Here is a 55,987-nt window from a genome sequence, read left to right on the forward strand (position 1 = left end):
CTCGGGCTACCGCGACTACCCGGAAACGATGCGCCGCGAAGCCATCTTCATTGCGATGTCCAGACGGATCGGCTTTTCATTGCAGGCGATCGGCGAACTGCTCCCTGCCTACCGTACGGGCCGCCTGAGCATCGACACCATGGTCGACGCGCTGCTGGAGCGGGCCGGGGCGATAGACCGCCAGATTGCCGATCTGCAGTCATTGCGCACGCAGGTGCTCGATCACGCCAAGTGGCTGCGCGAGCAGGAGCTCAAGCCTCGCCGCAACCAGGGCAGCGATGACGCCGCGCGCCCCTGGCCCCAATCCGCGAAACAGCGCGGCGCGCGAAAGGAAGCCCGATGACCGCGAACCCGCTCCAGTACATCGAAGACGCCGTCCTGGCGATGCCCATGGCCCGCACGTTGGGGCTGCGATTCACCCGGCTTGCCCCCGGCGATGTCGAGATCGAACTGCCCATGGCCGAGGCTTTCACCTTCAGGCCCGGTCAACTGCAGGCGACGCCGGTGTTCGCGGTGGCGGACTTCGCCGCCGTCTCCGCGGCGGGGAGCATGCTGCCCAAGGATTGGCACAACGCCACCATCGACGCGACGCTGAAGCTCGTGGCCCCTGCCGTCGGTGCGCTGTTGCGTGCGCGCGGCCGCGTGGTGAGCGCCGGCAAGCTGCTCACCATCTGCGCGGCGGAAGTCTTTGCGGTGGATGAAGAAGGCGCCGAAACGCTGTGCGCGACGCTGCTCGGGTCGGCACGCAACGTCAAGCCGGCCTGATCCGCGATCAGCTTTCCTGCACGAGGCGCAGCAAGGTGATTTCCGAAGGTGCGCCGATGCGCTTGGGCGGGCCCCAGTAGCCCGTGCCGCGGCTCGTGTAGACCCACATCTCCTTCAGCTTGTGCAGTCCTGCAGTGAAGGGCTGCTGCAGCGGCACGAAGAGATTCCACGGAAAGAACTGGCCGCCGTGCGTGTGCCCGGAAAGCTGGAGTTGATAGCCCGCCTCTGCGGCCGCTGGCGCGCTGCGCGGCTGGTGCGCGAGCAGCACGCGTGTGTGCACCATCGGCGGGGCGCCGTCGAGCGCCTGCTGCGGATCGCTTGCATGCGCGGCATCGAAATGCGCCGCCGTGTAGTCGGTGACGCCTGCAACGACGAGTGCGCTTTCGAGCACCTCCTCGTCGGTCTGCGCGCCCTTCACGCTGCGCGTCTGAAGCACGACGTGTTCGTTGAGGAGCACGCGCAGGCCGAGCCGGCGCAACTCGTCGATCCACGCATGCGCGCCCGCGTAGTACTCATGGTTGCCGGTGACCACGAACGTGCCGTGCTTCGCGCGCAGGCCTTGCAGCGGCGCGATGTGATCGCGAAGCTCCGGCACCGTGCCATCGACAAGGTCGCCGGTGATCGCGACCATGTCGGCGCCGAGGCCGTTGACGGCATCGACGATGCGCTGGATGTAGCCGCGGCGGATCGTCGGGCCCACGTGGATGTCGCTCAATTGCGCGATGGTGAATCCGGCGAGCGCGGCAGGCAGGTCGCGGATCGGCACGTCCACGTGCACCACGCTGGCAGTACGGCGCGCGTTGAGAAAGCCGATCGTGGTGATCGCCGTCGCAAGCACCGGCACCGCGCCGGCACTCTTCGACAGCCAGCGCGGCCAGTCGATGCCCCAGCCGGACACCAGCGTCACCGCCCAGGTGATCAGCAGACCCGCATCACGCACGAGCGTGAGCACGAACATGGACGAGAACCAGCCCATGCTCAGCAGCCCGATCCACTTCCATCCGTCGCCGATTCGACGCGCGTCCGTTCGCCTGCCCGCGAACGGCAGGGGCATGGTCGCGGCTGAAATGACCAGGGCGATCACCAACAGCACGGTCCAGCCGGCCCAGCTCCCGGCGAGCGCCGGCAGCAGCCGCAGGCCTATGTACGCATGCAGGAGCGTGGTGAGGGCGATAAGAGGTCGAAGCGGCATCGGGACTGGTAGGGCGGAAAAATCCGGACACACCAAATGCGAGCGATCCGCTCAACATTCAAGGTGTGTGCCACCTTGTCCGACGCTATTTCAATGCAGGTCGCTTTCGCGAACCTGATGATGGTTCTGGCGGGATCCTCGCGGTGTTGACCGGCGGATGTCGCCGGGTTGGGCTCAGTCGCCTGTGTTGACGGCAGCCTGGTGTTCAGGCCGCTGCGTACCCATCGCCGACGCGAAATCGACGTTCGAAGGCCACATGAAGACCGCCTTGGCGGCAACGCCGTTGAAGACGACGAGCGGCTGAGTGAGCGTGACGCCGCCCATCGTCGCCTCGACTTCGTATGCACCGGGATCGAGCCGCGCGAGCATGTAGGGCGATGCCGTATCGGCCTGCATCACCTCGCGGCCGTTGTAGCGCTCACGCACGATGATGTGCACGTCGGACGGAAAACGAACGCTCCGGCCGGCACGGTTGATACCGAACTCCAGCGTGGCTGCCCAGCGCGGCGCAACGGTCTGCATGAAGGCCGCTTCCTCGCTGGTCCTGCCCCCGCACATGTACTCGATGCCCTGCGCCATCCGGATCGGGGGATTGGTCAGTGCGTGCGCGGTGGTGAATGCACCCAGCATCATCACTGCGGCCGACAGGGGCCGCCAAGACCGGTTGGGGTTCATTTTGCTGTCCTCTTGCTCGAATGGCGTCAAATCCGCCGGAGATTGTGCTTAGCAAGAGTCGGGCTAGGAATAGCGTTTACGCGCAGTTCCTCCCTGAGACAGCGGCGAGCGATCGATGATCGATCGCTCGCGTTCGATCAGACGTCGATGTTCGCCGCGCGCAGCGCGTTCTGCTCGATGAAGTCGCGCCGCGGCTCGACCTCGTCGCCCATCAGCATGGTGAAAACGCGGTCGGCCTCGATCGCGTCGTCGATCTGCACGCGCAGCAGGCGCCGCACGTTCGGGTCCATCGTCGTTTCCCAGAGCTGCTCGGGATTCATCTCGCCCAGACCCTTGTAGCGCTGACGCGAGGTCGCGTTCTCGGCCTGGCCGATCAGCCAGCGCATGGCTTCGCGGAAGTCGCTGACCTTTTCTTCCTTGGCCTTCTCGCCCTCGCCGCGGCGAACGACGGCGCCTTCGCCGAGCAGGTCGCGGAAGGTCTTTGCGGCCTCGGCTAGCGCGGCGTAGTCGGCGCCATGCACGAAGTCCTGCGTCAGCACGCTGCTCTTGATGTTGCCGTGATGGCGGCGGCTGATGCGCAGCAGCGGCTTGTCGGTGCGCGCATCGAACTCGCTCGACACATCGGCTGGCGCGCCGGTGGTGTTGAGTTCGCGCAATTTGTTCTGCAGTGCGACCGCAGAGGCTTCCGCAGAGGCCGTGGTGTCCAGGTCGAGCGCCACGCCGTCGGCAATGGCACGCAGTGCAGCGGTATCGAGGAAGACGCCAAGCCGCGCGATCACCGCCTCGGCGAGCTGGTGCTTGCGGGCCAGGTCGGCCAGCGCGTCACCGGTGAGCGTCGTCGGATTGCTGCCGCCGGTCAGGACGCTCGCATCCTTCAGCGCGACCTTGAGGAGGAAGGTGTCGAGCGCAGGGCCGTCCTTGAGGTACTGCTCTTCCTTGCCGACCTTCACCTTGTAGAGCGGCGGCTGGGCGATGTAGATGTGGCCGCGTTCGACCAGCTCCGGCATCTGCCGATAGAAGAAGGTCAGCAGCAGCGTACGGATGTGCGCGCCGTCCACGTCCGCGTCGGTCATGATGATGATGCGGTGGTAGCGCAGCTTGGCGACGTTGAAGTCGTCCGCACCGCCTGCCGCCGTGGTCGCACCCGCGCGGCCGATGCCGGTGCCCAGCGCGGTGATCATCGTCAGGATTTCGTTGCTGGTCAGCAGCTTCTCGTAGCGTGCCTTCTCGACGTTCAGGATCTTGCCGCGCAGCGGCAGGATGGCCTGGAACTTCCGGTCGCGGCCCTGCTTGGCCGAGCCGCCTGCGGAGTCACCCTCCACCAGGTAGATCTCGCACAGCGCGGGGTCCTTTTCCTGACAATCGGCCAGCTTGCCGGGCAGCCCCATGCCGTCGAGCACGCCCTTGCGGCGCGTCATTTCGCGGGCCTTGCGTGCGGCCTCGCGAGCGCGTGCCGCTTCGACGATCTTGCCGCAGATGATCTTCGCGTCGTTGGGGCGCTCCTGCAGGTAGTCGGTGAGCAGGCGGCCGACGATGTCCTCGACCGGCGCGCGCACTTCGCTCGACACCAGCTTGTCCTTGGTCTGGCTCGAGAACTTGGGCTCGGGCACCTTCACGCTGAGGACGCAGCACAGGCCTTCGCGCATGTCGTCGCCGGTCACTTCGACCTTGGCCTTCTTGGCCAACTCGTTCTCTTCGATGTACTTGTTGATGACGCGCGTCATCGCGGCGCGCAGGCCGGTCAGGTGGGTGCCGCCATCACGCTGGGGGATGTTGTTGGTGAAGCAGAGAACCTGCTCGTTGTAGCCGTTGTTCCACTGCATCGCGACTTCGACGCCGATATGCGTGCCGGGGATGCCGCCGTAGGTGTCGGCCGGCTTCTCTCCTTCGGCGTAGAACACGTTCGGGTGCAGGATCGTCTTGCCCTTGTTGATGAACTCGACGAAGCCACGCACGCCGCCGGCGCCCGAGAAGTCGTCTTGCTTGCCGGTGCGCTCATCGACCAGGCGGATGCGCACGCCGTTGTTCAGGAAGCTCAGCTCGCGCAGCCGCTTGCTCAGGATCTCGTAGTGGAAGTCCGAGTTCTCCTTGAAGATCTCGGTGTCCGGCAGGAAGTGCACCTCCGTGCCGCGCTTCTCGGTTTCGCCGGTGATCTTCATCGGCGAAACCTCGACGCCGTTCACCGTCTCGATGATGCGGTTCTGCACGAAGCCCTTGCTGAACTCGAGCGTGTGGACCTTGCCTTCGCGGCGCACCGTGAGGCGCAGCATCTTGGAGAGCGCGTTCACGCAGCTCACGCCCACGCCGTGCAGACCGCCGGAAACCTTGTAGCTGTTCTGATTGAACTTGCCGCCTGCGTGCAACTCGGTCAACGCGATCTCGGACGCCGAGCGCTTCGGCTCGTGCTTGTCGTCCATCTTGATGCCGGTCGGGATGCCGCGGCCGTTGTCGGTCACCGAAACCGAGTTGTCGGTGTGAATCGTGACCACGATGTCATCGCAATACCCTGCGAGCGCCTCGTCGATCGAGTTGTCGACCACTTCAAACACGAGGTGATGCAAGCCGGTGCCGTCGGAGGTGTCGCCGATGTACATCCCCGGGCGCTTGCGCACCGCCTCGAGGCCTTCGAGGATCGTGATGGAGCCTTCCCCGTAGGAGCTATCGGGCGGCGTGACCTCGATCGGAATCGCGTTGTCGATCTCAGGCGTGTAGACCGGCTCCGTGTGCGGCGCGTCCTGCTTGTTTTCTTCGCTCATCAGAATCTTTCTCTCTCGGCAACCCGCGGACTGCCGCTATTTCTTCAGGAACACCGCGGAACCGGCTTTGCCGGGCCGCTGGTGTTGCCCCCTGCAAGGGGGTTGGCGTAGCGACACGAAGTGCGCGTAGCCTGGGGGTGGGTCAAATGCGCATCGGCATCACAACGTACTTGAACGACGCGTTCTCCGGAATCGTCATCAGCACCGAGCTGTTCGAATCCTGCAGATCCAGCTTCACCATGTCCTGGCTCATGTTCGACAGCGCGTCGATGAGATAGGTCACGTTGAAGCCGATCTCGATCGTGTCGCCGCCGTAGTCGATGTCGAGCTCGTCCTGCGCCTCTTCCTGCTCGGCATTGTTCGAGGCGATGCGCAGCGTGCCCGGCTCGATGTTGAGTCGCACGCCCTTGAACTTCTCGCTCGTCAGGATCGCGGTGCGCTGCAAGCTGGCCAGCAGAGGCGCGCGGCCCAGCGTCACGCTGTTCTTGTGATTCTTGGGGATGACGCGGTTGTAGTCGGGGAACTTGCCCTCGACCAGCTTGGTGACGAACTCCATGCCACCGAAGGCGAACTTCGCCTGGTTGTTCGCGAACTGCATCTCGATCGCGCCCTCGGCATCAGACAGAAGACGCTGCATCTCGAGCACCGTCTTGCGGGGAAGGATCACCTCCTGGCGCGGTACTTCGACGTCGAGCGTGGCGGAGGCGAACGCAAGGCGGTGGCCATCGGTCGCCACGAGGCTGAGCTGCTTGCCTTCGGCAACGAACAGGATGCCGTTGAGGTAGTAGCGAATGTCATGCACCGCCATCGCGAACGACACTTGGCTGAGAAGGTCCTTCAGCGTCTTCTGTGGCACGCTGAACACCGGGCCGAAGTTGGCGGATTCCTGCACCAGCGGGAAGTCCTCAGCCGGCAGCGACTGCAGCGTAAAGCGGCTCTTGCCGCCCTTGAGCACGAGCTTGTTGGCGCTCGATTCGAGGCTCACCGTCTGGTCGGACGGCATGGTGCGCAGGATGTCGATCAGCTTGCGCGCGCCCACGGTCGTCGTGAAGTTGCCGTCGTCGCCGCCGAGTTCAGCTTGCGTACGGATCTGGATTTCCAGGTCGCTGGTCGTGAGTTGCAGTTGGGCGCCCGTCTTGCGGATCAGCACGTTGGCGAGGATCGGCAGCGTGTGCCGCCGCTCCACGATGCCGGACACCGATTGCAGCGCCGCCAGGACTTTGTCTTGAGTTGCCTTCAAAACGATCATGTCTTACCTCTTCCTTTATTTCTTTAATTCAAATTGGTAGTAGTAGATAAGGGACGCACCGCGCTGTGGACAGCGCGATTTTCCGCTTCCGCGACAACGACTTGGCGCTGCTCAACGGGTGTGCGTAGCCGCGCTTCGGTGCTGTCGCGGCGCGGCGAACAACATTCGCTTGCGCGGTGGCTCTGTGGACAACCCGTCATTTGTTCCGAGACTTTCCCCAGAGTTGTGCTTTGACAGCGTTGACGGATTGTGCGCGGGCGCCCATCGATCATCCCTTGAGCGTCTGCTCCAGCACGTGCAACTGCTGGTTCAGCTCGGTCAGCTGCTGGCGTTCGCCGGAAATCTTGCGCACGGCATGCAGCACAGTGGTGTGGTCGCGGCCGCCGAAGAGCTCCCCGATTTCAGGCAGGCTCTTCTGGGTCAGCTCCTTGGCGAGGTACATCGCGATCTGGCGCGGCCGGGCGATCGAGGCCGGCCGCTTCTTCGAATACATGTCGGCGACCTTGATCTTGTAGTAGTCGGCCACCGTCTTCTGGATGTTTTCCACCGAGATCTGGCGGTTCTGGATCGACAGCAGGTCGCGAAGCGCTTCGCGAGCGAGCGCGATCGAGATTTCCTTCTGATTGAAGCGCGAGTACGCAAGGATCTTGCGCAGTGCGCCTTCCAGTTCGCGGACGTTGGAACGCACGTTCTTGGCGACGAAGAACGCAACCTCTTCCGGCATCTCGGCGCTTTCGGCGCGCGCCTTGTTGATCAGAATGGCCACACGCATTTCCAGCTCGGGCGGCTCGATCGCGACCGTCAAGCCTGAATCGAAGCGCGACACGAGCCGCTCGTGGATGTCCGCCAGGCCCTTCGGATAGGTGTCGCTCGTCATGACGATGTGCGACTTCTTCGCGAGCAGGGCTTCGAAGGCGTTGAAGAACTCTTCTTGCGTGCGGTCCTTGTTCGCGAAGAACTGGACGTCATCGATCAGCAGGAGGTCGAGCGAGTGATAGCGCTCCTTGAACTCGTCGAAAGTCTTGCGTTGATAGGCCTTGACCACATCCGACACGAACTGCTCGGCGTGGATGTAGAGAACTTTTGCGTCCGGCCGGTCCGCCAGCAGGCGATTACCCACAGCGTGCATCAAGTGCGTCTTGCCGAGGCCGACGCCACCATAGATGAACAGCGGGTTGTAGAGGTGGCCCGGCGTACTTGCCACATGCATGGCTGCGGCGCGTGCCATCCGGTTCGCCGTACCTTCGACGAGGTTCTCGAAAGTGAGCCCGGAGTTGAGGCGGTTCTTGAACGCCGAGCTCGCTGGATCTTCGCCTGGGCTCGGCAGGTCGCGCGGCACATCGACGTCGGAAACGACCGCCAACGATGTCGGTCGTGCAACGATTTCGCGAGGAGCAAGCGCTAACTCAATGATGATGGGCTGGCCGTAGATCTTCTCGGCCATCGAAGCGATCTTGCCCGCGTACTGCGCACGGATCCAATCGAGCTTGAAGCGATTCGCGACAAAAACGGTAACCCGCGAAAAGTCGTCCGCGACCTTGGCGGTCAGTGGCTTGATCCAGGTATTGAATTGCTGTTCGGACAGCTCCTGCGCGAGCTGGTCGACGCAGGCCTGCCAGAGGCTGTCACCGACGCCGTCACTCGACATGGGTGCTCTGAAAAGTGGTTTGTCCCTCAGCCATCTTTCGTGTTCGTGTTGTGGATAGTCGCACCCGCGATGCGCCCAGGATTCTAACTTGTCAAAAACTTATCCACACCATCCCGCCGATGATGGAAAGGCCTGAGATCGCCGATCGGGATTGTCGGGGTCTTGAATGTTTGCGATAATCGCGGGTTTCCCTGAAAACCTCTTTGTGTGTTTCGGGGGTATCTCGGGGGCCGAATCTTTCGAATCTTTTCGTAGAGGCGCACCGGACTTGCCGGAAACGATCCGGTCACACCAGGAAAAATCATCATGAAACGCACTTATCAAGCATCCAAGACCCGCCGCGCCCGTACCCACGGTTTTCTGGTTCGTATGAAGACCCGTGGTGGTCGCGCCGTCATCAACGCGCGCCGCGCCAAGGGCCGCAAGCGCCTTTCCGTCTAACGGCACCCCAGGCGTCGTTGCCAGTCGTACCGCCCGCGCTCGTACGAACCGACGGCGCCTCGCGGTTCGCTCCCATGCAGCGGCTCAAGACCCGCGCGCAATTCCAGGCTGTACTCGCAGGTGCCACCGTGGCGCGCACCGCCCACTTTGCACTGCACCGTTGCTCGCTTGACGCTTCGTCCGGCGTGGCGTCCGCTTTCTCCGTGCAGGATGTGTGGGTTGGAGCCATGGTGCCCAAACGATGGGCGCGTCGTGCGGTTACCCGCAACGCGATCAAACGTCAGATCTACAACGTGACTGCCGCGTCCGAAGCCTCGCTGCCGCTTGCGGCATACGTGGTGCGTCTTCGCGCCGGCTTCGATCGCAAGCAATTCGTGAGCGCGGTTTCCGACAAGCTCAAGGCCGCAGTGCGGGCCGAACTTCAGCTCTTGCTGGAGCGGTCTGCTGCTGCGCGCGCATGATGCAGCGCTTCCTCATTGGTCTCGTGAAGGCCTACCGTCTGCTGCTGAGCCCCTGGCTCGGCCAGGCCTGCCGTTTCGAGCCGACCTGTTCTGTCTATGCCATCGGCGCGCTCGAGCAGCACGGCGCCCTCGGTGGCAGCTATCTCACACTGCGCCGGATCTGCCGCTGCCAGCCCTGGTGCCAGGGCGGCCACGATCCGGTTCCCTCCAAGGCACAGAACTCCGCATCGCGACCGGGGCTGTTCGCCTTCCTCTCTTCCGACAAGAAGTCTTCTTCATGAACGATATCCGCCGCACCATTCTGTGGGTGATCTTTGGCTTCTCGCTGGTGCTGCTGTGGGACCAATGGCAGGTCTACAACGGTCACCGGCCGACTTTCCTGCCGTCGGCAAAGACCGCGGCAACCGAGCAGGCGAACGCGCCGGTTGCGCCAACCGCGTCGACCAGCGGAGCGGCGCCTGCCGCATCCTCGACCAATGCTTCGGTGCCGCAGCAGACCGCGGCCCCCGCCATTGGCGAGCGCGTGACGGTGACCACCGACGTCTTCAAGGCGACCATCGATGGTGAAGGCGGCACCCTCTCCGAGCTGCAGCTGCTCAATTTCGTCGACCAGACGAACAACCACGGCCTCGTCGAATGGTTCCGCCATCTCGTGGGCCTGCCGGTGGCGCAGAACGAATCGCATCCGGTCACGCTCATGGAGAACGGTTCGCCGGCCACGCGCTACGTGGCACAGACGGGCCTGCTCAACCAGGTGCAGGCGGGCGAGCGTTTTCCCAACCATCTGACGTTGATGACGCCGCGCAGCGGCCCGCGCGAGCTGGCTGAAGGCCAGAAGACGCTCGAAGTCGCGTTCGAGTCGCAGCCGGTGGGCGGTCTGAAGTATGTCAAGACGTACGTGTTCCAGCGCGGGGACTACTCGATCCACGTCAAGCACGAGATCGTGAACGTGAGCAACCAGCCGGTCGATGCGCAGCTGTATCTGCAGTTCGTACGCCACGGCACGGTTGCGTCGAGCACGATGTTCGGCACCAACACTTTCACGGGTCCGGCCATCTTCACCGAGCAAAAGAAGTTCCAGAAGATCAACTTCACGGACATCACGAAGAACAAGGTCGAGTTGCCCGCGCCCGCCACAAACGGTTGGGTCGCGATGGTGCAGCACTACTTCGTTTCGGCGTGGCTGCTGAATGTCCCGGGCAGCGACGCGCTCAAGCGTGAGTTCCGTGTCGCGGATCTGGGCAACAACCTTTTCTCGGTCGCGATGGTTCTCGATGTGCCCAAACTGGCGCCGGGGGCAACGCAACTGATCGAATCCAACCTGTTCGCCGGCCCCGAAGAGGAGAAGAAGCTCGAAGCACTGGCGCCGGGCCTCGAACTGGTCAAGGACTACGGCATCTTCGCCATCATCTCCAAGCCGCTCTACTGGCTGCTCAACCAGCTGCACGGCATTCTCGGCAACTGGGGCTGGTCCATCGTCGCGCTGGTTTTCCTGCTGAAGGCTGCGTTCTTCTGGCTCAATGCGAAGGCTTACGCCAGCATGGCCAAGATGAAGGCGATCAACCCGCGGATCATGGAAATGCGGGAGCGCTTGAAGGACAAGCCCCAGGAGATGCAGCAGGAGATGATGCGCATCTACCGCGAGGAAAAGGTCAACCCGATGGGCGGCTGCTTCCCGATCCTGATCCAGATCCCGGTGTTCATCGCGCTGTACTGGGTGCTGCTGTCGTCGGTCGAAATGCGCCACGCGCCCTGGATTCTGTGGATCAAGGACCTCTCCGCTCCCGATCCATGGTTCATCCTGCCGGCAGTGATGACTGCGACTTCGCTGTTCCAGACCTGGCTCAACCCGACGCCGCCGGACCCGATGCAGGCCAAGCTGATGTGGATCATGCCGCTGGCATTCAGCGTGATGTTCATCTTCTTCCCGGCCGGTCTGGTGCTGTACTGGATCACCAACAACGTGCTGTCGATCGCGCAGCAGTGGTTCATCAACAAGCGCCTTGGCGTGCTTGGCAACAAACCGTCGAAGTAACCGTCACCGCACTTCGTTCAGAAAAGGGCCGCGCAAGCGGCCCTTCTCGCTGGACTTGCTGGAAGAATCGCCGTCATGCTCGCGCGCACCTCCGATCCGATCATTGCCATCGCCACTGCCTCCGGGCGGGGCGCCGTCGGCATCGTGCGGATCTCCGGCGCGCAGATGGCACCCGTCATTGCGGCCATTTGTCGACGGCCCTTGAAGGCGCGCGAGGCAACCTATTTGCCCTTCCGTGACGCGCAAGGGATGCCGATTGATCACGGACTTGCGATTCACTTTCCCGCACCTCATTCGTTCACCGGCGAAGACGTGCTCGAACTGCAAGCGCACGGCGGACCGGTCGTGTTGCAACTGCTGCTGGCCCGCTGTCTCGAAGCGGCGGCCGAGTTCGATGTCGCCAGTGGCCAGGCGCGGCTTCCCGGCCTGCGGGTGGCCGAACCCGGGGAATTCAGCCAGCGCGCTTTTCTGAACGGCAAGATCGACCTGGCCCAGGCGGAGGCGATCGCCGATCTGATCGATGCCAGCACCGAGGCGGCCGCGCGCAGTGCGGGCCGGTCCCTTTCCGGTGCGTTCTCCGAAGAAATTCATGGCTTGCTCGACGCATTGGTTCGCCTGCGGATGCTGGTCGAGGCCACACTCGACTTTCCGGACGAGGAGATCGACTTTCTCCAGGAAGCCGACGCGATCGGCCAACTCGCCGCCTTGAAAGCACAACTTGCCGTGGTGCAGAACCGCGCGCGCCAAGGCGCGTTGCTGCGCGAAGGCATCAAGGTGGTGATCGCCGGGCAGCCCAACGCCGGCAAGAGCTCGTTGCTCAACGCCTTGGCGGGTGCCGAGCTGGCGATCGTGAGTTCGGTCGCCGGCACCACGCGCGACGTGGTCTCCGAGACCATTCAGATCCACGGCGTACCTCTGCATGTGGTCGACACAGCCGGGCTCCGCGAAAGCGTCGACGAGGTTGAGCAAATCGGCATCGCTCGCGCATGGGGGCAGATCGAAGGCGCCGACGCCGTGCTCTTCCTCCACGACCTCACACGCGTTGCGCTACCCGACTATGCGGCGGCCGACGCCGAGATCACGCGCGACCTGGTGAATCGCCTGTCTGTCGGGGTGCCGGTGATCGATGTCTGGAGCAAGCTGGACGCTACGCCGGTTGCGGCGCCAGCCAGCGGCGTCAGCCTTTCCGCAAAAACCGGCTTCGGCATTGAGGCGCTGCGCACTCGCCTTCTCGAAGTAGCGGGCTGGCAGGCGGTGCCTGAGGGGGTCTATCTGGCACGCGCTCGCCACGTCCAGGCACTGATGCGGGTCGAACAGCACATCGACGTTGCCGCCGAGCACCTGGCGGCACGCGCTCAATCGCTGGATTTGCTCGCAGAGGAACTGCGGCTCGCGCAGAACGCCTTGAACGAAATCACCGGTGAATTTGGTGCTGATGACCTACTCGGCGTGATCTTTTCCCGTTTTTGCATCGGCAAATAGCCACGAGTGTGTGTGTTTGTGACATTTGTCACCGCGCATTCCTGGATTCGCGGATACTTCTGCCCGATCAGCAGGGCCTCATCACGATGTCTTCAAGCATTCAAGATCTTTGCCGCGCCATCGCCCAGAACACGAGCTACGACGCTTTCGCGCCTGCGTTCAACGCGCAGCAGTGGGAGACCGTCGGCAGTTACCTACAGCCTTTCGACCTCGCCGTCGGCCAGGTGCTGATCGACCAGGGCGCCCATGACCGCACCCTCTTCTTCATAGAGAGCGGCGCGCTGAGCGTCCATGTGATCGGCGACAAGGGTCAGATGCAATTGGCCATCCTCAACCCCGGCTCCGTGGTGGGCGAAGGCGCGTTCTTTTCCAGGCTGCCGCGATCGGCCAACGTGATCGCCACCGGGGCGGCCCGCGTCTGGCGGTTGACCGCGCTGCGCTTCAGCGAGATGTCCAACAGGCAACCTTCGCTCGCGCTGGAAATGACCATGAGCTTGGGCGCCGTCATCGCCAAGCGGATGGTCAACAAGCCCAAGCGGGTGGCCGTCACCTGAATCCGGCATGCCGGTGACATGCACCGAGTGCCGCACGTCCAACCGGGACGGGGCGAGGTTCTGCAAAGGCTGCGGTCGCAGGATCAAGGTCGCGCCCATGGGGGAGGAATGGCCGGCCACGCAGCGCATGGCCTACCCGGGCGAGGAATTGCGGGCGCGCAGGGCCGAAACAGTCTTGCCGGCGTCTCCTCGCGTCCTCAAGGGGTCTTCAGCGCCTGTCAGACCTCAAGCGCCTCCGCCGGCGCAACGTGCCGCGCAGCCAGCGCCCCGACGAGCAAGCGCCGCTTCTGCCCAGGTCGCCAACAATGGCAAGACGGCTCGCAGGATCAGGCCTGCTGCTTGGATCGTGCTTGCGTTCGCGTTGATCGCCGGAGCCTGCTGGTATGCGCTCGGCTCCGATCAAGACGTCCCCCCGCCGGTGACACCGGCCGTCCCGACGGCTGGATCGGCCCCCGCACCCATCCCGGAGCTGACACCGCCCACGGCCACGGTCGAGCCGCCAATCGCTGTCCCCGCACCGGCACCGGAGCCGCCGCCGGTCATCGCTGAAGCTCCCACACCACCCAAGCAATCCGTAGCGCCCAAGGTGCGCAAGCCGGTGTCCGCGCCACCGCCGCCTCCTGCAGCGCCCGTGGAGGTCCAGGCTCCGGCACCCGCACCGGCGCCCGAACCCGCGCCGCCGGCCAATCCACAGGCAGCTTGCGGCAATCTGAATTTCTTCTCGCGCGCGCGGTGCATGGCCGCGCAATGCGCGAAGCCCGAATTCGCCACGCATTCCCAGTGCGACGCCGTGCGGCGCCAGCAACAGATCGAGGAAGAGAAGCGCAATCCGTCGCTGCTCAACTGAGCCGCGCGGCAGGTCGGCTTCAGCCCTTCTGAAGCTTGTCGATGGCCATGGCCAACGCGCCGGGCTTGCCCGACAGCACTAGAGTGTCGCCGTCCGCGAGCACCGCGTCGTCCGTCGCGTCAGCGGTCTTGCCGTCGCGACGGCGCAGGCTTGCCACGCGCACACCCAGCGCTTCGAGCGCCAGGCGCGCGAGCGGTTGGCCGATAGCGCGCGCGCCGGCCGACAGCGTGAAGGTGTTGAGCCGCACGTGATCCAGTTCGTCGGCCTTGTCGTCGTCGGCGCCGTGGAAGTAGCCGCGCAGCAGGTTGTAGCGGGCGTCGCGCTGGTCCTGCACCACGCGGATCACGCGCCGCATCGGCACGCCGACCAGCGCCAACGCATGGCTCGCCAGCATGAGCGAGCCTTCGATGGCCTCCGGCACCACCTCGGTAGCGCCTGCCGTCTGCAGCTTTTCGAGATCGCGGTCGTCCTGCGTCCGGACAATGACGGGCACCTGCGGTGCGTGTGCGCGCGCATTCGCGAGCACTTTGAGCGCACCCGGCACGTCGTGATAGGTCACGACCAGTGCACTCGCCCGCGCGAGGCCCGCAGCCATCAGCGCCTGCAGCCGCGACGCGTCGCCGAAGACTACAGAGTCGCCCGCCGCTGCGGCCTGCCGGACGCGGTCGGGATCGAGGTCGAGCGCCAGGTAGGGGATCCCCTCGCGCTCCAGCACCCGCGCGAGGTTCTGTCCGCAGCGACCGTAGCCGCAGATGATCACGTGCTGGGCCGTGTTGATCGTCTTGCGCGCAATCGTCGTCATCTGCAGCGACTGTTGCAGCCAGTCGCTGGCGACCAGCTTCCGGACGATGCGGTTGCTGTACATGATGATGAACGGCGTCGACAGCATCGACAGCACCATCGACGCAAGCACCGGATTCACCAGCCATTCCGGCAAAAGGCTCTTGCCTTGCGCGAGCGCAAGCAGAACAAAGCCGAATTCACCCGCCTGCGCGAGGTAGAGACCCGTGCGCAGCGACACGCCCGTCGTCGCGCCCAGGAGGCGGGCCAGCGCGGTGACCAGCGTGAGCTTGAATGCCAAAGGCAGCAGGAGCAGAAGCAACACCACCGCCCAATGCTGCACGACGACATGCCAGTCGAGCGACATCCCGATCGTGATGAAGAACAGCCCCAGCAGCACGTCATGGAACGGGCGGATGTCCGTTTCCACCTGGTGCTTGAACTCGGTCTCGGAGACGAGCATGCCTGCGACGAACGCCCCCAGCGCCAGGCTCAGCCCGGCCAATTCCGTCAGCCAGGCCAACCCCAGCGTCACCAGCAGCAGGTTGAGCATGAAGAGTTCCTCGCTACGCCGGCGCGCGACGAGCGTCAACCACCAGCGCATGATGCGCGGGCCGCCGTAGAGCAGCACCGCGATCAGCAGTGCCGCCTTGATGACGGCGATGGCGAGTGCCTTCAGCAGTGCTTCGGGCGGCGCACCCAGCGCGGGGATGATGACCAGCAGTGGAACCACTGCAAGATCCTGGAACAGCAGAACGCCCATGACCCGCTTGCCGTGCTCGCTGTCGATCTCCAGGCGCTCCGCCATCAGCTTCACGACGATCGCGGTGCTGCTCATCGCGAGTGCACCCGATAGCACCAGCGCGGTCTGCCAGTTCAGTTGCCGGGCGGCCGGCATCATCGTGGACACCAGCAGCGCGCCGGCGGTCGCGATCGCGATGGTCAGTACCACCTGCAGCAGCCCGAGGCCGAACACGTGCTTTCGCATGGCCCGCAGCTTGGGCAGGCTGAATTCGAGGCCGATCACGAACATCAGGAAGACCACGCCGAACTCGCCGAGGTGCTGGATGCCTTCGGAGTTCTGCGCCAGCGCGAAGGCGTGCGGCCCGATCAGGACGCCGGCTGTCAGATAGCCCAGCATCGGCGGCAGCTTGAGGAACCGGCACACGACCACGCCGATCACTGCCGCGAGCAGATACATCAGGGTGAGATCGAACGAGGTCATGAGCCGATGCTACTGAATGTGGCCGGATTCCCGCGTCCCGCGTTTCACCCTGTTCCCCATATTTCTACCGTTCCGGTCGCGCCCGATAAAATTCCGCGATGAGCTCTCGCCCTGATCTGCCCTCCGCGGCCACGCCCGAAGCCATGCTCGCACGGGCGCGCGTCACCTTCGACATCGAAGCTGCTGCCGTGCTCGGCCTGAAGGATCGGGTCGGACCCAGCTTCGTCGACGCCGTCCGCAAGATTCTTGACGTTCGCGGACGTGTCGTCGTCATGGGCATGGGCAAGAGCGGCCATGTGGGTCGCAAGATCGCGGCCACCCTCGCATCGACCGGCACGCCGGCAATGTTCGTGCATCCCGCCGAAGCGAGCCATGGCGACCTCGGGATGATCAAGGCCGTAGATCTCGTGCTCGCCATCTCCAACAGCGGCGAAGTCGAGGAACTCACCGTCATTCTTCCTGTCGTCAAACGCCAGGGCGTGCCGCTGATCGGGATGACCGGCCGAGCCGATTCCACGCTCGCGCGCCACGCCGACATCGTTCTGGACAGCGGCGTCGAGAAAGAGGCCTGCCCGCTCAACCTGGCGCCGACCGCCAGCACCACGGCGCAAATGGCCCTGGGCGATGCACTCGCAGTTGCCCTGCTCGATGCGCGAGGCTTCGGCACCGACGATTTCGCGCGATCGCATCCCGGCGGCGCGCTGGGCCGGAAGCTGCTTACCCATGTCAGCGACGTCATGCGCTCAGGCGACGACGTGCCGCGCGTTCCGCCTGAAGCCAGCTTCACCGACCTGATGCGCGAGATGAGCGCGAAGGGGCTCGGCGCCGCCGCAGTCGTCGGTGCGGATGGTCGAGCGATCGGGATCTTCACCGACGGCGACCTCCGCCGGCAGGTCGAAACGGGCGCGGATCTGCGTGCGCTGACCGCCCGCGATGTCATGCATGTCGGTCCACGCACCTTGCGCGCCGAGGCGCTGGCCGCCGAAGCGGCGGAGGTCATGGAGCAACATCGCATCACCAGCGTGCTGGTCGTTGACGCCTCCGGAGTGCTCATCGGTGTGCTCAGCATCAACGACCTGATGCGCGCGAAAGTCATCTGATGCCCGTGGAATTCAAGGCGGAGACCCTGCTCGTCGCGCAGGACGTTCGCATCGCGTTCTTCGACGTCGATGGCGTGCTGACCGACGGCGGCGTGTATTTCAGCGAGCATGGCGAGACGCTCAAGCGCTTCAGCATCCTCGACGGCTACGGCCTCAAGCTGCTGCGCTCGGCCGGCATCAAACCGGCGGTGATCACCGGCCGCGACTCCAAACCGCTGCGGGTACGGCTTGAGGCGCTGGGCATCGAACACGTGCGTTACGGCACCGAGAACAAGCTCCCCGCCGCGGAGGCCATGCTGGCATCGCTGGGCCTGGACTGGACGCAAGCCGCCGCGATCGGCGACGACTGGCCCGATCTCCCTGTGCTCACGCGCGTCGCGTTCGCCGCGGCACCCGCAAACGCTCACGCTGAAGTGCGTGCCATCGCGCACCATGTGACAAGCGCGCGCGGCGGCGAAGGCGCTGCGCGCGAGTTTTGCGACCTGCTTCTGACTGCAGGCGGGCACTACCGTCGATTCCTGGATGCTGCAAGAGGCCTGCCCGCATGAAGTCGGCCTGGAGCCTGCTGCGTGACGGATTCGATCGCGTCACGATCTATCTGCCCCTGATCCTGACCGCGGCGCTCGCACTGGGCACCTATTGGCTCGTTCGCAATGCGCCCAAGCTGCTGGAGCCTGCGCCGAAGGAGGCACCGGTCCACGAACCCGATTTCTTCATGCGCGGCTTCGTCGTGAAGAGCTTCCTGCCCAGCGGCGAGTTGCGCAGCGAGCTGTTCGGCAAGGAAGGCCGGCACTACCCGGACAACGACACGCTCGAGGTCGACGAAGTGCGATTCCGCTCCATCTCGGATGACGGGCTGGTCATGCACGGTACGGCGCAACGCGGCCTCTCGAACGGCGACGGCACCGAAATCCAGTTGTTCGGCAACGCGATCGTGATCCGCGATGCGGCGGTCGGTGCCAACGGCGCGGTCATTCCTCGCCTGGAGTTTCGAGGCGACTTCCTGCACGTCTTCACTGACACGGAGCGCGTGAAGTCGAACAAGCCGGTGGAACTCACGCGTGGCACCGACAAGTTCACCTCGGACTCGATGGACTATGACAACACGACCGGCATCGCCAATCTCCAGGGCCGCGTCCGTGGCGTCCTGATTCCGTCGCAGGTCCCGGCGGCCGGCAAGCGCTAACACCCCATGAAGCGTCTCGCATTCATTACCGGTGCGTCCAGCGGCATCGGGCAGGCTTTGGCTGCGCGCTTCCATGACGCGGGCTACGATCTTGCGCTCGTCGCGCGGCGTACGGCCGAGATCGAAGCCTGGGTCGCGGAGAAGAAGATTGACGCTTCTCGGGTCGGCATCTACAGCGCCGATGTGGCGCAGATCGACAGCATCGTCGCGGCCGGCACTGCTTGCCTCGAACAGCAAGGCTTGCCCGATGTGGTGATCGCCAATGCCGGCATCAGCGTCGGGATCGACACAGCCGAGCGCAGCGACCTCGATGTGTTCGCGCGGCTGCTGGCGATCAACAACGTCGGCGTGGCCGCGACTTTCCATCCCTTCGTGCGCGCGATGCAGTCGCGCGGCAGTGGCCGGCTCGTGGGCATCGGAAGCGTTGCAGCCATTCGCGGCCTGCCGGGGCATGGTGCCTACTGCGCGAGCAAGGCGGGTGTGGTGGCGTATTGCGAGAGCCTGCGAACGGAGCTTCGCGGCAGCGGCGTCAAGGTCGTGACCATTTCGCCTGGCTATGTCGACACCCCGCTGACGCAGGGGAACCGATACGGCATGCCGTTCCTGATGCAGCCGTCCGATTTCGCCGACAAGGCGTTCGACGCGGTCGAGTCAGGTACGAGCTATCGCGTGATTCCGTGGCAGATGGGCGTGGTCGCGAAGCTTCTGCGCGCTCTTCCCAATGCCCTGTTCGACCGCGTCGTCCAGGGTCGCGGGCGAAAACGGCGCGCGAGCGAGTAGGCGGATTCTTCAAGGCGCCCGCCATGAAAAAAGGCTCCCGAGGGGAGCCTTTTTAATTCCGAGGTGGAGAGAGGTCGAGCGATCAGTAGCCGCTGTTGCCACCGCTGCCGCCACCGTAACCGCCGCGGCCACCGCCGCCGCCGCCACGCGGGCCAGCGCCGTACGGGCTGCGGAAACCGCCGTCGCCACCGCGACCGCCGCCGCCACCACCGTAGCCGCCACCACCACCACCGCCGTAACCACCGCCGCCGCTGCGACCGCCACCACCGTAGCCGCCGCCACCGCCGCCGTAACCACCACCGCCGCCGCCGCCGTAGCCGCCGCCGCTACGCGGAGGACGCGCTTCCATGGGGCGCGCTTCGTTCACCACCACGCTGCGGCCACCCAGGGGCTGACCGTTCATGCCGTTGATGGCCGCCTGCGCTTCCGCCTCGCTACCCATCTCGACAAAACCAAAGCCCTTGGAACGACCGGTATCGCGCTCCATCATGACTTTGGCGCTGGTGACGGCACCGAATTGGCCGAAAGCTTGCTCGAGATCGCCGTCGCGCACCGAGTAAGGCAGATTACCGACGTACAGTTTGTTGCCCATTAAGGGACTCCTAGTAAACACAGAAAAAAAGCGATGGAGTCCCGAAAGCACCACAGGTCGAAAACACTCGACAAGTTGCGCGAAACTGACCGATCACCGATTGCACCCGACCCAAATGCGGAGGGATGCTCGCGCATTATGTGGGAAATACGTGTTGTGCAACTAGGAATTTGCCCCCAGTACCACCCCCGGGAAAAATAAACTACAAGTTGGCACACACTTACAACCAAGGCGCGGCAGTAGGCTACAATCCCACCGTCATTGGGGAGTAGCCGCCTTCCATTGCGAGAAGGGTTTGCGTCAACAGACTTGTCCTACACCATGTGGGATATGGCGTAAGCAGCGTGCAGCCTGGCGAGACCTTTGACCGCGCAACTTCGGGTTTGGCCGAGGAGTGGCGCGGTCAATTGCGTCTTCGGCCGAGGAAACCTACGTATTCATGGAAGCTTTTTTCGTTGCCACCGGCGTGGTCGCGCTCGCCGAAATGGGCGACAAGACCCAGCTGCTCTCCCTCGTGCTCGCTGCGCGATTCCGCAAGCCCTGGCCCATTGTCCTGGGCATCTTCACTGCCACCGTGCTGAACCACGCATTGGCCGGCGCCGTCGGCAACTGGATCACGCACTTCCTCGGCCCGACGGTACTTCGATGGATCCTTGGCGGCTCCTTCATCGCGATGGCACTCTGGATGCTCATCCCCGACAAGCTCGACGATGACGAACTCCCCAGCTCCTCGCACTTCGGCGTGTTCGGCACCACGGCGATCGCCTTCTTCCTCGCCGAGATGGGCGACAAGACACAGATCGCGACGGTCATGCTCGCGGCCCGCTACGTGGACGCCTACGTGTGGGTCGTCATGGGCACGACGATCGGGATGATGCTGGCCAACGCGCCGGTCGTCTGGCTTGGAGAGCGCATCGTGCGCCGCGTGCCGATCAAGCTCGTGCACAGCATTTCTGCCGTCATCTTCCTGGTGCTCGGTGTGGCTGCGTTGATCGACTGGGGTTGAGCCGCGGATCGGCGCTGGGCATATACTTCCGCACGCGCCGATTTGCTCCAGCTTGCGGGCGCTTGATAAATGCAGCTAAAGACGGACGCCGTGACCCGGCTCGTTTTTGGCGAGGCCGGGTTTTTTCATTCATGCCGTTCGTCGTCACACCGCAATCGATGCAGTTTGCCGGGCCGCTGGCCCTGCGCAGCGGCGCGTCGATCTCCAACTACTCGCTCGCCTATGAAACATATGGCGAACTCAACGCGGACCGCAGCAATGCGGTGCTCGTCTGTCATGCGCTCAATGCGTCGCACCACGTAGCCGGCGTGTACGCGGGGCAGGAGCGGTCCGAAGGCTGGTGGGACAACATGATCGGTCCCGGCAAGCCCGTCGACACCGACCGCTTCTTCGTCATCGGGATCAACAATCTCGGTTCCTGCTTCGGCTCGACCGGGCCGATGCACACGAATCCGGAAACCGGCCGTGCCTACGGCGCCGACTTCCCGGTGGTGACGGTGGAGGACTGGGTCAACGCGCAAGCCGCTCTCCTCGACGAACTCGGTATCCGCACCTTGGCCGCTGTGATGGGCGGCAGCCTCGGCGGCATGCAGGCGCTGTCGTGGACGCTCCAATATCCCGAGCGCGTGCGCCATGCCGTGGTCATCGCGAGCGCACCGAGCCTCACGGCGCAGAACATCGCGTTCAACGAAGTCGCCCGCAGAGCCATCGTGACCGATCCCGACTTTCACGGCGGCCATTTCTACGAGCACAGCGTCATACCCCAGCGCGGATTGCGGATCGCGCGAATGATCGGCCACATCACCTACCAGAGCGACGACGTGATGAACGAGAAGTTCGGCCGTGCGTTGCGCAACGCGGTCGAAGGCAGTGCGGGTCGCCAGGACTTCCTTTACTCGACGCAGGAAGTCGAATTCCAGATCGAAAGCTACCTGCGCTACAACGGCGACAAGTTCAGCGAGTACTTCGACGCCAATACGTACCTGCTCATTACGCGCGCGCTCGACTATTTCGATCCGGCGCGGGCGCATGGTGGCGATCTTCGTGCCGCTCTGGCCAAGGCGATGGCCAAGTTCCTGATCGTGAGCTTCACCACCGACTGGCGCTTCTCGCCCGCCCGTAGCCGCGAGATCGTGAAGGGGCTGCTCGACAACCGGCGCAACGTGAGCTATGCCGAGATCGATGCGCCGCACGGTCACGATGCCTTTCTTCTCGACGACGTGCGCTACATGAGCGTTGTTCGCTCCTACTTCGATCGCATCGCTGCATCGGTCACCCACAACGAGGGCGCATCGTCATGAGCGACCTGGACACCCAACAGCTCATCGCGCGGCTCGTGCCGGAAGGCTCCCGCGTGCTCGATCTCGGCTGCGGCGACGGCGCGCTGCTCGATCTTCTCCAACGCGAGCGCGGCTGCACTGGCTACGGCGTCGAGATTGCCGACGGCAACGTGTTGCATTGTGTCCGTCGTGGTGTCGACGTGATCCAGCTCAACCTCGACGAAGGTCTCGCCATGTTCGACGACGCGTCGTTCGACGTGGTGCTTCAGATCGACACGCTCCAGCATCTGCGCAATGCGGAAGTCATGCTGCGCGAAACCGCGCGCGTCGGTCGCATCGGCGTCGTGGCCTTCCCGAACTTTGCGCACTGGCCCAACCGCATCAGCATCGCCCGCGGCCGCATGCCGGTCACGAAGCGGCTGCCCTACCAGTGGTACGACACACCGAACATCCGCGTCGGCACGTTCAAGGACTTTGAAGTCCTCGCGGGCAAGAACCGGCTGCGCGTGCTCGACGCCTTCGGTCTCGAAAACGGACGCGAGGTCCGTTGGTTGCCCAATGCTCGCGCGAGCACGGCCGTCTTCAAGTTCGAGCGCGGCTGAACGCACACGCGAGGCCCTTGGGGCAGCTCATGTCGTTCACGCTGGCCGTTCCCGTTCATAGCGAACTGATCATTCGCAAGAGCCGCTTCATCGGCTGCGTCCAGCCGGTTGCGGATCGGGCCGCGGCGCAAACTGTTGTCGCTGCCTTGCGAAGCGAACATCCCGGTGCCGCACACGTGTGCTGGGCGCTGATGGCCGGGGGCCAGTCGGCAGCGAACGACGACGGAGAGCCCGGCGGCACGGCGGGCCGTCCGATGCTCGAAGTGCTTCGGCATCACGAGCTCGAAAGCGTGCTCGCAACGGTGGTGCGCTACTTTGGTGGCGTCAAGCTTGGGGCTGGTGGACTTGTGCGTGCCTACACCGACAGCGTTGCCCAGGCACTGGCAGGTGCGGCGCTTGTTCCGTTGGTACGACAGCGCCAATTGCACTGCGCAGTGCCTTATGCGCTAGAGGGCATCGTGCGAAGAGAAATCGCAAGCGTCGGCGCCACGCTGAACGATGTGCGGCACGAGAGCCTGGTGCGCTTCGCTTTTGCTCTGCCGGAGCCTTCCGCAGACGACTTCATCGCGCGGCTCGACGATGCGACGCAAGGTCGCGCTGCATGGTCGAAAGTTTGATCGAGCACTCGAGAGAAAACGAAAGTGTTGATTCGCGCGTGCGCATGACTTATTCGGTTACGCCTCTTGCGCAATGAAGTGCCGCCAAGCGTAAAGGCGTTCTTAGGATAGGCGTTTTCGAGGAGCTCCCCATTGGCTACACAGTCCCCCTTCTTCGGCAAGCGTGATCGCGAAGCCGACAATCTCACGTCCCGTCCCGCGCCGCTGATGGGTTCCGGCACCAATCTCTCGGGCACGCCCGTCAATCCGTCGACCCTCACCACGCAAGCTGCCAATGCTGCTGCGAGCGTCGCCAAGGAAGGCGGCAGCAAGCTCACCGTCGGCCCGAACATCAAGCTCAAGGGCGTCGAGATCACGGACTGCGACACGCTCGTGGTCGAAGGTCTGGTCGAAGCGACGATGGATTCGCGTGTGATGCAGATCGCGGAGCAAGGCGCGTTCAAGGGGTCGGCCGAGATCGACATCGCCGAGATCCGCGGCCTGTTCGACGGCAACCTCACCGTTCGCGAGAAGCTCGTCATTCATTCGACCGGCAAGGTCACCGGCAAGATCCGCTACGGCAAGATCGTCATCGAGGAAGGCGGCCAGCTTTCCGGCGAGATCAGCTTCGGCGCAGCCACGTCGGGCAGCAAGCCCGCCGCGTCCTCGCTGCAAGCCGCAGCCTGAGGCGCGCTCAGCGCAACCGCTCGATCAAGGCACCGGCAGCCGCCGGTGCCTTTTCTTTTGCGCCGTTGATGAAGAACACGAACACATCGCGCGCATCCGAGCCCTTCTTCTTCCCTTCGTCGACCAGTGCCAGCGACGAAGGCGCACCGCCCTTCGCCCAGGTCTTCGCGTTGTCGGCCCATTCGTCGAGCGCCTTCGGCGCGTAGCCCGCGCTGTACTTCGCATCGCTGTTCATCAAGCGCGCGTAGACGAAGTCGCCCGTGAGGTCGGCGATCGCTGGAAATTTCGGCGAATCAGTGAACACCGTTGCCACCTTGTATTTGCGCGCCAGCGCGAGGTACTCGGCGGTGCGGAAGCTCTCGTGGCGCACGTCGAGCACATGCCGCAGCGCAAGGCTGCCCTCCTTCTTCGGCAGCAGTTCGAGAAAGCCCGCGAGGTCCTCGGGGTCGAAGACTTTCGTCGGCATGAACTGCCACACGATCGGTCCGAGCTTGCTGCCGAGTTCGCCGATTCCGCTTTCCACAAAACGCCGGATCGAGTCGCCGGCCGTCGCGAGCTCCTTGCGGTTGGTCGAAAAGCGCGAGGCCTTGAGCGAGAAAACGAAGTCTTCGGGTGTCTCGTCGTGCCACTTCTTGAAACTTGCCGGCCTGAAAGTGCTGTAGTACGTGCCGTTGACCTCGATGGCGGTCAGGTGGCGACTTGCGTAGTTGAGTTCCTGCGCATGCGGAAGACCGGCCGGATAGAAGTTGTCGCGCCATGGTTCGTACGTCCACCCGCCGATGCCGACACGGATGCGTTGCGATGCGGAGACCTCGGTGTGCGGGGGCATGGCAGTCCTCGGGAGCAATGGCGAAGCCCGCCTTTTAGCGCATAGGGTGGCGGGTTGTCACCCGCACGCGCGGCGCCGATACGCACTAACATCCTTTTTCTCACCCCGCGGAGTACCTTTCAATGAACGCCCCCCTCCATCGCGAAATGCCGGCCGGCCTGCTTGACGCCGAGCGCGCGCTCTCCGATGTCTCGTCCAAGTGGGACAACGACATCGTCCGGCAACTCACCGACTACATCGCGATCCCGGCCAAGTCGCCAGGCTTTGACAAGGAATGGGCGCAGAACGGCTATCTCGAAACGGTGCTGCGCAATGCGGCAGCCTGGGTCGAGGCGCAGAAGGTCGAAGGGCTCAAGCTCGAGATCGTGCGTCTCGAAGGCCGCACGCCGGTGCTCTTCTTCGAGGTGCCGGCCACGGGCACGAGCATGAGCGAAACCGTGCTGATGTACGGCCATCTGGACAAGCAGCCCGAGTTCACCGGTTGGCGCAACGACCTGGGCCCGTGGACTCCGAAGTACGAAAACGGCCTCCTCTACGGCCGTGGCGGCGCGGATGACGGCTATGCGGTGTACGCGAGCGTTGCCGCGATCCAGGCGCTGAAGGCGCAAGGCGCGGCGCATCCGCGCATCGTCGGTCTGATCGAGACCTGCGAGGAATCCGGCTCTTACGACCTGCTGCCCTACGTGGATGCGCTGCGTCCGCGCCTGGGCGACGTATCGCTCGTCATCTGCCTCGATTCCGGTGCGGGCAACTACGACCAGCTCTGGCTCACCACTTCGCTGCGCGGCATGGCCAGCGGCACGTTGAAGGTCGAGATCCTCACGGAAGGCGTTCATTCGGGCGATGCCTCTGGCCTCGTGCCTTCGAGCTTCCGCATCATGCGGCAGGTGCTCGACCGCCTCGAGGACAGCAAGACCGGCCGTCTCCTGCCTCAAAGCTTCCATTGCGAAGTGCCTGCCGAAAGGCTCGCCCAGGCCAAGGCGACGGCCGGGATCCTCGGCGAAGAGGTCTACAAGCGCTTCCCGTGGGCGCACTATGACTGCGGTGGCGCGACGGCTTTCGCATTGCCGACCACGACCGATCCGGTCGAGGCGCTGCTCAACCGCACCTGGAAGCCTACGCTTTCCGTCACTGGCGCCGAAGGCTTCCCGGCGTTGAAGGATGCGGGCAACGTGCTGCGTCCGTACACCGCATTCAAGCTGTCGCTGCGCCTTCCGCCGCTGGTCGATGCGGGCCAGGCGGTGCAGCAACTCAAGACGCTGCTCGAAGACAACGCGCCCTATCAGGCCAGGGTCACTTTCGACGGCCATGGCGGCGCGACCGGATGGAATGCGCCTGAGACGGCACCGTGGTTCGAGCGTGCGCTCAATGCGGCATCGCGCGCGCATTTCGGTGCGGACTGCGGCTACATCGGCCAGGGCGGCACCATCCCGCTGATGAACATGCTGAGCGTCGGATTCCCGAAGGCGCAGATGATGGTCTGCGGCGTGCTGGGCCCGAAGAGCAACGCGCACGGACCGAATGAATTCCTGCACGTGCCCTACGCGAAGAAGCTGACGGCCGCCGTGGCGGAGGTCATCGCCGCCTTGCCGGTAGCTGCCGCCGCCGCTGTCGCTTGAGGTCGCTGCCCGCACCTCGAATGCTGCGCACGCCCGACGGCGAAACGCTGGCGGTGCGCGACTGGCCTGTGGAGTCTGGTGCTGCGCGGGCGGTGGTCGTCGTGGTCCACGGACTCGGCGAGCACGCGGGCCGCTATGCCCATGTCGCCGAGCGGCTCAGCGATTGGGGCTTCGAGGTTCGCGCCGTCGATCACTACGGACATGGCGAATCGAGCGGTGCACGCGGCGGATTGCCGACCGTGCATCGACTGCTCGACGATCTTGCGCTCGTCATCGACGACACACGGCAGGCGCACCCAGCGCTGCCATTGGTGTTGCTGGGGCACAGCCTCGGTGGGCTGGTGGCGGCAAGTTTCGTTGCGCGTGGCGTTCGCCCGATCGATGCGTTGGTGCTGTCGTCGCCTGCACTCGATCCCGGCCTGAGCGCGTTTCAGAAATTCCTCGTCGCCACGCTTTCACGCATCGCGCCGACGCTGCGGGTGGGCAATGGGCTCGATCTCCAATACCTGTCGCACGATCCCGCTGTCATGCAGGCCTACCGTGCGGATACCTTGTGCCATGACCGAATCGGCGCGCGGCTGGCGCGATTCCTTGCTGACGAAGGCGCCAACGTGCAGGCTGCTGCGGCCCGATGGGCTGTGCCCACCCTGTTGATCTACGCGGGCGCCGATCGGCTCGTGAGCCCGGCCGGCAGTCGTGCTTTCGCGCAGGCCGCGCCGCCATCGATGGTCAGTACGACCTGCTACACGGACCACTACCACGAGATCTTCAACGAGCGCGATGCCGAGCCCGTCTTCGAGCGGCTCCGGACCTGGCTCGATGAGCGCTTCGTCAAGCCCTAGGCGATTGCGGGCGCAATGCGCCGGCGCGCAAGCCAGAGCAAACTGAGGCCAGTCAGCGCCAACGGAACCAGCGATCCGAAGTTCAGCAGACGCCATCCCTGCGTTGTGACCAGAACGCCCGACGCGAAGGACGTGACCGCGAGCGTGGCGAACATGCAGAAATTGAGCGCGCCTTGTGCGCGGTCCTTCTCTTCGGCTGTGAAGGTGGTCAGGGACAACGTGGTGGCACCGGTGAAGAGGAAGTTCCATCCGAGGCCAAGCAGGAACAGCGCGATCACGAACTGCTGCAGGTCTACGCCGGACAGTGCCACTGCAACGCACGCCAGATTGAGCAGAAGCCCGGTGCCCATCACCGGCAGCACGCCGAGACGCCGAATCAAGTGGCCCGTGAAGAAGCCCGGCGCGAACATGCCGATCACGTGCCACTCGAGAACGAACGCGACGTCCTCGAACGGCAGGCTGCAGACTTGCATCGCGATCGGCGTGGCCGCCATCAGCAGGTTCATCACGCCGAAGCCCAGTGAGCCGGCAACCGCGGCCACGATGAATGCCGGCTGGCGCGCGATCTCCGCCAGTGAGCGTCCCCCTGCCGCTGCGCTCTTGGCCATCGGGGCGGGGAAGTCGATGAACTGCATCATCGCCATCGAAATCAGCGCGACGATGGCCAGCGCGATGTACGCGCCGGCAAAGGGCACTTCGAACCAGTTGCGCGTGACCGCCGCGAGATTCGGACCGGCGACGGCGCCGATCAGGCCGCCGGCCATCACCAGCGAGACCGCCTTCTCGCGCCAGTCGGGAGCGGCAAGTTCCGCCGCAGCAAAACGATAGAGGTTGGCGTTCGCGTTGTAGTAGCCGGCCACGACGGTCGCGAAGCAGAGGAGCCAGAACTCTTTCCACATTGCCGCCTGCGCGGACAGCAGGGCCGCAACCAGAGCCACCAACAGCCCGATCTGGAATGAGCGCCGGCGACCGAAGCGGCGCTGCGTCCGTGCCACGAGGCCCGTCGACAGCGCACCGCCCACCACATAGGCCATGACCGGAAGCGTCGCCATCCATCCGCGCGGCGCGAGCGAGAGCCCGACGAGGCCGTTGATCGCAATGAAGGCGACATTGTTCGTGAGGAACAGTCCTTGGCAGAAGGTCAGCAGCCAGAGATTGCGGTTCATGGAGTTGTTATGCAGTGGACTCACGAAAATGGCGCCTCGCGGCGCCATCAATGCTGGGGACAGACAAGCGGGCCGTGCGCCCGTCAGCCCTTTTGGAGAAGTCCGCTCAGCGAAGAGAGCAGGTCGTCATGGTTGCCGAGGCCTTCCGCCGGAACTTGTCCCTTGGGCGTGAGGTGGTCGATCAGCGTCGGCAGCAGCGTGGCGAGCAATGGCAGCAGGGTCGCGCTGTTCATGCCGAGTTTCTGTGCGATGCCCGAGACGACGTCGCTGCCGAGGACGTCGTGAAGTTGCCCGCCAGAGATCGGCGCGTTCTCGCCATGGCCGATCCACGAGCCGATGACATCGCCCATGCCTGCCTGCTCGAACTTCGACACGAGTCCGCCCAACCCGCCTTGGTCGCCGTTGTTGGCCAGCAGGCCGCCGAGTGCGCCCGCGATGTTGCCCAGATCACCGAGCCCGCCAGGGCCGCCGAGACTACCGATACCGCCTGCCTGTGGTTGCGGCTGTGCGCCGCCGAGCACTTGTCCGAGAACCGAATCGAGCAATCCCATGATGGGCTCCTGAGAGATGCAATAGAAGGAATGCGCCTTACTTGGAGCGCGGCGGGCGCTTCGGCAGCAGTGGTTCGCTGACACCCTGTACGCCGACCAGTCCGAGCACGGTCACCAAGGCATTCTGCGCGCCCTTCCACCCCTCTGTCACGTCGATCCATTCGGAGAGTGCGTGAAAGCCGCCGGTCTTGCCGCCGCTGCCGATGATGATCGCAGGGATGCCGAGCGACATCGGCACATTGGCGTCGGTGCTCGCGCCTGACAACAGCGTCTTGTGACCGAAGGCCGAATTGGCGCGCACGGCGGCTTCGACAATCACGGAGTCCGATCCGGTGCGACCACCGGGCCGATCGCCGATCAGCTTGGTGGTGGCGCTCAGGGTCGAGACGTTCCAGCGCTTGTTCTCCTCCGCCACCGCTTCGTCGATTGCGGCCAGGACCTTCTTCTCGGTATCGAGCAGCGCGGTCATGTCGTCAGACCGGATGTCCACCGCCATGCGCGCGTCCGGCGCGATCGTGTTGACCGAGGTGCCGCCGTTCACGAGGCCGACGGTGAACGTCGTCTTGGGAAAGCTCGGCGTCTTGATGTCGGCGATCTTCGCGATCGCGCGGCCCATGCCGTGGATCGCGCTGGGCACCTGACCGAAGGCCGCGTAGCTGTGGCCGCCCGGGCCCTTGAAGTTCACCTCGTAGCGGTGGCTGGCCGTGCCGAGCACCAGCACGTTGCCGTCAGGGGCTGGCTCGAGGCCAACCATCCCGTCGATGTCGAGGTGATCGCGGAAGATGGCTTTCATGCCGCGGAGGTTGCCGAGTTCTTCCTCGCCGACGTTGCCGACGAACACCAGATCGCCAACGGTCTGGATCTTGTTGTCGTTCAGCACCTTGAGCCATGACAGGAGCACCGAGAGCCCGCGCGTGTCGTCGGAGATCCCGGGTGCATAGAGCTTGCCGTCGCGCTCCTTCACTTTCACGTCGGTTCCGGCCGGGAAGACGGTGTCGAGATGCGCAGAGATCAGCAGCTTCGGGCCGTTGCCGGTGCCCTTGCGAATGCCGATCACGTTGCCTTCGGCGTCGATCTTCGCGTCACTCAGGCCGAAGGCCTTCAGGCGCGCAAGAAAGGCCTCGGCGCGCTTCTGTTCCTTGAAGGGCGGAGCCTCGATCTCGGTGAGCATCCTCAGGTCTTCGATCGAGCGTTCGTGGTCGGCCTTGACTGCTTCGAGGAGGTCCTTGATGGCTGGTGCAGCGAGGAGCTGCGTATAGGCCTGATCGACTGCGGGACGCACCTGCGAAGGCGTCGGAGCGACGGCGTTGCTCTGGGCCTGCGCACCTGCCGCGACGCAAAGCGCGGCGAGCATCACGGGGGCGAATCGAATGGAGGAAAGACGGAATGACATGAGATCGTGAGGAATCGGGGCGTTGCAGTCAGGACAGGAACGCGAGCGCGGCAAGCGCCGCGGTCTCGGCGCGCAGGACACGTGGTCCGAGCGACAGCGGCACGAAGCCGCGCGAAATCGCGTCCTTCTCTTCGGTGGGGCTGAGTCCGCCTTCCGGACCGCTCAGCACCCATGCATGGTGAAAGTCGTTCTGCGCGGCTTCACGCGCGGGCCGGGTTCCTTCCGCAAGGCTCAGGATGAATCGTGGCGAATCACCGGCTTGCGCAGGGAGCCAGTTCGCGAAGGTCTGGACGGGATGGATTTCCGGCACGCGATTGCGCCCGCATTGCTCGCATGCGGCGATGGCAATGGCTTCCCAGTGGGCGCGCTTCTTGTCGGCGCGCTCGCCGGAGAGCCGCAGCACCGCGTGTGCCGTTATCAAGGGCTGGATGCTGGCGACCCCGAGTTCGGTGGCCTTTTCGACCAGCCAGTCCATGCGCTCGTTGGCTGGCATGCCGACCGCGAGGTGCACCGGGCGTGCTGCTTCGCGTTCGATCGCGTTGCGTTCGCCCACGCGCACCTCGACGTCACTGCGGCCCATTCGTTCGACGGTTGCGGCGTATTCGCCGCCGGTGCCGTCGAACAGCGTCAACGCATCGCCGGGCTGCATCCGCAGCACCTGCACGTGGCGGGCAGCCCCGGGTGGCAGCGAGATTGAGCTGTTGGCGGTAAGCGCGACCGCGCAGTGAAAGCGTGCTGTCACATGCGTCCGTAGGCGAAGCCGGTGACCGGCTCCGTGCCTTCGATCTCGTCGATCACGCGCAACAGTGGCGTGAGTTCGCGATAGCGGCCCGCAGTGGCCCGGATGTAGTTGATGAAGCGCGGTGCATCGGCCAGGTACTTCGGCTTGCCGTCGCGCAGCGTGAGGCGCGCGAAGATGCCGGCGACCTTCAGGTGACGCTGCAGTCCCATCCATTCGACCGCGCGATAGAAGGCACCGAAGTCCTCGTCGACGGGCAGCCCGGCCTTGCGGGCCTTCTGCCAGTAACGCACGGTCATATCGATCACGAAATCTTCTTCCCAGGTCAGGAAGGCGTCGCGCATCAGGCTCGCGATGTCGTAGGTGATCGGGCCGTGAACCGCGTCCTGGAAGTCCAGCACGCCGAGGGGCGCGCCGTCGCACACCATCAGGTTGCGCGGCATGAAGTCGCGGTGCACATAGACGCACGGCGCCGCCAGGTTGCTTTCCACGATCAGGTTGAAAGTGCGGTAGAGGCGCTCCTTGACCTTGCCTTCGACCGCGATACCGCGGTGCTGACCGACGTACCACTGGGGAAACAACGAGAGCTCGCGCTCGAGCAACGCCCTGTCGTAGGGAGGGAGCTCATCGGGCTTCGAGGCGAGTTGCCAAAGGATCAGGCTGTCGATCGCCTGCTCGTAGAGCGGACGCGCTGCGTTGGGATCGGCAGGGTCGATCACGTCCAGCATGGTCTGGTAGCCCAGGTCGTCGAGCAGCAGGAAGCCGTTTTCCCGGTCCCATTCGAGGACTTGCGGCGCGGTGACGCCCGCGGCTGCCATCAGGCTCGCGACGTGGACGAACGGGGCACTGTTTTCCTGCGCTGGGGGCGCATCCATCACGATGCGCGTCAGGGTGTCGTCGCTTGTGCTGACGCGGAAATAGCGCCTGAAGCTGGCGTCGGCGGACGCAAGCCGGACCGTATCGGGAAGCAACCGATGTTGCGACGCGATGCGCTCGATCCAACGCTGAAAAGTCTGTGCGCGTGCCGCGTCCGTCCACACGGGGGATTGGGAAGTTGTCGCGGCGCCGCTGGCCGATGGCTGAGAGGCTGTCATGGATAATCAATTCTACAAATCCGCCTGGCGCGGAGCCTCTCAACCTGACGGCCCCCGGCGCCGCCTTCCCCTCCAGACGACATTTGTCCTTCCGTACCGATGCCTGACCTGAACCGAGCCGCTTGGCGCCGGTGCCGCCCGCCATTGCCGCTGGCCGTGCTGTCGCTTGCCCTGCTGCATGCGCATGGCGCGTGGGCGCAGGAGGCGGACCTGGATGCACCGCTGGTGCTCAAGCGCACGCCACAACTCATGGAAGTGATTCCGGAGAACCTGCGTGGACGGATGCCGAGCTTCGTCGACGGAGATCGAATCACGGGGCAGCCCGACCTCGGCACCATCGTCGAAGGCAATGCCATGCTGCGGCGCGGCGACACCCTGATCCGTGCCGACCGGCTCGAGTACTACCAGCCCGAGGATCGCGCCCGCGCGACCGGCAATGTGCATGTAAACCATGCCGGCAACATCTACGAAGGCCCCGAGCTCGAACTCAGGCTCGAGACCTTCGAGGGCTTCTTCAACCGGGTGCGCTACGAATTCCTCGCCAATGGCGGTCGTGGCGACGCGGAGCGAATCGACTTCATCGACAGCAATGTGTCGGTCGCGCGCAGGGCCACCTACACCACCTGCCGACCGGAAGACTATCCGGGATGGATGCCGGCCTGGCTGCTCAAGGCCCGCACCATCACTGCCGATACCGAGGAGAACGTGGGTGTCGCGACCAACGCGCAGATCACGTTCATGGGCATCAGCACGCCGCCCTTCCCGTCGCTGAGCTTTCCGCTGAGCAACGACCGCAAGACAGGCGTACTGCCACCGGTCATCGGTATCGACAGCGTGAACGGCGTCGAGCTCACGGTGCCGTACTACTGGAACATCGCACCCAACCGCGACGCTACGCTCTATCCAACGCTGATGAGCAAGCGAGGCATCAACCTCGGCACCGAGTTCCGCTACCTCGAGCCCACGTACAGCGGCGAGATCCGTGCCGACTACATGCCGGAAGACAAGTTGCGCGATCGCGACCGTTGGGGCATCTGGACGCATCACGAACAGCGGTTCGACGCCAAGTCGCTGGGACTCGACTCCCTCACCGGCTCGCTGAGCATCAACCGTGTGAGCGACGACGACTACTGGCGCGACTTCACGCGCACGCCGTCGCTGACGCAGCGGCTGCTGGCCAACGATGGCATCTTGCGTTGGAGCTCCGGGGACTGGAGCGGCATGGCCCGCGCGTTGAGCTACCAGACGCTGCAGTACGCGCCTTCGCCGATCCTGCCGCCGTACGACCGGCTGCCGCAGATCACCGCGGACTACAACAAGTTCGACTGGAACGGCTTCGACTTCTCGCTCAATACGGACTACTCGCGTTTCCGTGGTCCGAGCCCAGCCCTGCAACAGCAACTCAACGGTTTCGTGCAGCCGGACGGCGAGCGCGTGTTCGGGCTGGCGACGCTGAGCCGCCCCTTCCTGACCCCGGGCACCTTCGTCATCCCGAAGATGCTGCTGAACGCGACCGCCTACCAGTTCGATGCGCCCCTTCTCACCAACGGCGCGACGTCGGCCACTCGCGTGGTGCCGACCTTCAGCCTCGACAGCGGCATGATCTTCGAGCGAGACGCCAACTACTTCGGGCGTGCGTTCCGGCAGACGCTCGAGCCGCGCGCGTTCTACGTCTATACGCCTTACCGAAATCAGAACGACCTGCCGAACTACGATTCCGCGGCCAACGACTTCAGCTTCGCGACGGTCTATACCGAAAACGCCTTTTCTGGCAACGACCGGATCTCCGACAGCAACCTGCTCACCCTCGGGGTCACGTCGCGCCTCATCGATCCCGACACCGGCGCCGAGGCGGCGCGCTTTGGCGTCGCGCAGCGCCTGCGCTTCGCCGACCAGTTGGTCACATTGCCGGGCGGGCAGCCGGTTACTGATCGTTTCAGCGACATCCTGCTTGGCGCGCAGATCAACTGGACGCCGAAGTGGAGCGTGGACGGCACGGTCCAGTACAACCCCGACGAGCACAATTCCACCCGCACCGCGATCAGTGCCCGCTACAGCCCCGGCCCGTACCGCACCATCAGTGCCGCCTACCGTTACCAGGCCGACACCACGACGACCTCCAACGATGGCAGCAAGTCGATCGACATCGGATGGCAATGGCCGATCAACGATCTTTGGGGCGACTACGGCAAGGACCTGGGTCCCGGGCGGGGTCAAGGGGGCGGGCGCTGGTACGCTGTAGGCCGTCTGAATTACAGTCTGCAGGACAGCAAGCTGACGGACGGCGTGCTCGGCTTCGAATACGACGGTTGCTGCTGGATTGGTCGCGTGGTGGTGGAACGGATCACTACCGGGCAGGTCACAGCCAGCACCCGGATCATGTTTCAGCTCGAACTCGTTGGCTTCGCAAGCGTGGGATCGAGCCCGGCGCGCACTTTGACGCAGAACATCCAACGCTACACCCCGCTGCGCCAACCGGGACTTGCGCCGAGCCGGTACAGCAATTACGACTGAGATAGACAGAGCTTCGCCATGAAACACATTCGCTCCATCCTTACGCTGGCTTGTCTTGCGACACTGGCGGCCTCCGCGAGCGCGCAGGGCCTCGGCATCACCGACATCATGCGTGCCGGTCCACGCATCGTGCCGCCGGCGCCGCCAGTGGGCGCACCGGCGCCGAATGTGCAGCGGTCGGCCGAATACATCGTGGCGCTTGTCAATTCCGAACCGGTCACCAACACCGAGGTCCAGCTTCGGGTGGCGCGTGTGCTGCGCGAGAACCCTGAAGCCCAGCGGATGCCGCGGTCGGATCTCACCCGCGTCGTGCTCGAGCGGATGATCAACGAGCGAGCGATGCTCCAACTGGCCAAGGAATCCGGTATCAAGATCGACGAGCTGGCGGTCGACCAGGCCGAACAGACCGTGGCCCGGCAGAACCAGATCCCCTTGACCGAATTGCGTCGCCGCGTCGCCGCCGAAGGCCTTTCGCAGGAGCAGTTCCGACGCGAGCTGCGCGATCAGTTGACGCTCACGCGCCTGCGCAATGCCGAAGTCGAATCCAAGGTCAAGATCAGCGACGTCGAGGTCGACCAGTTCATTCGCGATCAGCGTGCCGGTGGAAATGCATCGGTCGCTCCGAACATCAATCTCGCGCAGTTGCTCGTGATCGTCCCCGAGAACGCGAGCGACGCAGATGTGGCGAAGCTGCAGCAGCGCGCACAGGCGCTTGCCCAGCGTGCCCGTACCGGCGAAGACTTCGGCAAGCTTGTCCAGGAAAACTCGGACGCACCGGACCGTGCCACCGGTGGCGTAATGGGTATGCGCGGCGCCGATCGCTACCCCACCCTTTTCGTCGAGTCGACGCAATCGACGCCGGTGGGCGGGATCGTCGGTCCGGTCCGCTCGGATGCAGGTTTCCACGTGTTGAAGGTGCTGGCGAAGTCGCAGCCGGGTGTCGGCGATGCGGTCGTCACGCAGACGCAGGTTCGCCACATTCTTCTGCGCAACGATCCCAAGCGGACTACGGCCCAATCGGTGGCGCAACTGAACGATTTCAAGGATCGCATCCAGCGCGGCACTGCCGACTTCGCAAGCCTTGCGCGCGACAACTCGGAAGATGGCAGCGCCAAGAGTGGCGGCGACCTGGGGTGGTCGCGTCCCGGCCAATTCGTGCCTGAGTTCGAGGAGGCCATGAACCGCCTCAGTCCTGGCCAGATCAGCGACCCTGTGGTGTCGCGGTTCGGGGTCCACCTGATCCAGGTGACCGACCGGCGTGAGACCAAGCTCACGCAGGTCGAGCAACGCGAGGCGGCCCGTGCGGTGCTGCGCGAGAGGAAGATCGAGCAGAACACCGATACCTGGGCCCAGGAAGTTCGCGCGCGCGCCTACGTGGAATATCGCGAACCACCGCAATCCTGACGGTGAAGCAACATATTCCTCGCAAACGGTTCGGCCAGCACTTCCTGGCCGACGTTGCAATCATCGACGCTATCGTGCGTGAGATTGCGCCGAAGCCAGGGGATCCGATGGTCGAGATCGGCCCCGGTCTCGCGGCATTGACGCAACCGCTTGTGGAGCGCCTGGGCCGACTGACGGTGATCGAGCTCGACCGGGACCTGGCCGAGCGGCTGCGCAGCCATGGTCAGCTCGACGTCGTGGAATCCGATGTACTGAAGGTCGATTTCGCTGCGCTCGCAGCCCGGCTCGCGGCTCCTCCAGACAAGCGGCTTCGCGTTGTCGGCAACCTGCCGTACAACATTTCGACGCCCATCCTCTTCCACCTGCTCGGCTTTGCGGATCTCGTCGCCGATCAGCATTTCATGCTGCAAAAGGAAGTGATCGACCGCATGGTGGCGCAGCCTGCGACGTCCGACTATGGCCGCCTGAGCGTCATGCTGCAGTGGCGCTATGAGATGGAGGACGTCCTGTTCGTGCCGCCCGAGAGTTTCGATCCTCCTCCGCGCGTCGACAGCGCTGTGGTCCGGATGGTACCGTTCGCGGATCCGCCCGAGGTTGATGCGGAGCTGCTTGGCGAAGTCGTGCAGGTTGCCTTCAGCCAGCGTCGTAAGCTCTTGCGACACAGCCTTGGCAAGTGGCTCGAGCAGAAGAATTTCGGGGGCACCTTCGACACCCAACGGCGTGCGGAGGAAGTGCCGGTGACTGAATACGTTGCGTTGGTCCAGCAGCTCGCCAAATAAAAAAGCCCGTCATTGACGGGCTTTCCTTTATCGGCGCGAGTGACGGTCAGGCTGCTGCGAGCCAGTAACCTGCGTTGAAGGGGCTGCTCATGCGCAGCGCCAACGGCGACACATCGACCAGTTTGTCCGTCGGCATCTTTTCTGCCGCTGGATCAGCCTCTTGAGCCTCGACCTCGGCACCTGCAGCGCCGTTTTGAGCCTCGTTCGCCCGTTCTGCTTGGCTGGCTTGTGCAGAACGGGCTACAGAAAAGAATAGAAGCACCGGAAGGGTATTTTCCGATCTCCCCAGTAGTCCGCTGCGTCGCGGAAGATGTCCAGAAGCTGCTCGCGCGCTTCCTTGTCGAACTTGCCGTTGGCCGGAATCTGTTCGAGGACGATGACGAAGCCCGGCTGCGGACCCGACTTGTGGAGCGGGTCGGTCATGCAGTCATAGAGCGCATCGAAATTCTTCCCGAAGTGCTGCGGGAACGTGAATTGCTGCGCGATCAGATCCAGCACGTCCTGCTTGGTCTGTGCGTTGCCGAGGTTGGCATACAGAAAGTGCTGACCGGCCGCATGTGCCGCCTCCTGCAGGTCGCTCACGCGAAACGCGCGAATGGACTGCACGATGTTGGGTCGCACGCCACGAAGGGATTGGGTCATCTCCGCTGGTCTTTCCATGGTTGTCGTCATCATCTCTCAGGACGCTGTTTCTGCGCCTCTCCAAATTCATTCATCGCTCAGGGAACGATCCGCCTGAAGCTCGCGTAGTGATCTGCCGTGTACCAGCAAGCCGATGGCGCCATGCGCTCGCCTCCACAGACGATTCGCTTCGCACCACGATCACGCGAGCCGGGCGTTTCGACCGTGTACTCTCGGTAGTGGCCCCGGCGTTCCTGGGGCAGGAGGCGTTCGCGATTGCCGAACACCACGCCGTCCTTTTCATACCGGAAAGGACCACCCTTGAAGATGGCCTCATAGGTACGCTGGCCTTGCACCGGCAATTCGGCCAGTGCGATCGTTTCCTGTGCCGGTTGGCCGGTACGGGTGCCGAACCATTCGCGGGCCTGAACGCCATTCGAGAGAGCCACCAGCAGCAAGCTAGTGAGCGCAAACTTTGACGCAGGGGACGAAATCGAGGCGAAAACCGCCATGGAGCACCAGAAAGAAGAGCAAGGGCCGAATCGGGGCCAACCCATTGGGGTTAACCCTCAAATTCAAGCCCGTAAGTGTGCACCAGAGGCGCGCAAATAGCAAGCACCTGCTCAATATTTGAGCAGGTGCTTGGGATTGCCTCGCTGTTTGAAGTTAGCGGTTGCTAGCGGTTGGATTGCTTATCTCTCGGCGTTTGCGTCGGCCACCGTCAGTGCGGTCATGTTGACGATGCGCCGGACCGTCGCGCTGGGCGTGAGGATATGCACAGGCTTGGCCGCGCCGAGCAGAACCGGGCCGATTGCGATGTTTCCGCCCGCCGCCGTCTTGAGCAGGTTGTACGCGATATTGGCCGAATCGATGTTCGGGAACACAAGCAGATTGGCATCGCCGGCCAGCGCGCTGTGCGGCATCACCGATGCGCGCTGCTTGCCGTCCAAAGCGACGTCGCCGTGCATTTCGCCATCGACTTCGAGCCACGGTGCCTGGGTGCGCAGCAGGTCGAGCGTCTGGCGCATCTTGATGGCGCTTGGCATGTTGCTGCTGCCGAAGTTCGAATGCGACAGCAGCGCCGCCTTCGGCTTGATGCCGAAGCGCATCATCTCTTCCGCGGCCATCGTCGTGATCTCTGCGAGTTCTTCCGGCGACGGGTCGTAGTTGACGTGCGTGTCGACCAGGAACACCTGCCGATTCGGCAGCAGAAGTCCGTTCATGCACGCGTAGATCGGCACGTTCTGCTGCGTACTGGCGCAACCGCCCGGCCGCTTGCCGATGACCTGGTCGATGTAATGCAGGTGAATCGCGGTCGTGCCCCAGGTGCCGCAGATCATCCCGTCCACGTCACCCTTGTGGAGCAGCATCGAGCCGATGAGCGTCAGGCGCCGGCGCATTTCGATCTTCGCAGTCTGCACCGTCGTGCCCTTGCGTTCGGTCATCCGGTGATAGGTCTGCCAGAAATCGCGGTAGCGCTGGTCCTGCTCGACGTTGACGATGTCGTAGTGCACGTCCTGCTTCAGACGCAGGCCGAATTTCTCGATGCGCTGCGCGATGATGGCCGGCCGGCCGATCAGCGTGGGCCGCGCAATGCCTTCGTCGACCACGATCTGAGCTGCGCGGAGCACGCGTTCCTCTTCACCCTCACAGAACGCGACCCGCTTCTTCGGTGCGCGCTTGGCGGCATCGAAGATGGGCTTCATCGTGGTGCCGGAGGTGTAGACGAAGGTCTGGAGCTTGTCGCGATAGGCGTCCAGATCGGCGATCGGCCGCAGCGCCACGCCGCTCTCGGCGGCCGCCTTGGCGACTGCCGGAGCGATCTTCATCATGAGCCGCGGGTCGAACGGCTTCGGGATCAAGTACTCGGGCCCGAAGCTGAGCTTTTCGCCGGCATAGGCGGCGGCGACGCGCTCGCTCTGCTCGGCTTGCGCGAGTTCGGCGATCGCATGCACTGCCGCGACTTCCATCTCATCGGTGATGGTGGTCGCCCCGCAGTCCAGTGCGCCGCGGAAGATGTACGGGAAACACAGGACGTTGTTGACCTGGTTCGGGTAGTCGGTGCGGCCGGTTGCCATGACCACATCGTTGCGCACCGCGTGTGCGTCTTCGGGCGTGATCTCGGGGTTCGGGTTGGCCAGCGCGAAGATCACCGGCTTCGCCGCCATCTTCGCGACCATGGCCGGCTTGAGCACGCCGCCCGCCGACAGGCCCAGGAACACATCCGCGCCTTCGATCACCTCGGACAAGGTGCGCGCGTCGGTCTTTTGCATGTACTGACGCTTGTCGTCGTCCATCAGCTCCGTTCGGCCTTCATAGACCACGCCGGCGAGGTCGGTCACATAGACGTTCTCACGCTTGAGGCCCACCTTGAGCAGCAGGTTCAGGCAGGCCAGCGCCGCGGCGCCCGCACCGGAAGTCACGAGCTTGACCTGCGTGATGTCCTTGCCGACGACCTTGAGGCCGTTGAGCATCGCGGCCGCCACGGTGATCGCGGTGCCGTGCTGGTCGTCGTGGAAGACCGGGATCTTCATGCGCTTGCGCAGTTCGCGCTCGACATAGAAGCAGTCCGGGGCCTTGATGTCTTCGAGGTTGATCGCGCCGAAGGTGGGCTCCAGCGCGGCGATGACTTCGACCAGCTTCGCCGGGTCCTTCTCGTCGATCTCGATGTCGAACACGTCGACGCCGGCGAATTTCTTGAAGAGAACGCCCTTGCCTTCCATCACCGGCTTGGAAGCCAGCGGGCCGATGTCGCCGAGGCCCAGCACCGCGGTGCCGTTGGAGATGACCGCCACGAGGTTGCCGCGTGCGGTGTACTTGAAGGCGTTGACCGGGTCCTTGACGATCTCCTCGCAGGGCGCCGCCACGCCGGGCGAATAGGCCAGCGCGAGGTCGCGCTGGTTGATCATCTGCTTGGTCGCGGCGATAGAGATCTTTCCCGGGACCGGATGCTCGTGATACTCGAGGGCGGCGCGACGCAGCTCGGCACGTTTGTCCTCGGGCGAAGGAATCGATGAAGTCGGATCGGACATTGGGCCGTGCCTCCTGTGACGCTTCTTGAAAGGGCGCCGATTGTAGACCTCGCCTCCTTTCGCCTATGAAACGTGGGCTTCGCGGCGGAGCCAGTCAAATGCACGGCAGCAAGGGTTTCGCCGTGTGGCAATATCACCGGCCAAGTACTTGCAGGAGCACCTCCATGGCGCTGATGGATTTCATCAAGAAGCAGTTCATCGACATCATCCAGTGGACCGAGACCGGCGACGGCACACTGGCATGGCGCTTCCCGATGGCGGACATGGAGATCCAGAACGGCGCGTCGCTCACGGTGCGCGAATCGCAGATGGCGGTGTTCGTGAACGAGGGGCAGGTCGCCGACGTCTTCGGCCCCGGCATCTACAAGCTCACCACCCAGACGCTGCCGGTCCTCACCTACCTCAAGAACTGGGACAAGCTCTTCGAGTCGCCCTTCAAGAGCGACGTCTATTTCTTCAGCACACGGCAGCAGGTCGACCAGAAGTGGGGCACGCCCCAGCCGATCACGGTGCGCGACAAGGACTTCGGCGCGGTGCGTGTGCGCGCCTTCGGCAACTACAGTTTCCGGATCGGCGATCCGAAGCTGTTCCACACCGAGATATCGGGCACGCGTGACGTGTACTCGGTGACCGACCTCGACGGCCAGCTTCGCGGGCTCGTGCTGCAGAACATCAGCAATTCGATCGCGTCGAGCGGCGTGCCTTTCCTCGACCTTGCCGCAAACCAGATCGAGTTCGCTCAGGCGCTTGCCGCGCAACTCGTGCCCGAGTTCGCGAAGATCGGGATCAAGCTCGAGAACATCACTGTCCAGAACGTCTCGCTGCCCGAGGAGCTGCAGAAGGTCCTCGACCAGAAGATCGGCATGGGCATGGTCGGCAACGACATGGGCAAGTTCATGCAGTACCAGACCGCGCAGGCGATCCCGAAGATCGCCGAAGGCGCCGGTGGCGGCAGCGGCATCGCTGGCGATGCCATGGGCCTGGGTGCGGGTGTTGCGCTCGGGCAGGTGCTCGCGCAGAACCTTGCGCAGGGGCTCAACCCGAACAACGCTGCGGCAGCTACGCCCACCCAGCAGCCTGTGGTCGCAGTGGTCAATCCAGCCGATGTGATGACGACGCTGGAGAAGCTTGCCGAGCTCAAGACCAAGGGCATCCTCACGCAGGAAGAATTCGACGCCAAGAAGGCGGAGCTCCTCAAGAAGCTCGTGTGACGCCCGCAGCTTTCGCGGGACAACCAGGCAACCCATCCGCAGGTTGGCCCTCTTCGGAGCGCCATGGCTGAGAACGGCGCCAGTCAGCGCTACTACCGCGCGCCCTGCCCCGGGTGCGGCGCGCCGGTGGAGTTCCGCTCCGCGCAATCGACGCATGCGGTGTGCGCCTACTGCCGCAGCACGGTGGTGCGGCAGGGCGAGACGCTCGCGCGCACCGGCAAGATGGCGGAGCTGTTCGACGACTTCAGCCCGCTGCAACTCTTTGCCTCGGGCCGTATCCATGATCGGCCGTTCACGCTCATCGGTCGACTGCAGTACAGCTACGACGGCGGACGCTGGACCGAATGGATCGCCTCGCTCGACGGCGACCGCACCGGGATCCTGAGCGAGGACAACGGCGCCTTCGTCTTCGTGCTGCCGTTCGATCTGCAGCGCGGCGCGCCTTCCGCCACGGATCTACGCGTCGGTGCGACGACGGCCTTCAACGGTCAGTCGTATACCGTCACTTCGAACGAGCAGGCAGCACTCGTTTCCGCTCAAGGCGAACTGCCTCGACTGCCCGAATTGGGCCGGCGTTTCGCGGTGGTCGAATTGCGTGGCGACAACGGGCAGGTGCTGAGCCTCGAATACGACACCGATCCGCCAGGCGCCTGGATCGGCCGCGCCGTGCAGCTCGAAGACCTCCAGCTCACCGGCCTTCGCGACGAATCGGCCAAGGAAGAGAAAGGCCGCAGCTTCAACTGCCCGAACTGCGGCGCGACGGTCACCGTCAACCTCGCCGACAGCAAGAGCATCACCTGCTCGTCTTGCAACACCATCATCGACTTGACTCAGGGCATCGGCGGCGAACTCCGGCACGCGGTTCAGGACGAGCCAGTGCAGCCGCTGATTCCGCTTGGCACCGTCGGGCAATTGCAAGGCCTGGATTGGCAGGTCGTGGGCTTCCAGCATCGCATGGGCGTGGCGCCCGGCGATGACGAGCATTTCGGCTGGAGCGAATACCTGCTGTTCAACCGCAAGCGCGGGTTCAGCTTCCTGGTCGACTCGGAGGACGGCTGGAGCATGGTCCGGCCTACGACCGGCGCGCCGACGATGGTCAAGGACGGATCGAAGGCCACCTACCTTGGGAAGGTGTATCGCCAGCTCTACGCCTACAACGCCGAGACGAGCTACGTGGCGGGCGAGTTCTATTGGCAGGTGCAGCGCGGGCAGCGGACTTTCAACCGGGACTTCGCCAACGGTGCGGCGCTGCTGTCGATGGAGCGCTCCGCCAACGAACTCACCTGGTCGTCGGGCAGCAAGATCGACAGCGCCGCCGTGGCAGCCGCGTTCAAGCTCGGCGGCCGCAAGGACATGTTCAAGCGCAACGACGCGTTGCCGGTGAGCGCGGGATCGGGCATTGGCTGCGGCACGATCATCCTCGTCGTCGTGGTGATCATCATCCTGCTGATCATCCTGAGCACTTGCAGCAGTTCCAGCGGCGGCAGCGGTGGCGGCATACGCAGCTCAGGCGGCTCGTATGGCGGCTATTCCAGTGGCGGCGGCCACAAGTAATGTTTTTATCCGGAGGTCCTCATCATGGGATTTGAATGGTTGAAGCCGGACGTCGTCCTCGGGTCGCTCGTCTACGCACTGCTGGGGGTGGCGATCTTCTGGCTGTGCTTTCTCGTCATCGACAAGCTCACGCCGTATGACCTGTGGCAGGAGATCGTCGAGAAGCAGAACGTGGCGCTGGGCGTGATCGTCGCCGCCATGAGCCTCGGCATCTGCGTGATCGTGGCCGCGGCCATTCATTGACCGGGACGGTCTTGTCAGCGCGTCCGGCCGCCGCGAGCGGCCCGCAGCCCGTGGAGATCGCGCTGCTCGCCAGCGTGTTCGTGGTCGCGGCCTGCGGGCTGGTCTACGAACTCAGCGCGGCGGCGCTAAGCTCGTACCTGCTCGGCGATTCGGTGCTGCAGTTCAGCACCGTCATCGGCACCTATCTGTTCGCCATGGGCGTGGGCTCGTGGCTCTCGCGCTATTTCGATCGGCAGCTGCCGGCGCATTTCCTGCGCATCGAGCTGCTGGTCGCGCTCATCGGCGGCGGCCTCCCCGCGCTGCTCTTCATCGCCAACGCCTACGTGCCGGGTGCGTTCCGCCTGCTCTTGTACGGCTTGGTGCTCGTGGTCGGCGCGCTGGTCGGTCTCGAGATTCCGCTGGTGATGCGCATCCTTCGCCGCAACGTCGCGTTGAAGGAACTCGTATCGCAGGTGCTGACCTTCGACTACCTGGGCGCGCTCGCGGTGTCGATCGCGTTCCCGCTGCTGCTGGTGCCGCAGCTCGGCATGATCCGCACCGGCCTGCTGTTCGGACTCATGAATGCGGCAGTTGCAGTGTGGGCGCTCTGGCTGTTCCGTCACGAGCTGCGGCGGGTCCGCGCGCATGCAGTGGCTTGTGGGCTGGTGCTGCTCGCGCTCGCTGCGGCGTTCGTGTTCGCCGACCGCATCACGACGCTGGCAGAAGACAAGTTCTATCAGGACCGCATCGTCTTCAGCGCGACCTCGCCCTACCAGCGCATCGTGGTCACGCACGGCAGCGCCGGATATCGCCTGTTCCTCAACGGCAACCTGCAGTTTGCCGAGCGCGATGAGTACCGCTATCACGAGGCACTGGTCCATCCCGCGATGGCCGCGCACGGGGCGCCGAAGAAGGTCGCGGTACTCGGCGGCGGCGACGGCATGGCGGTGCGCGAGATCCTCAAGTACCCGTCGGTGGAGAGCGTGACGCTGGTCGAGCTTGATCCGAACATGACGCGCCTGTTCACCGAACACGAGACGCTCGCTGCGCTCAATGGCGGATCGCTCAAGTCGCCCAAGGTGCGGATCGTGAACACCGATGCTTTCCAATGGCTCCAGCAGCCGGGTGACATGTTCGACGTGATCGTGGTCGACTTTCCGGACCCGACCAACTTCGCGATCGGGAAGCTCTACACAAGCTCGTTCTATGCGTTGCTCGACAAGCGGCTCTCCGCGAGCGGCTACGCGGTGGTCCAGACCACCTCGCCGCTGATTGCGCGCAAGAGCTTCTGGACCGTGGCGGAGACCATCGAATCGGTCGGACTGCAAGTCGCGCCCTACCACGCGCATGTGCCGAGCTTCGGGGAGTGGGGCTACATCATCGCGAGCCATCGGCCCTACCGGTTGCCCGACGCCGGCGCGCTGCCTCCGGGGCTGCGCTTCTTGTCGGCGCAAAGCCTGCCGCTGCTTTTCGACTTCCCTCTCGACATGGCACGCGTGCCGGCCGAGGTCAACCGGCTGTCGAACCAGGTGCTGGTCACGACCTACGAGCAGGAGTGGGGCAAGCGGTGAAGCGCCGTGCCTTCCTGGGCGCGGCTGCGGGCACGGCGGTACTCGCAGGCTGCAAGAGCGGTCACGAAATTGAAGGCGGCTTCACGGGCATCGACATGGCGCGCGGCCATGCGCTGCGCGACGGCGCACTGCAGGCAAGCCATCCGCCAGACGTCACGCGCCGCACACGGGTGGTGATCGCCGGAGGCGGCATCGCAGGCCTCGCGGCCGCGCGTGCATTGCGTCTTGCCGGGGTCGACGATTTCGTGTTGCTCGAACTCGAAGACGGCGCGGGCGGAAACAGCCGCGGCGGTGCGGTGAATGGCATTGCCTGCCCGCTCGGTGCGCATTACCTCCCGGTGCCTGGCGACCATGCGCACGAAGTGCAAGACCTTCTCGAGGAATTCGGTCTTCGCCGGCGCATCGCCGGACGATGGGAATATGACGAGCGGCATCTCTGTCACAGCCCACAGGAACGGCTCTACTTCCGTGGCGAGTGGCAGGACGGCCTGCTACCCGTGCAGGGAGTCGGCGAAGGCACGCTCGCGCAATACCGCCTGTTTTCGCAGCGTGTGGAGGCACTGCGGCGCGAGGCGCGTTTCGTGATCCCAACGCTGCGCGCCCGGACGGCGCCGCTGCTGTTGTCACTCGATGCGCTCGCATTCGAGACGTGGCTCGACCGCGAAGGCTTCACTGACGCCCACCTGCGTTGGTATCTGGACTACTGCTGCCGCGACGACTACGGGGCCGGCATGGCCCATGTGTCTGCGTGGGCGGGGCTTCACTACTTCGCGAGCCGTCACGGATTCCATGCGCCCGGCGATGACAACGCGGAACGCGATGCGGTGCTGACCTGGCCCGAAGGCAACGCCTGGCTGATGCGCAGACTGGCCGATCCCCTGGGCGAGCGCCTGAAGACCGCGCATGTGGTCACGCGCATCGCCGAAACACGTGGCGGCGTGGAGGTCGATGCATTCGACGCCGCCACGCGATCCCGCATCCGGTGGCAGGCGGAGCGCTGCATCGTCGCGTTGCCGGTGTTCATCGCCGCGCGCGTGGTCGAGAACCCACCGGATGTGCTGAAGCGGGCCGCGTCGCTCATCCACCATTCGCCATGGCTGGTCGCCAACGTCCATGTGCGCGAGCCCCTGGCCGATCGGCCCGGCGCGGCGCCGAGCTGGGACAACGTGATCTACGGTACGCGCGGACTGGGCTACGTCGATGCGCGGCATCAGACGCTCGACCCGACGCCGCGCGCCACCGTGCTGAGCTGGTATCGCCCGCTCGGGCCCAGTGGTTTCGATGGCGGTGACGGGCGTCGACAGCTACCCGACCGGCCATGGACCGGCTGGCGCGACGATCTCATCGCGGAGCTGTCGGTGCCTCATCCGGACCTGCCGACGCTTGCGACGCGCATCGACATCACCCGCTATGGCCATGCAATGGCGATCCCGACGCCCGGGTTGCTGCGGCAGACTGGCGCACCGGAGCAGGTCCGAGCCGGCCGACTGGCCTTTGCGCACGGCGACTGGTCGGGCTATTCGATCTTCGAAGAGGCGTTCACCCGCGGCCACCTCGCGGTGTGAGGCTCAGCCCTTCATCAGGGCTTCGATTTCGTCGCCCTTGACCGGCACACCGCGCGAGATCAGTTCGCAGCCGGTTTCGGTCACGATCGCGTCGTCTTCGATGCGGATGCCGATGTTGTGGAACTGCTCCGGCACTCCGTCGGCCGGCCGCACGTAGATGCCCGGTTCGATCGTCAGCACCATGCCCGGCTTGAGGATGCGGCTCGGGCGGTTCTTGATGAGCTCGTTGGACAGCGGATCGCGGCGCTCGCTCACCTCGCCCACCTGGGTCGGCTCGACGTAGCTGCCGCAATCGTGGACGTCCATCCCGAGCCAATGCCCGGTGCGATGCATATAGAAAGGGAAGTAGGCGCGCTTCTCGATGACGTCGTCCACGCTCCCGACCTTGTTGGCGTCGAGCAAGCCCAGGTCCAGCATGCCCTGCGACAGGACCTTGACCGTCGCCTCGTGCGGATCGTTGAAGCGCTGCCCCGCCCGGGTCGCGGCGACGGCGGCATCCTGGCTCGCCAGGACGAGGTCGTACAACGCGCGCTGCGGACCGGTGAACTTCCCGTTGGCGGGGAAGGTGCGGGTGATGTCGCTGGCGTAGCCGTCCAGTTCGCAGCCTGCGTCGATGAGCACCAGTTCGCCGTCGCGCACCGGGGCGGTGTCGGCGCGGTAGTGCAGCACGCAGGCGTTGGCGCCTGCCGCCACGATCGAACCGTAGGCCGGGTACTGCGAGCCGCCGAGGCGGAATTCGTGCAGCAACTCGGCGTCGAGGTGATATTCGCGGACGTCCTTGCCGTCCCTCAGCATGCGCGCGGAAAGCTGCATCGCGCGGATGTGGGCCTTGGCGCTGATCTGCGCGGCGCGGCGCATCACGTCCTGCTCGTGGGCGTCCTTGACCAGCCGCATTTCGTCGAGCGGTCCGCACAGGTCGCGCTGTTCTTCGGGGCACAGCGCGCCGAACCGAACCCGGGCACGAACGGAGGAAAGCCACCCGTCGACCCGCGTTTCCAGCCCCTTGTGCGTCGCGAACGGAAACCAGACCACTGACTTGTTCTCGAGCAGGCGCGGCAGGCGCGTATCCAGCTCCTCGACCGAATAGGCCTCATCCACCCCCAGCACTGCCGGTGCCGCCTCGGGCCCCAACCGGTAGCCGTCCCAGATTTCGCGCTCCAGATCCTTCGGCGCGCAGAACAGCGTCGACTTGCCGTCGCCGGTCAGCACCAGCCAGGCGTTCGGCTCGGCGAAGCCGGTCAGGTAATAGAAGTAGCTGTCGTGCCGGTACAGGAAGTCGCTGTCCCGGTTGCGCTGGCGCTCCGGCGCGGTCGGAATGATCGCGATGCCGTCGGCGCCTAAATAAGTAGAAAGATGTATACGACGGGGGGCTTGATGATTTGCGGTCATAACGTCACTATTCGCTACCTTTGTAAGTGCTTTCCAAGGCGGCCGAAAAACACGAAGAAAGTATTTGCAAGATGGTTTGCCCGTAGGACGCATCCCACGTAAAAAGCGACCACTTGTTATTTTGGAGGTGTTTTTTGTTGAAAGTTATACATAAGAGCGCCATTGTGCTGTCATTTGGTGCTATCGCGCTTGCTGGCTGCGGAGGCGGTGGTGGCGGCGGTGGTGGCAGTGCCGCGGCCCTGAGCGCCGCGGCCGCTTCGGCAGCGCAGAGCAGCGGCTCTTCAGCGGCGGGCAGTGGTGGCGTCTCTTCCGGCGGCACGACGCTCGGCACCACGCCCCAGACGGTCAGCTTCTGTGGTAACCAGACAGACATCGTCGACAGCTCGTTGAACATCGTGGCGTCACAGTACACCGCAATGGCTGCCCAGATGGGCAAGGATGCCGGCATTGCCTACCGCTACGGCCCGGACGCCGTGGCATGCGGTACGGCCAATAGCGGGGTAGACCTTTACAAGCGGACCGACACCAAGCTCACCAATCCTCCGCGGGACGCGAACTTCTTCTGGTCCGTGGGCGGCCCGCCGTCCAGCGGCGCAGGCTCCTATTCGACCAACCAGGCCAACATGGCCTATGTGGCCGACGATCCGACGCAGCGCGTGGGAGTGACCGACTTCCAAGTCTCGGGCTACATGTACAACGTCTTCGCCCAGCTGCCTCAGTTGAGCTGGACGCGCGGCGGCATCGACAGCCTGAACGTGCTGAAGTACACCCAGCCCAGCGCCTCGAACATGCCGGTTGCCGTCGGCCGCTGCACCGGCCGCTCCGGCTTCTGCAACGAGAGCCTGGTCGTATTCCAGAACGGGATCATCGGCACTGCCGGCAGCAATACCGCCAACAACAGCCCAAGCGTCCAGCTCCCGGCCACCAAGGTGCCCACCGGCATTGCGCTGACCAACGACAGTGAGTTCGCGCTGGTCACGGTGTGGGACACGCAGCAGCTCAAGGGGCAGGTCGCGGTAGTGGCGCTGGCCGGCTTGTGCGACGGTTGTTATGTGGACAACCCCTCAGGCTGGTATGACTGGTGGAACGAGTGGATGGGCGTCTATCCGGGCATTCCCAATGTCGGCAACATCGCCTTCATGAAGATCCTCGGCTATGTCGACCTGCCGGGCATGGCGGCGCCCACGGAGATCGCCACCACCACCGGGCTGGACCAGTTCTTCACGGTCTCACTCAATGGCTACTTCCTCGGCCGCGTCAACTCGCCGCTGACGACCTACTGGCAGAGCTTCGCCAGCGGCGGCAGCAATCAGTACGCCTACGCGAAGGGCGGGGTGGCCGTGGTGATCTCGAAGTCCGAGCAGAAGGCTGCTTTCATCGACCTGAAGCCGCTGTTCAGCTACTTCAACAGCAAGTACTTCAGCACCAGCGTGACCGAGACGACCAACCTCGGACAGGCTGCGAACCAGTGGCCCTACACCTTCGACCAGGCGCCCGCTGCGATGCCGACGGTGGCCAAGGTGGTGTCGCTGAACGCACGCCCGACAGCCGTGAAGACGACGGTCCTCGAGCGCTACAACCCGCGCGCCTGGATCGCCACCCAGGACGGCACGCTGCATATCTTCAGCCTCACCGACTACGCGCCGGGGCCGTCAGCCGCCACGCCGTCGCCCAACTCGATTGCCGAGGTGGGCACCGTCACCGGCATCGGGCGCAACCCGACCTCGCTGGCCACCTCCAAGGGTGAGCCTGGTGCCAACATCGAGCCGCTCAACGAACAGGTGATCGTGGGCTCGCGCGGTGACAACAAGATCTCGTGGGTGCGCTTCGCCAGCAACCACAACAGCGGCAGTGTGGTGCGCACCATCCAGCACAAGGAGATCAAGGACCTGATCGCAGTGGAGGATTCGGACAACTTTGCCAACGACGGCTACGTGATGAGCGCGCTCGACTACACCGGCAAGAAGGTCCACAACTACCGCTACGGTCCGGTGATCTTCAATGCCGACGGAGGCGCATGCCCGAAGCCCAACGGTTGCCCGGTCCTGCCGGCGGGGGCGGTGGCCGAATACGGCGGTGCGATGGCACTGCCCGGCAAGCCCTTCCAGATGAGTTCGGCGAACGTGCCCTAACAGGACTTCGCAAGAGACGCATCTGAAAACGGCCCGCTTCGAGCGGGCCGTTTTTTTATCTGTTCAGCTCGGCCAGCCGCTCGGGCGTGCCGACATCGGTCCAGTGTCCGGTGTAGAGCTCCGCGCCGACGAGCCCGGACCGCATCGCGTCGCGCAGCAGCGGTGCGAGGGGCGCCTTGATCCCTTGCGGATTCCCGGCCTCGATATCGGAGCGCGGGGGCGCGAAAAACGATGCCCGATACAGCGCGATCGTCGAGAAGGTGTATTTGTGCTCGGCTTCGGCAAGCGCGCTGCCGTCCGCCGCGATCCCGAAGTCGCCCTTCGGGTTGTGCGCCGGGTTCGGAACCAGCCACAGATGCGCCAGACGTCCGCTCGAAATGAATCGATCCACCGCCTCGCGGGTGAAACGGAAATCGGGCGCGAACACATCCCCCGCAGCGACCCAGAAGACATCGCCAAGCATCGGCAACGCGCGAACGATGCCGCCCGCGGTTTCGAGTGCGCCGCCGAAGTCTTTGCCCTCGTCCGAATAGGCGATGGTGCATCCGCCGAACCGATCACCGAAACGCGCCGGAATCTGGTCGCCAAGCCATGCAGTGTTGACCACCAGTTCGGTGAACCCGCCCGCGGCCAGTGCCTCGATGGGCCATTGCATCAGGGGCTTGCCTGCGACCTCGAGCAAGGGCTTGGGCGTGACGTCCGTCAGCGGCCGCATACGTTCGCCGCGTCCGGCGGCAAGGATCATCGCCTTCATCGCCTTCATGCCGCTTCCGCCCGGATCGAGCCGCGCTGCAATGCGCGCCGTTCGGCGTGCTGCGGCATGAACAGCGCTTCCAGCGAATCCATCACCGCCCTCGCCTTCGCCGAATGGTCCCCACCGAAATTGCACACATAGACATCGAGCGTCACGCCGCGTTGTTCGGGCCAGGTGTGGACGCACACATGTGATTCCGCGAGGAGCACTGTGGCCGTCACGCCGCCGGGCCCTTGCGGCGTGGCGGGGAAGGCGTGAAAGAGCTTGCCGACGACCTGCAGCCCGGCCGATTCAGCCGCCTCGACGCACGCTTCGCCGAGCGCTTCGGCGTCGACCAGCCAGCGCGTCGCGCATCGGCAATCGTGAAGATCAGCAGTGAGGTGCAGTCCATGCATGGCCGGCACTCTAGCAGCCCATCCGCGGGCCGCCCGGAGGGGTCGCGACCTCGCCCGCTAAAATGCCGGGTTCCCCCTAACTTGCTCCCAGGAAGCCACAGATGGCCAACCAAGCCTTGATGGCCAACGCGATCCGCGCGTTGGCAATGGATGCCGTACAACTCGCAAACTCGGGGCATCCGGGCGCACCCATGGGAATGGCCGACATGGCCGTCGCGCTCTGGGGCGAACACCTCAAGCACAACCCCGCCAACCCGCACTGGTTCGATCGCGACCGTTTCGTGCTCTCGAACGGCCACGCCTCGATGCTCATCTATGCGGTGCTGCATCTCTCGGGCTACGACCTGCCCGTCGAAGAGCTGAAGCGCTTCCGCCAGCTTCACAGCAAGACCGCCGGTCATCCTGAAACCGGCATCACCCCCGGCGTCGAAACCACCACGGGCCCGCTGGGCCAGGGCATCACGAATGCCGTCGGCTTCGCGCTCGCCGAGAAGCTGCTGGCTTCGGAGTTCAACCGCAAGGGCCACGACATCGTCGACCATCACACCTACGCCTTCCTCGGCGACGGTTGCCTGATGGAAGGCATCAGCCACGAAGCGGCCGCGCTCGCAGGCGCATGGAAGCTCGGCAAGCTGATCGCGCTTTACGACGACAACGGCATTTCCATCGACGGACCGGTCAAGCCCTGGTTCATCGACAACACCGAAGAGCGCTTCAAGGCCTATGGTTGGCACGTGATCGGCCCGATCGACGGCCATGACGTCAAGGATGTCTCGAAGGCCATCGAGAAGGCCAAGAAGCATGACGACAAGCCCACCCTGATCATCTGCAAGACGCAGATCGGCAAGGGCAGCCCGAACCGCGCCAACACCGCCAAGGCCCACGGCGAGCCGCTCGGCGCCGACGAGATCGGCCTTACCCGCAGCGCGCTGCAGTGGACGCATGCACCTTTCGAGCTTCCGGAAGCCGTCTACCAGGAGTGGGATGCCAAAGCAGCCGGCGCGAAGTCGGAAGCCGCCTGGAACGAGAAGTTCGCCGCCTACGCGCAGGCCTTCCCGGACCTCGCGGACGAGTTCACCCGCCGCATGAAGGGTGAACTGCCGAAGAACTTCCACCAGACCGCCCTGGACACGATCGTCGCTGCGCACACCAAGGCCGAGACGGTGGCATCGCGCAAGGCGTCCCAGCTCGCGCTCGAAGCCTTCACCGCCGCGCTGCCCGAACTGCTCGGCGGCAGTGCCGACCTGACGGGCTCCAACCTCACGAACACCAAGAGCACGCCGAGCCTGCGCTTCGACGACAAGGGCGCGGTGGTCCGCAGCGAAGGCAACGAGCAGTTCCCCGATGGCTTGCCCGGCCGCCACATCAACTATGGCGTGCGCGAGTTCGGCATGGCCGCCATCATGAACGGCGTCGCGCTGCATGGCGGCTACATCCCCTACGGCGGCACCTTCCTGACCTTCAGCGACTACAGCCGCAATGCGATCCGCATGGCAGCGCTGATGAAGCAGCGCGTGATCCACGTCTTCACGCACGACTCCATCGGCCTTGGCGAAGACGGCCCGACGCACCAGTCGATCGAGCACGCCGCATCGCTGCGCCTGATCCCGAACCTCGATGTCTGGCGCCCCGGCGACACCGCTGAAACCGCGGTTGCCTGGGCCGTCGCGCTGCAGAACGCCAATCGCCCGACGGCGCTTCTGCTATCGCGCCAGAACCTGCCCTATTCGCCGAAGAGCGACCTGAGCGACATCAACAAGGGTGCCTACGTGCTGTCCGAACCCCAGGGCGGCAAGAAGGCCAAGGCCGTCATCATCGCGACCGGTTCCGAAGTGCAACTCGCGCTCAAGGCGCAGGACCTGCTGGCCGCGAAGAAGATCCCCGTGCGCGTGGTCTCCATGCCGTCGACCACCGCCTTCGACCGCCAGAGCGTCGAATACAAGAAGAGCGTGCTGCCGCAAGGCGTGCTGCGCGTCGCCGTGGAAATGGGCGCCACGGACGGCTGGTGGAAGTACGGCGTCGCCGCGGTTGTCGGCATCGACACCTACGGCGAATCGGCACCCGCCGGCGTGCTGTTCAAGCACTTCGGGTTCACGGCGGAGAACGTCGCTGAGACGGTCGAAGCGGCGCTCGCGCGCTGAGGCCTCGATCCCCTCTTTCGGTTTTCAATCATCCAGGAGCAAATGACATGGCTATCAAACTCGGTATCAACGGCTTCGGTCGCATCGGTCGCAACGTGCTTCGCGCTGCGGTGCAGAACTTCAAGAACGACATCGAGATCGTCGCGATCAACGACCTGCTCGAACCCGAATACCTGGCCTACATGCTCCAGTACGACTCGGTGCATGGCCGCTTCCAGGGCGAGATCAACGTCGAAGGCAACACGCTGATCGTCAACGGCAAGAAGATCCGCCTCACGCAGGAACGCGACCCTGCGCAACTCAAGTGGAACGAAGTCGGCGCGGACATCGTGCTCGAATCCACCGGCCTCTTCCTCACCAAGGAAACCGCCCAGAAGCACATCGACGCTGGCGCCAAGAAGGTGCTGCTGTCGGCCCCCAGCAAGGACGACACCCCCATGTTCGTCTACGGCGTGAACGACAAGAAGTACGCCGGCGAAGCCATCATCAGCAATGCGAGCTGCACCACCAACTGCCTCGCGCCGCTGGCCAAGGTGCTCAATGACAAGTGGGGCATCAAGCGCGGCCTGATGACCACCGTGCACGCCGCCACCGCAACGCAGAAGACCGTCGACGGCCCGAGCAACAAGGACTGGCGCGGCGGCCGCGGCATCCTCGAGAACATCATTCCGTCGAGCACCGGTGCTGCCAAGGCCGTCGGCGTGGTGATCCCCGAGCTCAACAAGAAGCTGACGGGCATGAGCTTCCGCGTGCCGACTTCCGACGTGTCGGTGGTCGACCTCACCGTCGAACTCGAAAACGCAGCGACCTACAAGGAAATCTGCGCCGAGATGAAGGCGCAGAGTGAAGGCGCGCTCAAGGGCGTGCTGGGCTACACCGAAGACAAGGTGGTCGCGACCGACTTCCGCGGCGACCCGCGCACCTCGATCTTCGACGCCGAAGCCGGTATTGCGCTCGACGGCACCTTCGTCAAGCTGGTGAGCTGGTACGACAACGAGTGGGGCTACTCGAACAAGTGCCTCGAGATGGTCCGGGTAATTTCGAAGTAACCCCCAGCCTCGCCCACTTCGTGTGGCTCTGCACCCCCTCAAGGGGGCGCACCCTGCGGCCCGGCGGAGCCGGTTCCGCGGGAGCCTGCGAACAAAAAAAGCGCGCCCTCGGGCGCGCTTTTTTCTTGGGGCTAGCGATCAGGCTGGTTCGAGGACGTGGATGACTCGACTCTCGGTCCACTCTTTGGTCTTGGCACCGTAGGCGGCCATGTGCGGTGCGGCGGCGTGGGCCTGAAGCGCGGCCAGCGAGGCCCACTTTTCGACCACCACAAACGTGTCCGGGCCGAAAGTCCCGCGCGAGGCTGGCATGCCGGCGGCGTCGATCGTGGCGGTGTATTCGATGCAGCCTTCCTCAGCCAGCACCGCGGGCCGGTTAGCGCGGTAGGCCTCGAGGATCTTGTCGCGTTGGCCGGGCTTGGCGGTGATGACGGCGACGACGTGAATCATTGGCGGTTGCTCCTTGGGTTGTAGGGTTGAATCGCCGAATGTACGGGCAGGCAGTCGCCCGCGCCTGTCGCCTTGGGGCACAGCGATCAGGCCGCGTCGTGCATCACGACGACCATCCACGAGACACCGAAGCGATCCGCCAAAACGCCGAAAGCCGGGGAGAAGAAGGTCTTGCCGAGCGGCATCTGGACCTGGCCGCCGTTGCCGAGGCCATCGAACAGGCGCTTGGCTTCCGCCTCGTCCTTCGCGATCAGGGACAGCGAAACGCCCTGGAAGACCGGCTTGCCGTCGACGGTCATGCCGTCGGATGCCATCACCGTCGATTCGCCGACCGTGAAGGCCGAGTGCATGATTTTTTGACCATCGACGGGAGCGCATCCGGGCGGTGGCGGTTCCGGGCTCTCGCTGAAACGCATCAGCATCGTGACCTGCGCGCCGAGCGTCTTTTTGTAGAACTCGAGCGCTTCTTCGCAGCGGCCGTTGAACATCAGATAGGGCTGGACCTGCATGGGGAACTCCTTTTCGATGGGATGGAAGAGATCGAATGGGGGAAAGCGTTGCATTTGTGTACAACGTCCACAAGACGATAGCAAACATAATGGACGCTGTCCACATGAAAGACCGCATGACCATCCGGGCCAACTCCGCGCCCCCCGCACGCCGCAGCACCTATCGCCATGGCGATCTCAGGCGTGCACTGCTGAAGGCGGGCGTCGAACTGGCGCGCGACGGCGGCCCCGAGGCCGTCGTGCTGCGCGAAGCCACGCGACGTGCCGGCGTCGTTCCCAATGCGGCCTACCGTCACTTCGAGAATCGCCAGGCGCTCTTGCAAGCTGTAAGGGCCGCCGCACTCGCAGCGGTGGCGCGGGCGATGGAAGCCGAACTCGCCACCCTCCCCCCGACGCACGATGAGGTTGCCTTCGCACGTGCCACCGTTCGCGCGGTCGGCACCGGCTACCTCCGTTTCGCGCAGACGGAAACCGGCCTCTTCCGCACCGCCTTCGCGACCCAGGCCGACGTCGCGGAACAGCCCGA

At 64.4% G+C, this 55,987-nt stretch carries 52 protein-coding genes, 1 pseudogene and 1 riboswitch (2 of these 54 only partly in view); of the genes and pseudogenes, 32 read left to right on the forward strand and 21 right to left on the reverse strand.

Annotated features, from left to right (window positions below; all coding sequences use genetic code 11):
• On the forward strand, positions 1–343 hold the 3' portion of the coding sequence (locus tag FHW64_RS23895) for a MerR family transcriptional regulator (RefSeq protein WP_184530716.1). 95 nt of this gene lie to the left of the window's left edge; the window shows 343 of its 438 coding nt (coding positions 96–438); its start codon lies beyond the left edge, outside the window; its stop codon occupies positions 341–343.
• Positions 340–765, forward strand: coding sequence for a PaaI family thioesterase (locus tag FHW64_RS23900; RefSeq protein ID WP_184530717.1), 426 nt, complete (start codon positions 340–342; stop codon positions 763–765). The genes FHW64_RS23895 and FHW64_RS23900 overlap by 4 nt, the downstream gene beginning before the upstream one ends.
• A 7-nt stretch (positions 766–772) precedes the next feature.
• Here FHW64_RS23900 and FHW64_RS23905 read toward each other — a convergent pair whose 3' ends face one another.
• From FHW64_RS23905 to dnaA, 5 genes and pseudogenes are all read right to left on the reverse strand, one after another.
• Entirely contained in the window at positions 773–1,957 is a 1,185-nt protein-coding gene (locus FHW64_RS23905) for a metallophosphoesterase (RefSeq protein WP_184530718.1), read from the reverse strand.
• Positions 1,958–2,131: 174 nt separating this feature from the next.
• Complete coding sequence (locus tag FHW64_RS23910; protein ID WP_184530719.1) at positions 2,132–2,632, reverse strand: hypothetical protein; 501 nt, start codon at positions 2,630–2,632, stop codon at positions 2,132–2,134.
• Between the two features lie 137 nt (positions 2,633–2,769).
• Positions 2,770–5,286, reverse strand: a pseudogene (gene gyrB, locus FHW64_RS23915) (DNA topoisomerase (ATP-hydrolyzing) subunit B); the annotation flags it as partial.
• Between the two features lie 244 nt (positions 5,287–5,530).
• Complete coding sequence (dnaN, locus tag FHW64_RS23920) at positions 5,531–6,637, reverse strand: DNA polymerase III subunit beta (protein WP_184530720.1); 1,107 nt, start codon at positions 6,635–6,637, stop codon at positions 5,531–5,533.
• A 268-nt stretch (positions 6,638–6,905) separates the two neighbouring features.
• Positions 6,906–8,285 (reverse strand): chromosomal replication initiator protein DnaA, encoded by a 1,380-nt coding sequence (gene dnaA, locus FHW64_RS23925; RefSeq protein ID WP_184530721.1) that lies wholly within the window; start codon positions 8,283–8,285, stop codon positions 6,906–6,908.
• A gap of 306 nt (positions 8,286–8,591) precedes the next feature.
• On the opposite strand from dnaA, the gene rpmH reads away from it, so the two are divergent.
• From rpmH to FHW64_RS23960, 7 genes are all read left to right on the forward strand, one after another.
• Complete coding sequence (gene rpmH, locus FHW64_RS23930) at positions 8,592–8,726, forward strand: 50S ribosomal protein L34 (RefSeq protein WP_088958522.1); 135 nt, start codon at positions 8,592–8,594, stop codon at positions 8,724–8,726.
• Between the two features lie 74 nt (positions 8,727–8,800).
• Positions 8,801–9,187, forward strand: coding sequence for a ribonuclease P protein component (locus FHW64_RS23935; RefSeq protein ID WP_184530722.1), 387 nt, complete (start codon positions 8,801–8,803; stop codon positions 9,185–9,187).
• Positions 9,184–9,468 (forward strand): membrane protein insertion efficiency factor YidD, encoded by a 285-nt coding sequence (gene yidD, locus FHW64_RS23940; protein WP_184530723.1) that lies wholly within the window; start codon positions 9,184–9,186, stop codon positions 9,466–9,468. The genes FHW64_RS23935 and yidD overlap by 4 nt, the downstream gene beginning before the upstream one ends.
• Positions 9,465–11,222 carry a membrane protein insertase YidC gene (yidC, locus tag FHW64_RS23945; protein ID WP_184530724.1) on the forward strand — a complete coding sequence of 586 codons (1,758 nt, stop codon included), beginning with the start codon at positions 9,465–9,467 and terminating at the stop codon, positions 11,220–11,222. Before yidD ends, yidC begins: the two co-directional genes overlap by 4 nt.
• Positions 11,223–11,297: 75 nt before the next feature.
• Positions 11,298–12,704, forward strand: coding sequence for a tRNA uridine-5-carboxymethylaminomethyl(34) synthesis GTPase MnmE (gene mnmE / locus FHW64_RS23950; protein WP_184530725.1), 1,407 nt, complete (start codon positions 11,298–11,300; stop codon positions 12,702–12,704).
• Between the two features lie 86 nt (positions 12,705–12,790).
• Positions 12,791–13,258 (forward strand): Crp/Fnr family transcriptional regulator, encoded by a 468-nt coding sequence (locus FHW64_RS23955; RefSeq protein ID WP_184530726.1) that lies wholly within the window; start codon positions 12,791–12,793, stop codon positions 13,256–13,258.
• Positions 13,259–13,604: 346 nt separating this feature from the next.
• The gene (locus tag FHW64_RS23960) at positions 13,605–14,105 is read left to right on the forward strand and encodes a hypothetical protein (RefSeq protein WP_184530727.1); all 501 of its coding nucleotides are present in this window, start codon (positions 13,605–13,607) and stop codon (positions 14,103–14,105) included.
• Between the two features lie 19 nt (positions 14,106–14,124).
• Here FHW64_RS23960 and FHW64_RS23965 read toward each other — a convergent pair whose 3' ends face one another.
• Complete coding sequence (locus tag FHW64_RS23965) at positions 14,125–16,110, reverse strand: monovalent cation:proton antiporter family protein (RefSeq protein WP_184530728.1); 1,986 nt, start codon at positions 16,108–16,110, stop codon at positions 14,125–14,127.
• A 98-nt stretch (positions 16,111–16,208) separates the two neighbouring features.
• On the opposite strand from FHW64_RS23965, the gene FHW64_RS23970 reads away from it, so the two are divergent.
• From FHW64_RS23970 to FHW64_RS23985, 4 genes are read left to right on the forward strand one after another with little or no spacing between them, the layout of a single operon-like run.
• A complete protein-coding gene (locus FHW64_RS23970; protein WP_184530729.1) occupies positions 16,209–17,210 on the forward strand; it encodes an SIS domain-containing protein in 1,002 nt (333 codons plus the stop codon).
• Positions 17,210–17,758, forward strand: coding sequence for an HAD family hydrolase (locus FHW64_RS23975; protein WP_184530730.1), 549 nt, complete (start codon positions 17,210–17,212; stop codon positions 17,756–17,758). The genes FHW64_RS23970 and FHW64_RS23975 overlap by 1 nt, the downstream gene beginning before the upstream one ends.
• Positions 17,755–18,396, forward strand: coding sequence for an LPS export ABC transporter periplasmic protein LptC (lptC, locus tag FHW64_RS23980; protein WP_184530731.1), 642 nt, complete (start codon positions 17,755–17,757; stop codon positions 18,394–18,396). Before FHW64_RS23975 ends, lptC begins: the two co-directional genes overlap by 4 nt.
• Before the next feature lie 6 nt (positions 18,397–18,402).
• Positions 18,403–19,176 (forward strand): SDR family oxidoreductase, encoded by a 774-nt coding sequence (locus FHW64_RS23985; protein WP_184530732.1) that lies wholly within the window; start codon positions 18,403–18,405, stop codon positions 19,174–19,176.
• Positions 19,177–19,258: 82 nt separating this feature from the next.
• Here FHW64_RS23985 and FHW64_RS23990 read toward each other — a convergent pair whose 3' ends face one another.
• Positions 19,259–19,768 (reverse strand): RNA-binding protein, encoded by a 510-nt coding sequence (locus FHW64_RS23990; protein ID WP_184530733.1) that lies wholly within the window; start codon positions 19,766–19,768, stop codon positions 19,259–19,261.
• 251 nt (positions 19,769–20,019) lie between these two features.
• Positions 20,020–20,199, forward strand: a riboswitch (yybP-ykoY riboswitch).
• An 8-nt stretch (positions 20,200–20,207) separates the two neighbouring features.
• Here FHW64_RS23990 and FHW64_RS23995 point away from each other — a divergent pair.
• The 5 genes from FHW64_RS23995 to FHW64_RS24015 all read left to right on the forward strand — a co-directional run bounded on the left by FHW64_RS23995 (position 20,208) and on the right by FHW64_RS24015 (position 23,939).
• Positions 20,208–20,774 (forward strand): TMEM165/GDT1 family protein, encoded by a 567-nt coding sequence (locus FHW64_RS23995; protein ID WP_184530734.1) that lies wholly within the window; start codon positions 20,208–20,210, stop codon positions 20,772–20,774.
• 131 nt (positions 20,775–20,905) lie between these two features.
• Positions 20,906–22,075, forward strand: coding sequence for a homoserine O-acetyltransferase (locus FHW64_RS24000; protein WP_184530735.1), 1,170 nt, complete (start codon positions 20,906–20,908; stop codon positions 22,073–22,075).
• Entirely contained in the window at positions 22,072–22,656 is a 585-nt protein-coding gene (gene metW, locus FHW64_RS24005; RefSeq protein ID WP_184530736.1) for a methionine biosynthesis protein MetW, read from the forward strand. The genes FHW64_RS24000 and metW overlap by 4 nt, the downstream gene beginning before the upstream one ends.
• A 29-nt stretch (positions 22,657–22,685) precedes the next feature.
• The gene (locus tag FHW64_RS24010) at positions 22,686–23,273 is read left to right on the forward strand and encodes a YigZ family protein (RefSeq protein ID WP_184530737.1); all 588 of its coding nucleotides are present in this window, start codon (positions 22,686–22,688) and stop codon (positions 23,271–23,273) included.
• Between the two features lie 132 nt (positions 23,274–23,405).
• Positions 23,406–23,939: a polymer-forming cytoskeletal protein gene (locus FHW64_RS24015; RefSeq protein ID WP_184530738.1), complete on the forward strand. Its 534-nt coding sequence runs from the start codon at positions 23,406–23,408 to the stop codon at positions 23,937–23,939.
• A 7-nt stretch (positions 23,940–23,946) separates the two neighbouring features.
• Here the strand turns inward: FHW64_RS24015 and FHW64_RS24020 are convergent, their stop codons facing one another.
• Entirely contained in the window at positions 23,947–24,768 is an 822-nt protein-coding gene (locus FHW64_RS24020) for a DUF72 domain-containing protein (RefSeq protein WP_184530739.1), read from the reverse strand.
• 122 nt (positions 24,769–24,890) lie between these two features.
• Between FHW64_RS24020 and FHW64_RS24025 the strand changes: the two genes are divergently transcribed.
• The gene (locus FHW64_RS24025) at positions 24,891–26,387 is read left to right on the forward strand and encodes a M20 family metallopeptidase (RefSeq protein ID WP_184530740.1); all 1,497 of its coding nucleotides are present in this window, start codon (positions 24,891–24,893) and stop codon (positions 26,385–26,387) included.
• A 20-nt stretch (positions 26,388–26,407) separates the two neighbouring features.
• A complete protein-coding gene (locus FHW64_RS24030) occupies positions 26,408–27,229 on the forward strand; it encodes an alpha/beta hydrolase (protein ID WP_184530741.1) in 822 nt (273 codons plus the stop codon).
• Here FHW64_RS24030 and FHW64_RS24035 read toward each other — a convergent pair.
• The 5 genes from FHW64_RS24035 to FHW64_RS24055 form a co-directional block, all read right to left on the reverse strand.
• Positions 27,226–28,395: an MFS transporter gene (locus FHW64_RS24035; RefSeq protein ID WP_184530742.1), complete on the reverse strand. Its 1,170-nt coding sequence runs from the start codon at positions 28,393–28,395 to the stop codon at positions 27,226–27,228. The two genes, FHW64_RS24030 and FHW64_RS24035, sit on opposite strands and share 4 nt — an antisense overlap.
• An 83-nt stretch (positions 28,396–28,478) precedes the next feature.
• Positions 28,479–28,946, reverse strand: coding sequence for a YidB family protein (locus FHW64_RS24040; protein WP_184530743.1), 468 nt, complete (start codon positions 28,944–28,946; stop codon positions 28,479–28,481).
• 37 nt (positions 28,947–28,983) lie between these two features.
• The gene (locus tag FHW64_RS24045) at positions 28,984–30,339 is read right to left on the reverse strand and encodes a M20/M25/M40 family metallo-hydrolase (protein WP_184530744.1); all 1,356 of its coding nucleotides are present in this window, start codon (positions 30,337–30,339) and stop codon (positions 28,984–28,986) included.
• Between the two features lie 28 nt (positions 30,340–30,367).
• Complete coding sequence (locus FHW64_RS24050; RefSeq protein WP_184530745.1) at positions 30,368–31,081, reverse strand: 16S rRNA (uracil(1498)-N(3))-methyltransferase; 714 nt, start codon at positions 31,079–31,081, stop codon at positions 30,368–30,370.
• Positions 31,078–32,172: an aminoglycoside phosphotransferase family protein gene (locus tag FHW64_RS24055; protein WP_184530746.1), complete on the reverse strand. Its 1,095-nt coding sequence runs from the start codon at positions 32,170–32,172 to the stop codon at positions 31,078–31,080. The genes FHW64_RS24050 and FHW64_RS24055 overlap by 4 nt, the downstream gene beginning before the upstream one ends.
• Before the next feature lie 99 nt (positions 32,173–32,271).
• Here FHW64_RS24055 and FHW64_RS24060 point away from each other — a divergent pair, with 99 nt between their 5' ends.
• From FHW64_RS24060 to rsmA, 3 genes are read left to right on the forward strand one after another with little or no spacing between them, the layout of a single operon-like run.
• Complete coding sequence (locus FHW64_RS24060; protein ID WP_184530747.1) at positions 32,272–34,686, forward strand: LPS-assembly protein LptD; 2,415 nt, start codon at positions 32,272–32,274, stop codon at positions 34,684–34,686.
• A gap of 18 nt (positions 34,687–34,704) precedes the next feature.
• The gene (locus tag FHW64_RS24065; RefSeq protein WP_184530748.1) at positions 34,705–36,090 is read left to right on the forward strand and encodes a peptidylprolyl isomerase; all 1,386 of its coding nucleotides are present in this window, start codon (positions 34,705–34,707) and stop codon (positions 36,088–36,090) included.
• A gap of 2 nt (positions 36,091–36,092) precedes the next feature.
• On the forward strand, positions 36,093–36,869 hold the full coding sequence (rsmA, locus tag FHW64_RS24070) for a 16S rRNA (adenine(1518)-N(6)/adenine(1519)-N(6))-dimethyltransferase RsmA (RefSeq protein WP_184530749.1): 777 nt from the start codon (positions 36,093–36,095) through the stop codon (positions 36,867–36,869).
• Positions 36,870–37,109: 240 nt separating this feature from the next.
• Here the strand turns inward: rsmA and FHW64_RS24075 are convergent, their stop codons facing one another.
• The 3 genes from FHW64_RS24075 to FHW64_RS24085 all read right to left on the reverse strand — a co-directional run bounded on the left by FHW64_RS24075 (position 37,110) and on the right by FHW64_RS24085 (position 40,522).
• Positions 37,110–37,511, reverse strand: coding sequence for a barstar family protein (locus FHW64_RS24075; RefSeq protein WP_260306309.1), 402 nt, complete (start codon positions 37,509–37,511; stop codon positions 37,110–37,112).
• 77 nt (positions 37,512–37,588) lie between these two features.
• On the reverse strand, positions 37,589–38,002 hold the full coding sequence (locus tag FHW64_RS24080) for a ribonuclease domain-containing protein (RefSeq protein WP_184530750.1): 414 nt from the start codon (positions 38,000–38,002) through the stop codon (positions 37,589–37,591).
• Between the two features lie 180 nt (positions 38,003–38,182).
• Positions 38,183–40,522, reverse strand: a complete 2,340-nt coding sequence (locus FHW64_RS24085) for an NADP-dependent malic enzyme (RefSeq protein WP_184530751.1) — start codon at positions 40,520–40,522, stop codon at positions 38,183–38,185.
• Between the two features lie 164 nt (positions 40,523–40,686).
• Between FHW64_RS24085 and FHW64_RS24090 the strand changes: the two genes are divergently transcribed.
• From FHW64_RS24090 to FHW64_RS24110, 5 genes are all read left to right on the forward strand, one after another.
• Positions 40,687–41,733, forward strand: a complete 1,047-nt coding sequence (locus FHW64_RS24090; RefSeq protein WP_184530752.1) for an SPFH domain-containing protein — start codon at positions 40,687–40,689, stop codon at positions 41,731–41,733.
• Positions 41,734–41,796: 63 nt separating this feature from the next.
• The gene (locus FHW64_RS24095) at positions 41,797–43,287 is read left to right on the forward strand and encodes a DUF4178 domain-containing protein (RefSeq protein ID WP_184530753.1); all 1,491 of its coding nucleotides are present in this window, start codon (positions 41,797–41,799) and stop codon (positions 43,285–43,287) included.
• A gap of 24 nt (positions 43,288–43,311) precedes the next feature.
• The gene (locus FHW64_RS24100; protein WP_093167467.1) at positions 43,312–43,530 is read left to right on the forward strand and encodes a DUF350 domain-containing protein; all 219 of its coding nucleotides are present in this window, start codon (positions 43,312–43,314) and stop codon (positions 43,528–43,530) included.
• An 11-nt stretch (positions 43,531–43,541) separates the two neighbouring features.
• A complete protein-coding gene (locus FHW64_RS24105; protein ID WP_184530754.1) occupies positions 43,542–45,080 on the forward strand; it encodes a polyamine aminopropyltransferase in 1,539 nt (512 codons plus the stop codon).
• On the forward strand, positions 45,077–46,645 hold the full coding sequence (locus FHW64_RS24110; RefSeq protein ID WP_184530755.1) for an FAD-dependent oxidoreductase: 1,569 nt from the start codon (positions 45,077–45,079) through the stop codon (positions 46,643–46,645). Before FHW64_RS24105 ends, FHW64_RS24110 begins: the two co-directional genes overlap by 4 nt.
• 3 nt (positions 46,646–46,648) lie before the next feature.
• Here the strand turns inward: FHW64_RS24110 and FHW64_RS24115 are convergent, their stop codons facing one another.
• Positions 46,649–48,034 carry an aminopeptidase P N-terminal domain-containing protein gene (locus FHW64_RS24115; RefSeq protein ID WP_184530756.1) on the reverse strand — a complete coding sequence of 462 codons (1,386 nt, stop codon included), beginning with the start codon at positions 48,032–48,034 and terminating at the stop codon, positions 46,649–46,651.
• 164 nt (positions 48,035–48,198) lie between these two features.
• On the opposite strand from FHW64_RS24115, the gene FHW64_RS24120 reads away from it, so the two are divergent.
• Complete coding sequence (locus tag FHW64_RS24120) at positions 48,199–50,166, forward strand: hypothetical protein (RefSeq protein WP_184530757.1); 1,968 nt, start codon at positions 48,199–48,201, stop codon at positions 50,164–50,166.
• Positions 50,167–50,221: 55 nt separating this feature from the next.
• On the opposite strand, the gene FHW64_RS24125 is transcribed toward FHW64_RS24120, so the two are convergent.
• Together FHW64_RS24125 and speD are read right to left on the reverse strand one after the other, a co-directional pair.
• Positions 50,222–50,911: a nucleotidyltransferase family protein gene (locus FHW64_RS24125; protein ID WP_184531104.1), complete on the reverse strand. Its 690-nt coding sequence runs from the start codon at positions 50,909–50,911 to the stop codon at positions 50,222–50,224.
• Positions 50,912–50,925: 14 nt separating this feature from the next.
• Positions 50,926–51,315, reverse strand: a complete 390-nt coding sequence (gene speD, locus FHW64_RS24130) for an adenosylmethionine decarboxylase (protein WP_184530758.1) — start codon at positions 51,313–51,315, stop codon at positions 50,926–50,928.
• A gap of 101 nt (positions 51,316–51,416) precedes the next feature.
• Here speD and tkt point away from each other — a divergent pair, with 101 nt between their 5' ends.
• Positions 51,417–53,456, forward strand: a complete 2,040-nt coding sequence (gene tkt, locus FHW64_RS24135) for a transketolase (RefSeq protein ID WP_184530759.1) — start codon at positions 51,417–51,419, stop codon at positions 53,454–53,456.
• 47 nt (positions 53,457–53,503) lie between these two features.
• Positions 53,504–54,505, forward strand: a complete 1,002-nt coding sequence (gap, locus tag FHW64_RS24140; protein ID WP_093165527.1) for a type I glyceraldehyde-3-phosphate dehydrogenase — start codon at positions 53,504–53,506, stop codon at positions 54,503–54,505.
• Between the two features lie 138 nt (positions 54,506–54,643).
• Here gap and FHW64_RS24145 read toward each other — a convergent pair whose 3' ends face one another.
• Both FHW64_RS24145 and FHW64_RS24150 read right to left on the reverse strand, forming a co-directional pair.
• Complete coding sequence (locus tag FHW64_RS24145; protein ID WP_184530760.1) at positions 54,644–54,952, reverse strand: putative quinol monooxygenase; 309 nt, start codon at positions 54,950–54,952, stop codon at positions 54,644–54,646.
• A gap of 86 nt (positions 54,953–55,038) precedes the next feature.
• Positions 55,039–55,461 carry a VOC family protein gene (locus FHW64_RS24150; RefSeq protein ID WP_184530761.1) on the reverse strand — a complete coding sequence of 141 codons (423 nt, stop codon included), beginning with the start codon at positions 55,459–55,461 and terminating at the stop codon, positions 55,039–55,041.
• Positions 55,462–55,565: 104 nt separating this feature from the next.
• Between FHW64_RS24150 and FHW64_RS24155 the strand changes: the two genes are divergently transcribed.
• Positions 55,566–55,987 carry the 5' portion of a TetR/AcrR family transcriptional regulator gene (locus tag FHW64_RS24155; RefSeq protein ID WP_409350640.1) on the forward strand. 241 nt of this gene lie beyond the right edge of the window, so only the first 422 of its 663 coding nucleotides appear in the window; it begins with the start codon at positions 55,566–55,568; the stop codon falls past the right edge of the window.

It is taken from the genome of Variovorax sp. Sphag1AA, from assembly GCF_014192575.1.
Taxonomy (GTDB): Bacteria; Pseudomonadota; Gammaproteobacteria; order Burkholderiales; family Burkholderiaceae_C; genus Variovorax.

What these genes read in the sequence shown, in the direction of transcription:
- FHW64_RS23900 (WP_184530717.1), top strand. Translation starts at nt 340, where the DNA reads ATGACCGCGAACCCGCTCCAGTACATCGAAGACGCCGTCCTGGCGATG.
- FHW64_RS23905 (WP_184530718.1), bottom strand. Translation starts at nt 1,957, where the DNA reads ATGCCGCTTCGACCTCTTATCGCCCTCACCACGCTCCTGCATGCGTAC.
- FHW64_RS23910 (WP_184530719.1), bottom strand. Translation starts at nt 2,632, where the DNA reads ATGAACCCCAACCGGTCTTGGCGGCCCCTGTCGGCCGCAGTGATGATG.
- dnaN (WP_184530720.1), bottom strand. Translation starts at nt 6,637, where the DNA reads ATGATCGTTTTGAAGGCAACTCAAGACAAAGTCCTGGCGGCGCTGCAA.
- dnaA (WP_184530721.1), bottom strand. Translation starts at nt 8,285, where the DNA reads ATGTCGAGTGACGGCGTCGGTGACAGCCTCTGGCAGGCCTGCGTCGAC.
- rpmH (WP_088958522.1), top strand. Translation starts at nt 8,592, where the DNA reads ATGAAACGCACTTATCAAGCATCCAAGACCCGCCGCGCCCGTACCCAC.
- FHW64_RS23935 (WP_184530722.1), top strand. Translation starts at nt 8,801, where the DNA reads ATGCAGCGGCTCAAGACCCGCGCGCAATTCCAGGCTGTACTCGCAGGT.
- yidD (WP_184530723.1), top strand. Translation starts at nt 9,184, where the DNA reads ATGATGCAGCGCTTCCTCATTGGTCTCGTGAAGGCCTACCGTCTGCTG.
- yidC (WP_184530724.1), top strand. Translation starts at nt 9,465, where the DNA reads ATGAACGATATCCGCCGCACCATTCTGTGGGTGATCTTTGGCTTCTCG.
- mnmE (WP_184530725.1), top strand. Translation starts at nt 11,298, where the DNA reads ATGCTCGCGCGCACCTCCGATCCGATCATTGCCATCGCCACTGCCTCC.
- FHW64_RS23955 (WP_184530726.1), top strand. Translation starts at nt 12,791, where the DNA reads ATGTCTTCAAGCATTCAAGATCTTTGCCGCGCCATCGCCCAGAACACG.
- FHW64_RS23965 (WP_184530728.1), bottom strand. Translation starts at nt 16,110, where the DNA reads ATGACCTCGTTCGATCTCACCCTGATGTATCTGCTCGCGGCAGTGATC.
- FHW64_RS23970 (WP_184530729.1), top strand. Translation starts at nt 16,209, where the DNA reads ATGAGCTCTCGCCCTGATCTGCCCTCCGCGGCCACGCCCGAAGCCATG.
- FHW64_RS23975 (WP_184530730.1), top strand. Translation starts at nt 17,210, where the DNA reads ATGCCCGTGGAATTCAAGGCGGAGACCCTGCTCGTCGCGCAGGACGTT.
- lptC (WP_184530731.1), top strand. Translation starts at nt 17,755, where the DNA reads ATGAAGTCGGCCTGGAGCCTGCTGCGTGACGGATTCGATCGCGTCACG.
- FHW64_RS23985 (WP_184530732.1), top strand. Translation starts at nt 18,403, where the DNA reads ATGAAGCGTCTCGCATTCATTACCGGTGCGTCCAGCGGCATCGGGCAG.
- FHW64_RS23990 (WP_184530733.1), bottom strand. Translation starts at nt 19,768, where the DNA reads ATGGGCAACAAACTGTACGTCGGTAATCTGCCTTACTCGGTGCGCGAC.
- FHW64_RS23995 (WP_184530734.1), top strand. Translation starts at nt 20,208, where the DNA reads ATGGAAGCTTTTTTCGTTGCCACCGGCGTGGTCGCGCTCGCCGAAATG.
- FHW64_RS24000 (WP_184530735.1), top strand. Translation starts at nt 20,906, where the DNA reads ATGCCGTTCGTCGTCACACCGCAATCGATGCAGTTTGCCGGGCCGCTG.
- metW (WP_184530736.1), top strand. Translation starts at nt 22,072, where the DNA reads ATGAGCGACCTGGACACCCAACAGCTCATCGCGCGGCTCGTGCCGGAA.
- FHW64_RS24010 (WP_184530737.1), top strand. Translation starts at nt 22,686, where the DNA reads ATGTCGTTCACGCTGGCCGTTCCCGTTCATAGCGAACTGATCATTCGC.
- FHW64_RS24020 (WP_184530739.1), bottom strand. Translation starts at nt 24,768, where the DNA reads ATGCCCCCGCACACCGAGGTCTCCGCATCGCAACGCATCCGTGTCGGC.
- FHW64_RS24025 (WP_184530740.1), top strand. Translation starts at nt 24,891, where the DNA reads ATGAACGCCCCCCTCCATCGCGAAATGCCGGCCGGCCTGCTTGACGCC.
- FHW64_RS24030 (WP_184530741.1), top strand. Translation starts at nt 26,408, where the DNA reads ATGCTGCGCACGCCCGACGGCGAAACGCTGGCGGTGCGCGACTGGCCT.
- FHW64_RS24035 (WP_184530742.1), bottom strand. Translation starts at nt 28,395, where the DNA reads ATGAACCGCAATCTCTGGCTGCTGACCTTCTGCCAAGGACTGTTCCTC.
- FHW64_RS24040 (WP_184530743.1), bottom strand. Translation starts at nt 28,946, where the DNA reads ATGGGATTGCTCGATTCGGTTCTCGGACAAGTGCTCGGCGGCGCACAG.
- FHW64_RS24045 (WP_184530744.1), bottom strand. Translation starts at nt 30,339, where the DNA reads ATGTCATTCCGTCTTTCCTCCATTCGATTCGCCCCCGTGATGCTCGCC.
- FHW64_RS24055 (WP_184530746.1), bottom strand. Translation starts at nt 32,172, where the DNA reads ATGACAGCCTCTCAGCCATCGGCCAGCGGCGCCGCGACAACTTCCCAA.
- FHW64_RS24060 (WP_184530747.1), top strand. Translation starts at nt 32,272, where the DNA reads ATGCCTGACCTGAACCGAGCCGCTTGGCGCCGGTGCCGCCCGCCATTG.
- FHW64_RS24065 (WP_184530748.1), top strand. Translation starts at nt 34,705, where the DNA reads ATGAAACACATTCGCTCCATCCTTACGCTGGCTTGTCTTGCGACACTG.
- FHW64_RS24075 (WP_260306309.1), bottom strand. Translation starts at nt 37,511, where the DNA reads ATGACCCAATCCCTTCGTGGCGTGCGACCCAACATCGTGCAGTCCATT.
- FHW64_RS24080 (WP_184530750.1), bottom strand. Translation starts at nt 38,002, where the DNA reads ATGGCGGTTTTCGCCTCGATTTCGTCCCCTGCGTCAAAGTTTGCGCTC.
- FHW64_RS24085 (WP_184530751.1), bottom strand. Translation starts at nt 40,522, where the DNA reads ATGTCCGATCCGACTTCATCGATTCCTTCGCCCGAGGACAAACGTGCC.
- FHW64_RS24090 (WP_184530752.1), top strand. Translation starts at nt 40,687, where the DNA reads ATGGCGCTGATGGATTTCATCAAGAAGCAGTTCATCGACATCATCCAG.
- FHW64_RS24095 (WP_184530753.1), top strand. Translation starts at nt 41,797, where the DNA reads ATGGCTGAGAACGGCGCCAGTCAGCGCTACTACCGCGCGCCCTGCCCC.
- FHW64_RS24100 (WP_093167467.1), top strand. Translation starts at nt 43,312, where the DNA reads ATGGGATTTGAATGGTTGAAGCCGGACGTCGTCCTCGGGTCGCTCGTC.
- FHW64_RS24115 (WP_184530756.1), bottom strand. Translation starts at nt 48,034, where the DNA reads ATGACCGCAAATCATCAAGCCCCCCGTCGTATACATCTTTCTACTTAT.
- FHW64_RS24125 (WP_184531104.1), bottom strand. Translation starts at nt 50,911, where the DNA reads ATGATCCTTGCCGCCGGACGCGGCGAACGTATGCGGCCGCTGACGGAC.
- speD (WP_184530758.1), bottom strand. Translation starts at nt 51,315, where the DNA reads ATGCATGGACTGCACCTCACTGCTGATCTTCACGATTGCCGATGCGCG.
- tkt (WP_184530759.1), top strand. Translation starts at nt 51,417, where the DNA reads ATGGCCAACCAAGCCTTGATGGCCAACGCGATCCGCGCGTTGGCAATG.
- gap (WP_093165527.1), top strand. Translation starts at nt 53,504, where the DNA reads ATGGCTATCAAACTCGGTATCAACGGCTTCGGTCGCATCGGTCGCAAC.
- FHW64_RS24145 (WP_184530760.1), bottom strand. Translation starts at nt 54,952, where the DNA reads ATGATTCACGTCGTCGCCGTCATCACCGCCAAGCCCGGCCAACGCGAC.
- FHW64_RS24150 (WP_184530761.1), bottom strand. Translation starts at nt 55,461, where the DNA reads ATGCAGGTCCAGCCCTATCTGATGTTCAACGGCCGCTGCGAAGAAGCG.